Origin of the sequence: Vibrio sp. E14, assembly GCF_020515785.1 — a bacterium.
In the GTDB taxonomy this organism is placed as follows: Bacteria; Pseudomonadota; Gammaproteobacteria; order Enterobacterales; family Vibrionaceae; genus Vibrio; species Vibrio diabolicus.
The window spans coordinates 1-46,315 of record NZ_JAHPJI010000017.1; the positions used below are offsets into that span (position 1 = coordinate 1).

A 46,315-nucleotide genomic window follows, 5' to 3' on the forward strand; every position below is an offset into this window, starting at 1 on the left:
TTTATCTCCGTTGTCTTCTTCAGGTTTTATCCAAAACTTTTCAGTTTTTTCAAAAAATTAAAAATAATTTAGTGTTTGGCCTTACTTAACGGAATCCATTAAGACTTAGGACGCTTCACACCGTACTTAGAACGACCTTGTTTACGGTCGTTAACGCCAGCACAGTCAAGTGCACCGCGAACAGTGTGGTAACGTACACCCGGAAGGTCTTTTACACGACCGCCACGGATTAGTACAACACTGTGCTCTTGAAGGTTGTGACCTTCACCGCCGATGTACGATGTAACTTCGAAGCCGTTTGTCAGACGTACACGACAAACTTTACGAAGTGCTGAGTTAGGTTTTTTAGGTGTAGTAGTGTAAACACGAGTACATACACCACGTTTTTGTGGGCACGCTTCTAGTGCAGGCACGTTGCTTTTAACAACTTGCTTTGCACGAGGCTTACGTACCAACTGGTTAATAGTTGCCATTAACTAGCTCCTGATTTACTTGAAAGTAAGCTTTGTGAAAAATCTATCCCCAACTACCATTGCAGTTAGGGACGCAAAATTCTATGCAGCAGTGAGAGGTGTGTCAAGAAATATACGGATCTTTTTTGTTCAATTAGGACAATTCATCCGTAAAGCTTTAGCGACAGTAAATCACGTTCAATCCCAAGTAAGCGATTTATCCTGTTTAACTGTGAGCTCAACGAAGCCTGAGTAATTCACGATCGTCAGTGATGGACTGATACGATTCGCAATACCGCGAGCGTGAATATCGCTCTCTAGCACAAATACACTGCGGTTTTTTAGGTGGGAGAACGCTTTATGCTGCGAGTTAGCAGCGTACACGGCATCTTCTATAAGTAAGATGTCATCCTGTGCACTGCATAAGGGCATGGCGTCTTCTAGAGCGGAGACCGTTTTTATAATATGTAGCATAACTTCCTCAGAACGACAGTAGCTTGCCAGCGTGTTGCAACTTATCTTTGAGCTGCTCTGAGCTTAACGCTTGAGCTTCAATGACTAAATCCGCTTGAGCCAAACCTCGCTGAGCTAATGATTCTGAGCACACAAAGACTTGTTCAATATCGTATAAATCGAAAAGCTTCAGCATCGGCGCATAATCTTTGCTCAAGATCTTACTCGGTTCTTGCCCTAGTAGAAGCTGGTAAACCCCATCTCCCATGAAAATGACGCTGATATCTTCACAGTAAGCCGACGCGGCTAATAGTACATCCACACCTTCACGACCAGCCGCACTGCCATGAGGTGCGCTACGAAATAGATAAGTTAGCTGACTCAAAACTGTACCACTCTGTCTTGGGTTAACATCGCTTCGGCTAAGCTACCTAAGCCAGCTTGCTCAAAACCTTCCGCTAGATTGCTCTGGACCAAACCATGTTGATTCGCTTCTTCTTCACTTACGATCCCGCGACGCAAAGCCGCAGCAACACAAGTTTCTAGACGAACACCATGCTCTTTTGCCAAAGATTGCCATGCCTTATTGAGATCAAATTCGTCGTTGGCAGGCACACTCAAAGCAGTACCATTGGTCACGCCCTCTTGATAAAAGAAAACGCTCACTAACTGATGGCCTTGCTCAATCACCGCCTTGGCGAACTGATAAGCACTGCGCGCTGACTGGCTACCGTAAACAGGACCATTCACCACCAACGTGTAAGTCAGTTTACTCACTTTTCATCGTCCTCGGTTTTACGTTGACGAATGTATAAGTAGACGGTGTGTTTTGAAATGTTAAGACGATCTGCAACGCGGTTGATGGCATCTTTAATATCGAAGATGCCTTTGTCGTACAACTCCATCACGATTTGGCGGTTCTTGGTGTTGTTCGATACGGATTTATCCGCATTGATCTCTTCGATGGTGCGTTCAACAGTTTGGTCCACCAGCTCTTCTACGTCACTAGCAAAGTTAACCGAGGAAGCCGCTTCTTTTGCTTCTTGCGTTGGCATGAAAGATTGAAGGACTTGCGAGAAGGGCGCGTCCAAGTTGACGTTGATACACAACAAACCAATCACGCGATTTTCACCATTACGAATGGCAACAGTGATCGACTTCATCAACACGCCACCTTTTGCACGGGTAAAGTACGAACGTGAGAAGTTGCGCTCCGAGCCTTCGATGTCTTTTAGCATTTTAAGCGCTAAATCAGTGATCGGTGAGCCGACTTGGCGACCCGTGTTTTCACCGTTAGCGATTTTAATTGCAGAGGTATTTAAGTCTTCTAGCGAGTGAAGAACGATTTCACAAAAGGGACCTATCAGGCTGGCGATACCATCAACGACCGCCTCATAAGATCTTAAAATGATTTTGTCGTGCTCGGTAAACGGCATCACGTTAACGGATTCCATTTCGAGCAACATCTCCGCGTTTATTGTTTCTGTAGTTGTCATAAGCCTTCGAGCGAAAAATCAACAAATTGGTGTAAGTTTATCAGAAAATTTGAAAATCAACCTAGCAAACTCACCAACTAGTGACCTAGAACAAAAAAGGCCCGTTAAACGGACCTTTTTCAATAACTTATCGCGGCTTATTGTTATTGCTCTGCGTTGTCGTTCTCGACTTTTAGCAGCTCAACTTCAAATACTAGCGTTGAGTTAGCAGGAATGCTTGGTGTGTCTTGATCACCGTATGCTAGCTCTGGCGGGATAACGAATTTGAATTTAGAACCCACAGGCATTAGCTGAACACCTTCTGTCCAACCTGGGATTACACGGTTAAGTGGGAATGTTGCAGGTTCACCACGATCGTAAGAGCTATCAAATTGCGTACCATCGATTAGCGTACCTTTGTAGTGTACTTGAACCGTATCAGTGTCTTTTGGCTTCTCACCTTCAGCAGGAGTAATAACTTGGTATAGAAGACCTGTATCTGTCTTCACTACGCCTTCTTGCTTCTCGAACTCAGCACGGAAATCATCGCCAGCTTTTTTTGCTTCAGCTGCTTTCTCAGCCGCTTGTGCTTGCATCTTTTCAGCAACACGCTTATCTAGAGATTCTAGTGCTGCACGTGTTTCTTCTTCATTCAATTCAGCATTGCCTTTGAAGACGTCTTCGATACCTTTTAGTACCAAGTCTTTGTTAAGATTAATGCCGATTTCGCTTGGCTTGTCGATGCTTGTGCTTAGGTAGTTAGCAAATGAAACACCGATTGCGTATGCCGCTTTATCGTCGTCGGTTTTAAAGTGAACCGCTTTACCGGTTTCTGCTTGAACTTGTTCTGCTTGAGGTGCGGCTTCTGTTTTAGTTTCTTCTTTCTGACAACCTACCGCTAGCATAACTGTTGCAGCAAGTAGCGACACTTTTAAAACTGATTTCATTAAATTCTCCCAATAATGGCTTTGCCATTGGTTGTTGTGCACAAATCTTCTATGAGACTAGTGAAGACAATCGTTATACCAATATACTAGCTATATGTCTTAAGACACAAACCGGATTATTAGATGTGATGCAAAGAATTTCTCATTTATTCCTATATTTAATTGTCATCACCACGTTAAATGGTTGCTTTTTCGCCGAGCGTGAAGTGCACCGTTGGCCGATAGAGCCTCAGGGTGCGACGAGCTTCGCACTTAGCAGAGATGGACGATTTGCTCTGCTCTATTCTCAGCAACACCATTTGATGTTGTGGGACCTAGAGCAAAATGAACAACTAGCCAACCTGGGTGAGCTCGATGCCGATGCCAACGTGGTATCCCATATTCGTATCTCAGACAATGGTCGCTATGCAGTCACAGCGAGCCAAATGAACTTCGCAGTTTGGGACTTAGGCTGGACGCAATCCAAAGGCCTTTGGTCTATTTCTGATGCGCTCATTCGCGACGTTGATATCACCAGTAACGGTGAGCAAGTTCTGCTCGGGTTATCCAACGGTAAAGCAATTTACGTCAACTTAGTCACCGGACGTCGCTTGGAGTTCCTTGCGCATCGTGAAAAAGTCAATTCCGTCGCCATTTCTCCTAATGGCCGCTTCGCACTGACTGGTGGTAATGACTACAAAGCGTATTTGTGGGACACCGAAACCGGACAAGTGCTGCGGACCTTCGAACATGAACAACGGGTTGTTCGTGTTGCCCTGCAACGAGATGGCAAGTTAGCAATGACATCCGATGGCGGAAACCAAGCGGTAATTTGGGATTTAAAAACTGGACAAGAAGTCACACAGTTGAGCAGTTGGTCGCGCCAATTGATCTTTTCTACTGCGCGATTTTCTGACGACGGAACTCAGTTAGTGACAGGAACGCCTTCTGGCCGCGTTTCAATATGGGATACTCAAACCGGAAAACGGATTGGCGGATTTGAAGTTGAGCCAAAAAAAGACACTCGCCCTCCCCGTGCGGTCGTGTATGATGCAGCCTTTGATTCAAAACAACGCGTAATTACTGCTACTTCAGCAGGTATTGCCCAAGCTTGGCAGTTAGAGAACGGATCATGACAGAAAAAATCATTCAGCAATTGGAAGCACGCATTAATGACTTAGAATGTCAGCTTGCGTTCCAAGAACAGACTATTGAAGATCTGAACGGCGCCTTATCGCAGCAGCAACTGCAAATTACCAAGATGCTCGATCAGATGAAATATGTGGTAGGTAAAGTAAAAAATATGGACTCGTCGAATTTAGCCGATCCGTCAAAAGAAACCCCACCACCGCATTATTAAAATGCAGGCTCAAATAGCACAAAGCCCAGAACATATTCTGGGCTTTGTTGTATTGATTACTTAAGAGGAAGCTATTCGTCGGCGTAAATTTTAACGCTCAGCTCGCCTTGCGTATTAATGCCAGCTCGGTACATGCCAGAGCTGTTCATCGCAAAGTGCAGCTCACCTTGCGCGTCAATTGCGATTAAACCGCCTTCGCCGCCCATCTCTTTCAGTTCCCCCTGAATAATATGCTCACAAGCAGTATGAATATCTTCTTGTAAGTAACGCATCCGCGCGGCGACGTCTTCTGCGACACGTTTACGGATAAAAAACTCACCGACACCCGTAGTTGAAACTGCTACAACGCCATTTTCGGCCACCGTGCCACAGCCTATCAAAGCCGAATCCCCAACTCGATTGTATTGCTTATTCGTTACGCCACCCGTACTGGTGGCAGCGGCTAAGTTACCTTGTTGGTCCAACGCTACGGCTCCGACGGTGCCATGTTTACGATCATCTGGGTAGCGAGATTCCGACAAAGCAAACAGCCCTTTCTCACGCATAGACAGCAACTGCTCATAACGGCGATCAGTAAAGAAGTAATCCTGTTCGGTATACTCATGGCCTTGTTCAAAAGCAAACTGCTCTGCGCCCTCACCCACCAACAACACGTGATTGCTGTTTCGCATTACGTCACGAGCGAGCTCAATTGGATTCTTGATATGACGAACACCAGCGACCGCGCCTGCGGCTTGGTTTCGACCATCCATGACAGAGGCATCCATTTCTACCATTTCGTTGTTGGTCAGCACCGAGCCTTTACCCGCATTAAAGTTAGGCGAGTCTTCCAATACTTTTACTGCAGCAACAACCGCATCCAAAGCGTCGCCGCCTTTCTCTAGAATTTGATAGCCAGCTTTTACCGACGCTTCCAAATCAGCCAAGATCGATTGCTGAAGTTCATTGCTCATCTGTTCACGTAAAATGGTGCCTGCGCCACCATGAATCGCAATCGAGAAAGGTTTTGTCATCGCTTTTTCCATGAGTTGTTCTTTTCTTCTATGCACTACACCTTAGATAAACAAAAAGCGCAAGTTGAAACCTCAACTTGCGCTTTTCAAAGCTTTACTAGATAAGATTATCTAGTGAAGGAGCTTGTGATTAGTGAGAACCACAGCTGCCGCCGCCACAGCAGCCTTCATCATCGTGATCATGGTCATGACCACAACCACCAGCTTGATGGATATGACCGTGTTCGATCTCTTCTGCTGTTGCTTCACGTGTAGACATAACTTCTACTTCGAAAGTTAGTGTTTGACCAGCTAGCATATGGTTACCGTCAACAACCACTTCGTTGCCATCAACTTCTGTTACTTCTACAGGGATTGGACCTTGGTCAGTGTCAGCCAGGAAGCGCATGCCCACTTCGATTTGGTCAACGCCTTGGAATACGTCCGCAGGAACGCGTTGTACTAGCGCATCGTTGTGCTCGCCGTAAGCTTCTTCAGGAGCTACCGTTACTGAGAACTTGTCGCCAGCCACTTTACCTTCAAGCTCTTTTTCAAGACCAGTGATTAGGTTGTTGTGACCGTGAAGGTAATCTAGAGGCGCTTCTGCTGTTGATTGATCAACAACGACACCGTCTTCCATCATTACTTTGTATGCAAGGCTTGCAACAACGTTCTTTTCAATTTTCATACTAACTCCAGGGAGATTAATTGACTTAACCTGAATGGGGTTAAGTACTGAGATATCTGGGTGTATTATGGGGATCAATTATCGAAGTTCAATTATTCCGGCTTAAAAATTCCGATCATTTCCTGATCTGAGTGTTTATTTTTCTCTACAGATTGCGGTTTACGCTGCTCAGTAAACTCACACTCGACACACTCAACTAACTCGATATTATTTTCAATCCACCAGCGCAGGGTATCTTGCTGGCTGCAATTTGGGCAGCTAGCGCCGGCAATAAAACGTTTCTTGATTTTCACGCTATTTCCTTAGCTTGAGTCTTGGCTCAAGTACTACTTCCAATGATTAGGTGACTGATGGTCGCTCTCCATCTCACGACCAAAAATTTCTTCTAGCTCTTTGCGTGCCTCTTTCGCTCTCTGAGCCAATTTCTTATCTTCATTGTGCTGAGGCAATAAGTCCTTAAGCATAGCATTATCTAACTTACGAAAATGTGCTTCTGCCCGCTTTGCTTGATAAGGGTGCATACCAAGTTCTACGAGCGCTTGACGACCGAGATCCAATGCCCCTAAAAATGTTTCACGAGAGTAATTCTCAACACCGTGGCTCATTAACTGATACGCCTCGACACGGCTTCTTGCTCGGGCTAGCAACTTAAGTTTCGGGAAGTGCACGCGGCAGATATCAACGATGGCCATCACCTCATCAGGTGAATCGGTACAAATGACCAATGCTTCTGCTTTATCTGCGCCAGCAGCCCGCAAAAGATCAATTTGGGTAGCATCGCCATAAAACACTTTGTAACCATACTTGCGCAGTAGGTGGATTTGGCTGGCATCACTTTCTAATACCGTCACTTTGATTTTATTGGCATACATTAAACGTCCGACGATCTGACCGAAACGTCCAAAGCCTGCAATGATCACACGCGGCCGACGATCCACTACTTTCGTGGTCATGCCCTCTTCTTCTTGATTCAGGGTATGAGCAAACCATTTTTTTTGTCCCATCAGCAAAAGTGGTGTCGTCACCATGGATAAACTGACCACCACCAACAAAAACGCCACTTGCTCTTTGGATAAAATGCCCTCTTGGCTCGCTGCGGTAAATATGACAAAGGCAAACTCACCACCTTGGCTTAAAATCGCGGCCATACGGCTTCTCGCTTTGGCTCCGACACGGGCAGCTCTCGCCAATGCATACAAAACCAAGCCCTTAACCACCACCAAAGCCACCACCGCGCCCAGAATCTCTAAAGGGTGTAATGCCAATAACCCCAAATTTACCGCCATGCCAACCGCGATGAAGAACAACCCCAACAACAAACCTTTAAACGGCTCGATAGCGATTTCCAATTCATGTCGATATTCACTCTCAGCCAGCAGAACGCCGGCTAAGAAAGTTCCTAGAGCCATAGAAAGCCCAAGCTTTTGCATCACGACAGAAATCCCAAGCACGACCAATAGTGCGGCGACGGTAAAGAGCTCACGAACGCCGCTCATCACAACAAAACGAAATAGTGGACGCAATAAGAAATGGCCACCAATCAACAGGGCCACCACACTGCCTAATACCGTGAAGACATCCAACCAACTACCGCCACTCTGCCCGCCAGCAAGCAAGGGCAACATTGCCAACATTGGGATCACTGCAATATCTTGAAAGAGCAATACTGCAAAACCAGACTGACCCGTTTCGGTGCCATTGAGCCCTTGCTCTTCAATCACTTTTAGAGCAATTGCCGTTGAGGACAGCGCCAACCCCATCCCAATCACCAAACTCACTTGCATGCTTACGCCGAACATACTGACGACACTGCCTAGCACGGCGGTCGTAACCACCACCTGCGCGCCGCCTAAACCTAGAATCGGTCCTCGCATTTGCCACAGTTTTTTAGGATTTAGCTCAAGGCCGATCAAGAACAGTAACAACACGACCCCAAGTTCAGCAAAGTGCAAAATAGCATCAACATCACTGATTAAGCCAAGACCCCAAGGGCCAATCAACACACCGGCAAGTAAATAACCTAAAACCGAGCCAAGTCCGAGACGCTGAGCAATCGGCACCGCGATAACCGCAGCCGAGAGAAAGACCACGCTACTTTGAAGAAACTCACTGGTTATCGCCATACTGACCTCCTTGGTCTGTTGCTTCCCAGTTTTCAAGTGGGTTGTTCAACCACCGACGATACAATTCTGCGTGCTCATACCGCTCAATATCCGAGACATTACGCGACCAATACAACACCAAAGGTTCAATCCAGTGCATTTGACACAAGGCAGCCGTCAGTTCAAACGGTTGTAAGATTTGCTCTAATGGATATTTGTTGTACCCCTTCGCGCTAAAGGCCTCTTCTTTCCCCCCCGTTGTAATCACACTACGCCAGTATTTTCCCTCTAGCGCCGAACCTCCGCCAAAAGCAAAACCTTTGCCCAGCACTCGGTCCAACCACTCTTTTAACAGGGCTGGGCATGAATACATATAAAGCGGGTGATGAAACACGATCACATCATGCGTGAGCAACAACTCATGTTCGTAATTCACATCAATAAAGAAGTCAGGGTAAACACCGTAAAGATCGTGCACAGTGACGTGATCAAGCGACTGAGCTTTTTTAATCATCACTTGATTAGCAATCGAGTTATGTGGCTCTGGATGAGCATAAATGACCAGAACTCTTGGGAGAATAGACGGTGCAACAGCCAAATGGTCGTCCTTGTGGTTATTTTTATCCGTTATCAAATTGTTATACTTTTTTGTACAGCATAATGCAATTAAAGCGAATCAATCGACTTTTCCGGCCAATACCCCTACTATTCACCGCTAGATATATACCCAAGTGGCTTTAAAAACGATTGAAACCACTTCGCTATGTAACCAAGCAACGCGCACTGCGCAAAGTGAATGAAAACTTTATGATTACCTTCTCTGATATTCAGTTACTGCGTGGCGGTAAACCTCTTTTAGAACAAGCTTCAGCGACTATCCATCCTGGCGATAAAGTCGGTCTTGTGGGCAAAAACGGCTGCGGTAAATCAACGCTATTTGCATTGCTGAAAGATGAACTGTCGATTGATGCAGGCTCATTTAGCCAACCTCAACATTGGGAGTTGGCCTGGGTCGCACAGGAAACGCCTGCGCTAGAGCGCACTGCACTGGAATACGTCATTGATGGTGATCGCGAGTACCGAGCGCTCGAAAAGCAGTTGGCTGAAGCGGAAGCACAAGACAACGGCACCTTGGTTGCCGAGATCCACGGTAAAATTGAAACCATCGGCGGTTATAGCATTCGCGCTCGCGCTGCAGAGTTGCTCGACGGTTTAGGTTTCAGCCAAGAGCAAATGAGTTGGAGTTTGACTCAATTCTCTGGTGGTTGGCGTATGCGCCTTAACTTAGCCCAGGCGCTATTGTGCCGTTCTGACTTATTGCTACTCGATGAGCCAACCAACCACTTGGACTTAGACGCGGTGATGTGGCTTGAACGTTGGCTACAAAACTACCCAGGCACACTGATCCTGATCTCGCACGACCGTGACTTCCTTGACCCCATTGTTGGCCGTATTATTCACATCGAAAACCAACAATTGAACGAATACACGGGTAACTATTCGTCGTTCGAAAACCAACGAGCGCAAAAAATGGTGCTGCAGCAAGCGATGTTCGAGAAGCAACAGAAACAGATGTCGCACATGCAAAGCTACATCGACCGTTTCCGTTATAAAGCCTCTAAAGCACGCCAGGCTCAAAGCCGTATTAAAGCTTTGGAGCGCATGGAGAAAGTGTTACCAGCTCAATTCGATAACCCATTTAGCTTCCAATTCCGTGAGCCCGCGGCGCTGCCAAACCCAATCATGATGATGGATGAAGTATCGGCAGGCTACGGTGACAACCTGATCTTAGAGAAGATCCGCTTGAACTTGGTTCCTGGCAGTCGCATTGGTCTGCTCGGCCGTAATGGCGCGGGTAAATCGACCTTAATCAAATTACTCTCTGGTGAGCTTAACGCGCAAGGTGGCGATCTGACTTACTCACAAGGCGTAAAAATAGGTTACTTTGCTCAGCATCAATTAGAAACGCTGCACCCAGAGGAAACGCCGCTGCAACACATGATGCAGATCGCGCCGGATCAAACCGAACAACAGCTACGTGATTACCTGGGCAGCTTTGGCTTCCAAGGCGACAAAGCACTGGAGAACGTCGCGCCGTTTTCGGGTGGTGAAAAAGCCCGTTTAGTGCTGGCCTTAATTGTGTGGCAAAAGCCAAACCTGTTGCTACTTGATGAACCAACCAACCACTTGGATTTGGACATGCGTCAGGCATTGACGATGGCACTGCAAACGTTCGAAGGTGCAATGGTGATTGTTTCGCACGACCGTTACCTATTGCGTGCTACAACCGATGACTTGTACTTGGTGCACGATCGTCAAGTTGCGCCGTTCGATGGTGACTTAAACGACTACTACAAGTGGTTAACCGAGCAACAAAGAGCGGAACGCAAAGAAGCACAAGCCGCACAGCCAGCCAAAGATAGCGCCAACAGCGCGGCAGCGAAAAAAGAGCAGAAACGTCGTGATGCAGAATTTCGTAAGCAGACGGCGCCAATTCGCAAAACGCTGACACAATTAGAAAATAAAATGGATAAGTTAGGTGCTGCACTGGCCGAAGCTGAAGAACAATTGGCAGATAACTCACTGTATGAAGCCGAAAATAAAGCTAAACTTAACCAAGTGCTGGCTCTTCAAGCTTCTAGTAAGGCAGAGCTCGAAGAAATTGAAATGGAATGGATGTCTGCTCAGGAAGAACTGGAGCAGATGGAGCTAGAGTTTAATCAATGAGTAATCAACACGCTGAATACACACTCACCCTAGAACACCTTTGGCAGTTCAGTCTGCAGTTTTATGGTGTGCGAGAAGTGAAAGAAGCGTGTTTATCATTGCAGAACAATTATCACGGCAACGTGAACCTACTCCTGCTGCTCAGATGGCTCGATGAGCAGCAACTCATTTTCCAAGAAAAAGACTGGCCTCTGGTACAAAGCTGTCTGGGCCGAAGCGAAACCTTACTGCACTCTTTTCGCGACTTACGTCGCCATCTTAAGTCTCAAGTCAATGACGCTTTATATCGTGAAACCTTGCAGTTTGAGCTGCAACTAGAAAAGCAGCAACAAGCGGATTTGGTGAACTGCATTAACTCGCTCACGCTGGTCAAAAATGATGGCGCCCCACTCACGCTGAGATACTGTCGTCAACTTGGTGGTGAGCATTTGCAACAGGCCTTTGCTATTCCGGTGCCAAACATTCACCCACCAAAACGCCCATAAATCTGTAGAATACCTATAATCTTTATAAAGGATTATATTAATAAGTTCTTCAACTGACACCGAAGAACCGCATAAGAGCAGTTAGGTATGACACAATTTTTCGCAGCCGCCGGGATCAAAAACCCGCATCTTCAAACGCTTTTACCGCGTTTTATTCGCAAAAAAGCGTTGTTTACGCCGATTTGGCAAACCCTCGATACATCCGATGGCGACTTTCTCGATCTCGCATGGAGCGAGGACCCAACCCAAGAACCTGCGCAAAAAAAGCCGATTTTTGTTTTATTTCATGGACTAGAAGGCTGCTTCTATAGCCCTTACGCCAATGGCCTAATGAATGCATTTGCTCAATCCGGATGGCTGTCGGTGATGATGCATTTCCGCGGTTGTAGCGGTAAGCCAAACAAGAAAGCTCGCGCCTATCATTCTGGTGAAGTGACTGACGCCCGCCACTTCTTAGAGCACCTTGAGCAACGCTTTCCTGATAACCCCAAAGTTGCGGTTGGCATTTCTCTTGGCGGTAACATGTTGGCGAATTATTTAGCCCAATACAAAGACCACCCCATTTTGAATGCGGCGACCATTATCTCAGCACCTTTAGACTTAGCAGCGTGTGCGAACCGTATTGAACAAGGCTTTTCGAAAGTGTATCGCCGTTACCTACTCTCTTCGCTCAAACGCAACGCATTGCAAAAACATCACTTGTTGCATGGCGAGCTCGCTTTGTCCTACAACTCAATAAAACGTGTCACACGATTGTATGAATTCGATGATTTGATCACGGCACCACTGCACGGTTTTAAAGACGCACAAGATTATTACGATCAATGTTCTGGCTTAAGTAAATTACAACAGATCACGCTACCGACACTGATCATTCACGCCAAAGACGATCCATTCATGACCGACGATGTGATCCCGAAATTTGTTCTGCCAGATAATATTGATTACCGTCTCTTTGAGCACGGTGGGCATGTTGGTTTCCTTACAGGTTCAGCGCTCAAGCCGAAATTTTGGTTAGAAGAAGCGCTGCCAGCGTATTACGAAAGTATTGCCGCAGATTACCTTTCTGCTGTATCCAAGCAGCGAAAGCAGTAAACTAGCCGCTCATCATAAAAGTTCGAGGTATTTATGATCATTCCATGGCAAGACATTGCGCCAGAAACATTGGAAAACTTAATTCGTGAATTCGTCTTACGTGAAGGCACGGATTACGGAACCGTCGAGATTTCTTTGCAAGACAAAGTGGATCAAGTAAAAACTCAATTAGAAAAAGGCGAAGCGGTTATCGTGTTCTCTGAACTGCACGAAACCGTCGATATTCAGGTAAAAACAAAATTTTAGACCCTTCACATTTTACCGTACCCCACTCAATGACAAGGCATTGTTACGTGCTATAGTGGGTTATCGACCGTGCAGTAGCAGCCTACTGCACATTACAGGTAAGTAATTTTCGACAAGGTTTGTCATGTCAGCTAAACACCCAATTATTGCGGTTACTGGTTCATCCGGTGCCGGCACGACCACTACATCTGAAGCCTTCCGTAAGATGTTCAATATGATGAACGTTAAACCCGCATGGGTTGAAGGCGACAGCTTCCATCGCTTTACTCGCCCTGAAATGGATATAGAAATCCGTAAAGCGCGCGAGCAAGGTCGACACATTAGCTACTTTGGCCCTCAAGCTAATGACTTTCCAGGATTGGAAGAGTTTTTCCGTAAATATGGTCACGATGGCGCAGGCAGCGTACGTCGCTACCTACACACCTTTGACGAGGCCGTACCTTATAATCAAATGCCTGGAACCTTCACACCGTGGCAGGACTTACCGGAGAACAGTGACGTTCTCTTCTATGAAGGCTTGCACGGCGGTGTTGTGGATGGCGATGTTAATGTTGCGCAGCATGTGGATTTCTTGATTGGTATGGTACCAATCGTAAACTTAGAGTGGATCCAAAAGTTTGTGCGTGATACTCGTGACCGCGGTCATTCACGAGAAGCAGTAATGGATTCTATCGTGCGCTCGATGGACGATTATCTTAACTACATCACTCCGCAATTTTCTCGCACTCATATTAACTTTCAGCGCGTCCCAACGGTCGATACCTCCAACCCCCTTAATGCGAAGGGTATCCCAAGCCTGGATGAGAGCTTTGTCGTAATTCGCTTGCGTGGGATAAAGAAAGTCGACTTCCCATATCTCCTGGCTATGATTGATGGCTCATTCATGTCACGCCACAACACGATTGTCGTGCCAGGCGGTAAGATGAGCTTTGCAATGGAGCTCATAGTTCGGCCTATCCTACAACAGCTCATCGAAACAGGGAAAATTGGCTAAAAACCTGCCTGCGAAGATGTTTACTTTTCATACCGTGATCATGTGCACAGTTTTGCTTACAAAATCTCAATCATGGCACGATTAAAATCAAGAAATCGTTTTCGAAAAAGGATACTATTTCTTACCGAAACACAAGAGAGCTTGCAGCATATAAAAAGTGCTCTTATTCTAGTAGGCCTAATTCAGGCTTAGCTAAAATATGGATAGCGCAAGCGTACCCTGCAGAGGAAGTGAGATATTATGGTTCTAGGTAAACCTCAAACCGACCCAACATTAGAGTGGTTTCTTTCACACTGTCATATTCATAAGTACCCTTCAAAGAGCACGCTAATTCACGCGGGCGAAAAGGCAGAAACTTTGTACTACATCGTTAAAGGTTCTGTTGCGGTTCTTATCAAAGACGAAGAAGGTAAGGAGATGATCCTTTCTTACCTAAACCAAGGAGACTTTATTGGTGAACTTGGTCTATTCGAGGAAGACCAAGAGCGCACAGCTTGGGTTCGTGCTAAATCTCCTTGTGAAGTTGCTGAAATTTCTTTCAAGAAATTCCGTCAGCTTATCCAAGTAAACCCAGACATCCTAATGCGCCTTTCTGCGCAGATGGCTCGTCGTCTTCAAGTAACTAGCCAAAAAGTGGGTGACCTGGCGTTCCTAGACGTAACTGGTCGTATCGCTCAGACGCTTCTGAACCTTGCAAAACAACCAGACGCAATGACTCACCCAGACGGCATGCAAATCAAGATCACTCGTCAAGAAATCGGTCAAATAGTTGGCTGTTCTCGTGAGACAGTAGGTCGTATCTTGAAAATGTTAGAAGAGCAGAACTTAATCTCTGCGCACGGTAAAACTATCGTGGTTTACGGTACTCGTTAATCTCAAACCAGAGTGACGCGAACAAAATTATAAAAGCCACCAATGGCGACATTGGTGGCTTTTTATTTGTCTTGTAACCACATTGAGCTCAGAGCAACAAAAGACTAATGAGCAAGTTGGTTAGTCGAAAGGTTCACCCTAAAAGTTAGCCATTCGTACTTTCAAAGATTTTGTCCGCTGAAGCCGCCACAAAACCTGGGTACAGCTCACCATTTTCCATCGGGTAGCGCTTAGCAAACTCGTAAAAGCCACCAGGGATAATTTCAGTGCCTTCGCTAAAGCGAACCGCCACTTTATCCGCCATGGTCGATGATTGTTCTAGTAGCACCTCAGGAGTGCCCTTCACTTCCCCGCCGTTTTCATTAATGGTAAATCCGGCCGTACGTAAGTGATCGTTTACTTGCTTCACTTCTTCGTATTCATTGAGCTGGTTAACGCTCACCGTGAAGTGGTTTGCGCCGTAACCATGCGCCGCAAGCCAAGATGCGTACTCACTTTCTTTAGCCAATGTTTGGTAGTCAGCAAAGCTTAAATCCCACAAGCGTCCACCATGTAAGAATGCGCTATCGTTCAGCTTGCCTGCATCGACTTGTGCCACCAGCTTTTTCACAATCTCTTGCAGCTCAGGTGAACACTCCTCAACTTTTAGCTCACTAATAAAGACTTTAGGTTGCTTCGGATCAGGGTGCTCATAGTGTTTAGCAACCAGCTTTTTACTTTCGAAAACGTAGTCACCACATGCCTGATAGCCAATGGCTACAAATGGTTTAGCTAAGGTTTCGATACCAAGAGGCGCAATATTGAAGGTACGTAAAGCTATATGATCATTAATCAGAGGCTCATCTTCTTGAAGCAGCTGATGTACTTTCGCAGCAGAAGGGCAAAGACGTTGAATGTAATCTTGCCATAGCGATTCAAATAACACATCGGGCGTCATAACGACTCCTTGTTACGAGATGTAGAGTTAAAAGGTAAGCGGAAGTTGACTGCTCGTTCACAACGAAAAGTTGTCCAGAATAATGAACGAGCAGCCATCAACCTGTGACGGTAAATGCCAGTCAGTCAACACGCTTTTCCGAGTCTTTGCTCACTTTCCGTGTTCTGCCAACGATCACTACAACCCATACCTAAATGATTCGCCGGCAAGGTGAGCCGCAATACATGGTTGCGACTCTGTTATTAAAACTTATAGCGCCACACCTGGGCTTAATGTTGCAGGCAAGATAGTCTCTTGACCTTCCATTGATGCCATCGGGTACGCACAGTAGTCTGCTGCGTAATAAGCGCTTGGACGTAGGTTACCTGACGCACCAGGACCACCAAATGGCGCATCACCACTTGCACCAGTGAGCTGGCGGTTACGGTTCACGATCCCTGCACGAATATGGTCAACGAAGTATTCCCATTCTTGGTCGTCAGTTGAAACTAAACCAGCAGAGAGACCAAAGCGCGTGTCGTTCGCCAGTTCTACAGCTTTTTCTAGCCCTTCGTAACGCACCACTTGCAGAAGTGGACCGAAGTACTCTTCATCTGGTAGCTCAGCAATGTTCGTTACATCAATAATGCCCGGAGAAACAAACGCTGCCTCTCCTGCTTTAGCTTCAATCAAGCTTTCACCACCAAGTGATTGAAGGTTCGCTTGTGCATCGAGAATGAACTTGGCTGCGGCAACGGAGATTTGCGGCCCCATAAATGGCGCAGGCTCTGCAAATGGTTGGTCTACGCGAATATTCTTCGTCGCTTCAACCAGTTTCGTGATGAGCGCATCACCTTTCTCACCCAATGGCACGTACAAACGACGAGCACACGTACAACGTTGACCAGCACTGATAAACGCTGACTGGATGATGGTGTACACCGTGGCATCCAAATCACCGTATTTATCAGAGATCACCATCGGGTTATTACCACCCATTTCTAGTGCTAACATCTTGTCTGGTTGACCCGCAAATTGACGGTGCAATACATGCCCCGTGTTCGCGCTGCCCGTGAACAGTACGCCATCAATGCCTTTCGCATCAGCAAGCGCAATACCGGTTTCTTTCGCACCTTGGACAAGGTTGATCACGCCTTTCGGCAGACCTGCTTCTTCCCAAAGTTTCATAGCTAGCTCGCCAGTCCAAGGCGTTTGCTCGGATGGCTTGAACACAACGGTGTTACCCGCTAGTAACGCAGGCACAATGTGACCATTTGGTAGGTGACCAGGGAAGTTATATGGCCCAAATACCGCCATCACGCCCAGTGGGCGATGACGCAACACAATTTGGTTGCCCGCCGCTTCACGGCTCGCTTCACCGGTGCGGTCATGGTAAGCACGAATAGAGATTGCAATTTTACCTGCCATTGCCGCTGCTTCAGTGCGCGTTTCCCAAATTGGCTTACCAGTTTCTTTGGCAATGACTTCGGCGATTTTCTCGCTGTTCTCTTTTACTTTCTCAGCAAAAGCCAACACGATCGCTTCACGCTCTGCAAATGGGCGTTTTTTCCAGTCAATAAACGCTTCACGCGCTACAGATACCGCTTGATTCACCTGCTCTGCCGTTGCACCGTTGCCTTGCCAGATCACTTCTTGGTTGTAAGGTGACAGAGACGTAAATGCTTCACCCTGACCTTGTACCCATTCACCTGCAATCCAATGTGTCATTGTTTCTATCCTTAAATTCTGTCGTCTGTTACTGCGGAAGAAGGCGAACAAAATCCCCTTCCTCAACCAAAAGTGCATCCGCAACGTCTGGTGCGATCATGACGCTTTGTGTTTCAGCGTCATACGCCGCTTTGGTGACTGCTGCGCGGAAGTTTTCGAACGATGAGTTGCACATCAAGAAGTCTTGCGTACTGCTATGTTGTGCGATTTTCACTTGCGCACGGAACGAGTGACGTACCGATTCAATATTGCGTAAGTCACATTCAACGGTTGGACCCGCATCGAAAATATCCACGTAGCCACGGTTAGTGAAGCCTTCACGCTCAAGCAGCTTTAATGCTGGGCGAGTATTGTCATGTACTTGACCAATCACGGCTTGCGCTTCTGGACTCAACAGGTTGATGTAAATAGGCAGCTTCGGCATTAAGTCAGCAATAAAGCCTTTCTTGCCGATACCTGTGAGGTAATCCGCAAGCGTGAAATCGATGGAGAAGAAATGCTCTTGTAACCATTGCCAGAACGGCGAGTTGCCTGCGTCGTCTGAAACACCACGCATCTCCGCAAAGATCGTTTCAGAGAAACGCTCTGGGTGCTCAGCCATCATGAGGAAACGACACTTCGACATTAGACGACCATTCAGACCTTGGCGGAATTTCTCACGCAAGAACAAGGTACAAATTTCGCTGTTACCCGTGTAGTTATTACCAAAAGTAAGCAGTTTGACGACATTATTGACGCCAAGCTTTGGTGACGAGTGCACCACTTTACTAATGTGATACGAGTAAAATGGGACATCCCAGCCGATAGATGCTTCGATTCCGGTGGTACCCGCAACCTCACCCGTTTCAGAGTCAAAGCCGACCATCAGGTAGCCTTCATCACCTGGTTCTGCCACATCTGGCTTACCAAAGCTGTACTCTGAGTGTTTGATTCGATTGGTTAACAGTTCTTCGTTAACCGGTAGAGATGTAAATCCGTGACCAGACTCCACCGCACAAGTGTGCAGCGCGTCATAATCCGACATCGCGATAGGGCGAACTACTAGCATCAATACTCCCTCCAGATGCAAGAAGATCCTAACTATATTGTAGGAACAATTCCCCCATCAGAGATCCTTGACGGGGGTGTCTGCGTTGACGTTGAAACTGATATCGCGCTTAAACTAAAGCCGCGATCGCTTTATCCAGTTTCGCCAAGCCTTCTTCAATTTCTTGTTGTGTAATAACGAGTGATGGTGTGAAACGTACGACATTGGCACCCGCAACCAATACCATGAGACCTTGTTTGCCTGCAGCGACGAGAACATCACGTGCGCGGCCTTGCCATTCTTCATTTAGTGCAGCGCCAAGCAATAGGCCTTGACCACGCACTTCTGAGAAGATGTTGTACTTAGCATTGATCTTCTCTAGACCTTCGCGGAACATCGCTTCGCGTTCTAGCACACCAGCCAACACTTCAGGCTTAGTAACTTCTTTCACAACTGCTTCTGCTACAGCACACGCGAGTGGGTTACCGCCGTATGTTGAACCGTGCGTACCGACTTTCATGTGCTCTGCTAATTTTGCAGTAGTAAGCATTGCACCGATTGGGAAGCCGCCACCGAGTGATTTCGCGGTGCTTAGAATATCAGGTGTAATACCTAAACCTTGGTAAGCGTAGAAGTTACCTGTACGACCATTACCGGTTTGCACTTCATCGAAGATCAGTAGCGCGTTGTGTTTGTCACACAGCTCACGTACTGCTTGAGCAAACTCAGGCGTTGGTGGCACGATACCGCCTTCACCTTGTAGCGGCTCCATCATCACCGCACATGTGCGATCAGACATGTGTGCCTGTAGTGCTTCGATATCATTGTAAGGTAAGTGGGTAACGTCACCAGGCTTAGGACCAAAACCGTCAGAGTAAGCCGCTTGACCACCAACCGTTACGGTGAAGAACGTACGACCGTGGAAACCTTGTTTGAATGCGATGATTTCTGATTTCTCAGCACCATGTACGTCAGCAGCGTAACGACGTGCCAGCTTAAGTGCCGCTTCGTTCGCTTCTGCGCCAGAGTTAGCAAAGAATACGCGCTCAGCAAAGCTCACTTCTGTTAGCTTTTTCGCCAGACGAAGTGCTGGTTCGTTCGTCATCACGTTACTTAAGTGCCAAAGCTTGTTAGCTTGCTCTGTTAATGCGTTTACCATTACTGGATGACAATGGCCAAGACAGCTCACTGCAATACCACCAGCAAAGTCGATATATTCATTACCTTCCTGATCCCAAACACGTGAACCTTCACCTTTAACAGGGATCATTTCCATCGGGTTATAGCAAGGTACCATTACCTCATCGAATAAACCGCGCTCTACTTTAATTTCCGTTGTCATTGCACATTCCTTCTTGATACCGCATGCATAGCAGATAAGCGAATTTAACCGGCTCTCTTTGCCAGCAAATAATGTTTTGCATTTAAGCTATTGCGGCATTGTATTTACATTTAATTAACCATTTCAATAGTGATTTATTCTTTTCGTTCTCGAAAGCAACTTCCATTAATCACTGCTTGTGACTATTTATGCATCAAGAAAGTAAAATAGAGAAGCGATTTTTTATAAATGTTATGTAATACAGGGGATAGAAGGTTTAAAAAGACATGAATAGACAAAGAGGCAAGAATGAACCGCATAGTTTTGCAATCCACTCACCTCGGCAAAAAGATGAATGATTTGTTAAGAAAAGTGATCGCGATCAGATCGCTTTACGTGCTAAAAAGTTCGCGAGCAACTCGTGACCTTGCTCTGTTTTGATCGATTCTGGGTGAAACTGCACTGCGTCAATTGGCAGAGCTTTATGTTGGTAACCCATGATTTCGTCCATACTTCCATCCGGCAGCTCAGTCCATGCGGTCAGTTCAAACACATCGGGTAACGTACCGTTTTTCACCACGAGAGAGTGATAACGGGTTACGGTGAGTGGGTTATTCAGGTTTTTAAACACACTGCGACCATTGTGACGAATAGGTGACGTTTTCCCATGCATCACTTGTCGGGCGCGCACGACTTCCCCACCAAACACTTGCGCTATCGCTTGATGACCAAGGCAAACACCCAATATTGGAAGCTTACCAGCGAAGTATTCTATAGCTTGTAGAGAGATACCTGCCTCGTTTGGCGTACACGGTCCAGGTGAGATCACCAAGTGAGTTGGGTTCAACGCTTCAATCCCTTGAATGTCGATTTCATCGTTACGCACGACTTTTACACTAGCGCCAAGCTCGCAAAAGTATTGGTAGAGGTTGTAAGTGAAAGAATCGTAGTTATCGATGATCAACAACATAGAGTGTCAGCTGCTCCAATCCGTTTAGGCAAGACTTAAGAGATGATTGTCTGGTTTGCGACAATTAAGGGCGGTATTTTGCAACACCAAACTAGAAAGGCAAGTCTTTGTGCAATAAAAAGGCCAGCATCGGCTGGCCTTTGGTCTTTACAGCTGTATTTTAGGAGACAAAGGCTTAGTTGCGGCGACGTAGTAAGCCAAGTCCAAGCATCGCGAGTAGCGCGCCAAAACCAAACGAACCACCATCTGAATCCTTCGAACCTTCTGCACCCGTTTCGGTTTGCGTCATTGAAACATCACGAACAGAGCTAAACTTGACGACGTTGCCTGTCGAGTCTGTCACTTTCTCTTCTAACTGGTAATTACCTTGTTCTGGCGCTTGTTCAAACTCAATATTCACGCTGCGTGCGTCAATGTCAGTTTGAGTCAAGGTTTGGCTAGCCGAGTAAACTTTTGCATCACTGCTTGTCGCGGCCGCTTGTGTGGATGCTGTTAAGTTCACTGTCACAATATCGCCCGCAACCGCAGTTGGTGGTAGACGTACATCAATAGCTAAGTTTTCACCCGCTTTCGGTAAATCGATATCATCATCTGGCAAATCAATAGCAATAATCACTGGATCATGATCAGACGCTGAGAACGCATCTTTGTACTTCGGCATGTCACCCGTGTATTTGCTGCTGTATTCAAACAAGTTACTTTCTAGGGAGTTGATGTGCCAATCTTCAATCGCCACCACCTTTTGCGCTAAACTGCTGCTTGCCAATGCATGGTCCAAGTTCCCCAACTCACCTGAATAGGTGTACGAGAACGTATCAGCGCCATGCAGCAAGGTGTTTAAATTGTGCAGACCGTAGCCTTTTTCAATCTTGGTTTTCTCTACTTGAAGCTCACCGCCACCAATGGTTGTGTAAGCGGCAGTGTAGATATCACGGCCGTATTTCTCTTGTGAGTAATCAGTGAGGGTAAGTAACGGATCTTCTTTGCCGTAAGCGTTCAAATCGCCCATGACGAGCACATCGCCATCAATATCTTTCAGCGCTTCACCAACGACTTTCGCTGCAGAGACACGGAAGTTGTTGCAGTTACCTTGCAGATCCGCGGGTTCTGAGTCTTCTACACCAGCAATCCACTCTTCAATACATTCAGAGCCTTTCGATTTAAAGTGGTTCACGACCACTGAAAGATCTTCGCCAGTCTCTTTCACTGTAAAGGTCTGTAATAAGCTATGGCGTTGGTACTTGTCGTAAGCAGGGTTACTTTCTGTGCCCTCTTTACGAGTAATGGTGTTCTCAGCAATGTGTTGCTCTGGCGTCACAATGACTTTTGCTGCTTCTTTTGGTGTTACTGCGTTAGCACGATATAAGATCGCAACCATGATCGCATCACTGCCAAAGTATTCCTCTTGGTATTTGTCTTGCTCTTCGATTTCGACATACGTGTAATGATCTTCCACGTCATCAATCTCAGCGTTTAAAGCATCAACCAAGTTTTGGATAGCACTACCATCACCAAAGCCGTTGTTTTCTACTTCCATCAAGCCAATGATGTCCGCGTCCATCTTATTCATTGCTGAAACGATTTTCGCTTGCTGGATCAAGAACTCATCAAGGTTTGTCGCGCCACGATTTTGCCCGGTTGGGTTGTCGTGACCGCTGTCAGCAACCGAAGTGAAGTAGTTAAGAACGTTAAAGCTCGCCACTCGTAAATCAGAATCTGCAATGGCTGGCGCCGCTTTACGCGCAACGTCAAAGTCATCACCTGACGTGACAAAGTTGCTGCTATCAACTTCATTGGTCGCAATTAGGCGGTACTCGTTGTAGCTGTAATTCACTACACCTTGCAGGCCTTCGACACGAGAGCCTAGGCGAATGTGCTGCTCAGAAGAGCCATTTTGGTCAAGATCTTGTGCAAACGTTGGGAAATATGGGATTTGACCATTTGGCGCTTTGCTATCCGATTCCAAGTAAATACGGTTGGCCGCATTCTCTTTGGCAAGGGCAACCGCAGCGTCACTCTCCGCTGCATGCAATTGAGTCGGCTTAAACAACGGTGCTTCATGAGACAACATCATGTTGTTGCGTCGAGAGTCATAATCGTAAGAAAAGTTACGAGTAACGAAAAGTTCGCTAGCCGAGCTGAGCTCAACTTGCATACCTTCATGACGCTCTAGTGCATCACGTAGTGTTTCCCCTTCCTTAATCGTTAACGGAGTAACCAAAGAGGCGTTTGATGTGCCTGTTTTTACATAACTGTTTGCATCAGAAGAAAGCTGAGTGTTGCTGTAGTACTCTTGTACTTTCCCTTTCACACAAACAACATCACCAGCTTTCAGTTCTGTATCGGCAACATCGGTGTGAATAAACAAACCTTCAGATGTCTTGTCGTTGCCATCATTCTCAAGTGCTTGCAGGTAGAAGCCTTTAGTTAAGCCTGTTGTTACCGCACTGACCACACCAGTTACGAAGTGATCTTCGGTCGTGATGTAAGGGTAGCCATCAATAAATGGAGAAGAAGCACCTTCACCTTGAATCTCTTGGATGGTGGTAAAGGCTGGTTCTTGTCCATCTACTTCACAAGCAAATGGCGCAGGTGGCTCAGTTGTATTTAATTCCCCTAAACCATCAATATTATCTTTAGGTAAGGCTGTCCACTGAGTGGATTGGTAGGTAGTGGAAGGTGTAAGCGCATCACTGTTACGAACTAACGTGGTGTCTTTAGCGAAATCCACGTCCCCCATCACACCTAATATATCGTGCACTTCCCCATCTTTAAGAAGTGCCAACGGATCGTCGCCGTTAAAGTTCGCTACATTTTTATCAGTGTAATCCGCAACCGCCTTTATTGCTTCGCTCGCATCGCCATGAGCAAGCACATACACTTGCTTCGCTTGTAACGTTACGTCACTAAGATCAAGAGTGCTGCCCCACGAGCCGCCACCATTCGAAGATTTTGCTAATTCATAGCCTGTGAGTGTCACCGCAGTATCACCTGTATTGGCGATCTCGACCGCTTTATTATAAGCGCCGCCTTCCACATACTGGGAAATAATAATCTCTGCGTTCGCGTTTGCGCTAAGTGCACTGGCGATGGTTAGTGCGAGTATTGAGGGTTTGATTAACGTGTCCATTGTCATACCTGATATTTATGTAAATGCAAACTTAGCTCTGATCAGAGCCTACCATTTGCGTCTACTATCAGGTTTATTTATGAAATAAATAAGAATGAGCAATTAAAGCCGTGAAATGAATCACATGTGAATGTAAGAAAATATGCCAGAACATCCCATTCAAACATTTTTTGTAATAAATACAGAACGCTATTGATAAACAAATCAAAATTTAGATTAATTACTCAGTTTATTTTTTCACTTCATGTTAGGGAGTAGAAAATACATCGCTCGTGAAGTGGCTTATTAACCAAGCTCACTTTGTTATAAATGAAAATATAATTAATCACTAATTTAGAAAGCTTTGATTTTCATTTTTATAGCCATGTCTAAACTTAAGTCACCTATTATTCGCTCGGCTTTTTCTTACGAATGACCCTCATACTTCAAAATTTTCCTCATTTGCTCAATAACTTCTCCTTATTCACTAGCCAAATTCATACACAAAAGATATAAAACCTGCGCGAGACATTAAGATCTCATTAGCTGTAAACCCAGGAACGATAAATGAAAAAAATTCAACGCAGTGCGCTAGCTCTCTCCTTACTTGGCTTGATAACGGGATGTCAATTGACCGCCAGTGAGCCACTTCAACCTACTGCGAATCAAAACATCATCGAATCAGCCAAAAATGAGCTGGATGGAATTGAAGAGTTAGAGGTCAGTGACGAGGGGGTTATTACTTTTACCCAGCGTCTAAGAACACCAGGAACCTACTGGATCCCAGCAAGAATTAAAGAACTTAGCTACGATATATCATGCGTGCAGCTCAGTTACTTCATTGATAGAGGCATGGTGGTGAAGTCCGCCTTTTTAGGTGCTCGAGGACGTGTTGAATATTACGATATGGACGTTGCATGAAAGACACGCCATTCCAGTAAAAAGCATAAAAAAAGCTCCACTAACGTGGAGCTTTTTGTAATTTATTCTTAGCAACTATGGGCGAGCGACAAAGCCTACCGCTTTGTATGCTTTCTTCAGCGTTTCAGCGGCGCGAGCCGAGGCTTTTTCAGCACCTTGCTGCATTACCTCATCCATGTAAGCACGATCAGCGCGAATACGATGGTATTCTGCTTGAATTGGCTCCAGCATTGCTACAACCGCCTCACCAACATCTTTCTTAAATGGACCATACATTTCTACGCCTTTGTACTTGGCTTCGATCTCTTCAAAGCTCATGCCTGTCGCCGCAGAGTAAAGTCCCATTAGGTTCGCGATACCCGCTTTGTTCTCGATATCATGTCGAATGCTTGGTGGGGTTTCGGTGTCTGTTTGCGCCTTGTTGATCTTCTTGATGATCGACTTTGGCTCTTCAAGCAGAGTAATCACGTTCTTACGGTTGTCATCTGACTTCGACATTTTCTTCGTCGCGTCTTGAAGACTCATCACACGTGCATTGACTGTTGGAATGTACGGCTCAGGAACGGTAAAAATCGGACTCTCTGGTGAGTAGATGTTGTTAAAACGCGTTGCGATATCACGCGCTAACTCAAGGTGCTGTTTCTGGTCGCTACCAACTGGTACTTGGTGTGCGCCGTAAAGCAAAATATCTGCTGCCATCAACACAGGGTAATCAAACAGACCCACGTTTACGTCATTCGCGTAACGTGCCGATTTGTCTTTAAACTGAGTCATACGGCTCAGCTCACCCATTTGCGTGTAACAGTTAAGAAGCCAACCAAGTTGAGCATGCTCTGGTACGTGTGACTGAACAAATAGCGTGCTCTTCTTCGGATCAACACCAACTGCCAGACAAATTGCCAGTGCGTCTAATGTCGCTTCATGCAGTGCTTTAGGATCCTGACGAACCGTAATCGCATGAAGGTCTACTACACAGTATTGGCAATCATAATCGTCTTGCATCTGCTGCCATTGACGTAGAGCACCCAAGTAGTTACCGATACTTAGTTCACCTGACGGTTGAACACCACTCAATACAATGGGTTTGCTCATTAGAATGATTCCTTTGACTTCTTAATCTAATTAAAATGAAAAACCGTGCGGCTTTTAGCGCACGGTTTACTCAGTGTACTCATTAACAAGTATTTTGGAAGATCTTTTGTTGCCGTTATGCAGAAACAGCGACGACTTCCAGTAATTCCGCGAGGCGGTTCGCCACTACGTCAGGGTTCGAAGCTGAAATGGGCTCGCCGTGGTTATAACCGTAAGTTAAACCAAATGAAGCGCAACCCGCATTTTTCGCCGCCAAGATATCGTTTTTCGAATCCCCAACCATCAGCATCTCTGCTGGTTTTACCTGGTGCTTTTCCATTAGCCAGTTCAGCGCCACCGGGTTTGGTTTTTTCTCTGGAAACGCGTCACCACCTAATACGTCTGCGAAGTACTTGGCGATGTCATGCTGCTCTAGAATTTCTGGTACGAATTTCGAGGGCTTGTTCGTCACAATCGCCATCGTAAAACCAGCTTGGTGTAGCTCTTCAAGCGTCTCTTTTACTGTTGGGTAAAGGTGACTTAGCTTATGGCCGCTTTGCTTGTAGTATTCATCAAACAGCTCACGCGCTTTAGCACGCAGCTCATCACTCAAATCACTGCTGATGGTCATGCTTTGGCTTAATGCACGTCCAATCAATATATCTGCACCATTACCGACGTAATCACGCACCTGCTCTTCTGATACAAAAGGATAGCCTAACGCCTGAACTGCTTGATCGGCCGCTACGGCAAGATCTGGCACGCTATCAAGCAGTGTTCCATCCAGATCAAAAGCAATCAATTTAATGTCTTGTTGGGTCATAAATTCCCTAGCTAAAATAACACAGGATGGTTCCCCATCCTGTGTGCTTAATCTTGATGTCACTCAGTGTCACACTCAGCGACGCTTAGTGTGCTCGCCTTATTTTTGGGCAGCCAAACGCTGACGAACCGCTTCAAACAAACAGATACCAGAAGCCACTGATACGTTCAAGCTTGATACACTGCCCGCCATAGGGATCTTAATTAAATCATCGCAGGTTTCGCGAGTAAGACGACGCATACCATCACCTTCAGCACCCATCACGATAGCAAGAGGACCAGTAAGCTTAGCTTGATAAATGTCGTGCGTAGCTTCACCAGCCGTACCCACAAACCAAATCCCTTTTTCCTGTAGCGTACGCATTGTACGTGCAAGGTTGGTTACACGAATCAAAGGTACAACCTCTGCAGCGCCACATGCTACTTTACTTACCGTTGCATTCATTGGTGCAGAACGATCTTTCGGTACGATGATCGCCGCAGCGCCTGCCGCATCTGCGTTACGCAAACACGCACCAAGGTTGTGCGGGTCCGTCACACCATCCAGCACTAACAGTAGCGGTGATTCATGCTGCGCTAAGATGTCATCAATGTCGTTCTCGTTCAGTTGTTTTGCTGGTTTTACGCGAGCAATGATGCCTTGGTGATTTGCACCACGCGCTTTATCATCTAGAGTTTTACGCGTCATTTGTTGAATAGAGACACCACAAACCTGAAGATCATTTAGGATTGGCATCAGGCGATCATCTTGACGACCTTTTAAAACGTATGCCTCGATAAAACGCTCTGGTTCGCGCTCCAATACCGCTTTCACTGCGTGAATGCCGTAGATAAATTCGTTACTCATTGTTTAACCTGTTGTTCGGGTCGTATTGCCTGCGCCAGCCGAGTTTGAACTGAGCTGGCGCTTCAGCCTACTACGCTTCTTTTTTAGTACGCTTGGTTTTCTTCGGCTTACTGTGTGGCTTTTTTTTACGTGCTTTTTTCACTTTAGGCTTCTTTTTGCCTTCGGCGTCATCACGTTTGGGGCCATTGCGCTTACTCACTGCGCCCGTTTCTTCTGGACGCTTAGTTGGCTCTATCGCAGGAACTGCGCGAGGCGCGCCACCTTCTTTCGATGAAGAGCGAGTCGCAGCGCGTTTTTTATCTTTCGCTTTGCGTTTTGCTTCCGCTGCGCGTTTCTTCGCAGTCTTACCTTCACCGCGTAGCTTACGACTTGTTTCGACCAATTCAAAGTCAATTTGCTTATCATCGAGGTTAACAGCCAGTACTTTTACTTTTACTGCATCACCTAAGCGATAGATGTTACCGAAACTTTCACCAATAAGTCGTTGACCAATCGGGTCAAATTGATAGTAGTCGTTCGCAAGGGTAGAAATATGCACCAAACCATCGATGTGCAAATCCGTTAAACGTACAAAGAAGCCAAAGCTAGTGACATTAGCAATCACGCCGTCTAGTTCGTCACCGACGTGGTCTTGCATGTATTCACACTTCAACCAATCCGCAACATCACGTGTTGCATCGTCCGCACGGCGCTCTGTCATCGAACATTGTTCACCGTAAAAGTCCATATCATCGAACGAGTAATGGTAGCCACCCGTTGGTGTCCAGCGATCTTGATTACGACCTTCTTCTTTCGCAATCAGATACTTGATTGCACGGTGAAGTAACAGGTCAGGGTAACGACGAATTGGCGACGTAAAGTGCGCATAGCGTTTCAGTGCCAATCCAAAGTGCCCCGCGTTATCTGCGTTGTATACCGCTTGCTTCATTGAGCGCAGCAGCATGGTTTGAATCAACTCTTGATCTTGACGCCCAGAGATTTGACGTGCGAGATCAGCATAGTCCGTTGGTGAAGGCTCTAGACCACCTTTTAGCTCAAGACCAAGTTCACTTAAGAAGTCACGGAAACCTTGCAGGCGTAATTCACCTGGAGATTCGTGGATACGATAGAGCGCAGGCTCTTTCGCTTTTTCTACCAGCGATGCCGAAGCAATGTTGGCTAAAATCATACATTCTTCGATGATCTTGTGCGCGTCATTACGAATTACTGGCTCAATGCTTTCGATTTTACGTTCCGCATTGAAGATAAATTTGGTTTCAACGGTTTCAAATTCGATTGCACCGCGTTGATCTCGTGCTTCTTTCAGCACTTTGTACATCTTATGCAGCTCTTCTAGATGAGAAACAAGCGGCTGGTAACGCTCACGTAGTTCCTCATCCCCTTCTAGAATCGCGCTCACTTTGCTATATGTGAGACGAGCGTGCGAGTTCATCACCGCCTCGTAGTGCTTGTAGCCCGATAGTTTACCCGTCTCAGAGATGGTCATTTCGCACACCATACACAAGCGATCAACTTGTGGGTTAAGTGAACACAAACCATTTGATAGCACTTCCGGTAGCATTGGCACTACTTGCGATGGGAAGTACACCGAGTTACCACGGTTGATGGCTTCTTTATCCAGCGCAGAGTCAGGGCGAACGTAGTAACTGACGTCAGCAATCGCTACCCATAAACGCCAACCACCTTCTTTGTTCTTCTCACAGTAAACAGCATCATCAAAGTCTCGTGCGTCTTCGCCGTCAATGGTCACAAGTGGTAACTCACGTAGATCCACACGACCAACTTTGGCTTCTTCTGGTACTTCTTCGCCTAAGTTTTCGATTTGTTTATCGACGGCCTCTGGCCACTCGTGAGGAATTTGGTGTGTACGAATCGCAATTTGCGTTTCCATACCTGGTGCCATATTTTCACCAAGTACTTCAACCACTTTACCCATCATGCCACGTGAGCGTGAGCCACGATCAGTAATTTCAATCACGACCACGTTACCCATGCGTGCACCCGCTTTGTGCTCATTTGGGATCAGAATATCTTGGCTGATACGCGAGTCATCAGGGACAACATAGGAATAACCATATTCGAGGAAGAAACGACCGACGATTTGATCATTACGCTCCTCTAACACTCGAACCAAGCGCCCTTCACGGCGACCGCGCTTGCTGTTGTCTGTAGGTTGCACTAAAACAAAGTCACCGTGGATGATGTTCTTCATTTGATGGTGCGGTAACAGAATATCATCATCCTTGCCGACGCTGCCTTCTGGACGCACCCAACCGTGGCCATCACGATGACCAATCACGTAACCTTTCACCATTTCAAGTTTTTCAGGCAATGCGTAGCACTGACGGCGGGTAAACACCAGTTGACCATCTCGCTCCATCGCACGTAGCCTACGACGCAACCCTTCGTATTGCTCTTCGCCCTCAAGCTTTAGTGCCTCAAACAAGTCGTTGCGATTCATTGGAACGCCCGCTTGCTCTAGAAACTCGATGATAAACTCTCGGCTTGGAATTGGATTTTCGTAATTTTTGGATTCACGATCTGCAAAAGGATCGTTTGGAATATTGTCTGACATAGGCACGCCTATCTAGCAAGGAAGGTATATGGCTAGTATATCTGAGTCTCTCGATAAGCTACAGAATTGCTTTGAAAAAAGAATGATCGAGATCGACTCTAGACGTGCAAATGAGTTAAGGACGAGCCAGTAAGATCAACAACTCAGAATTGTCGCTCAGCAAGGATTCGATCGTGCAATCATCCAGCTCCGCCAAAAAGGCACTTTTTGCTTTTGCCAATTTATCTTTGAGGCGACAGGCAGGGGTAATATGGCAAAAATCTACGCCGCAATTGACCAAATCTAACGGCTCTAAATCTCGCACGACACCACCTACTGTGATTTCAGAAGCAGGTTTCATCAGTCGAATACCACCGTTTTTTCCACGCACGGTGTGGACATAACCTAGTTGCCCTAAACGGTTGATAACTTTGACCATATGGTTACGTGACACACCAAATAAATCCGTCACTTCAGTGATATTAGTTAACTCATCTTCCGGCAACGAAGCCAAGAAAATTAAGGTTCTCAACGCATAATCAGTAAAGCTCGTTAACTGCATATTCTCTCCCAAAGTGCGACTCAATAACTCGCTGGTGACACTAAAACGCCAAACTTGAGCTATCGATAAAAGTGTAAATCTTTTCTTGATCGAAAGATACATTTGAGATACAACTTTAAACATGCATTATAAATACAACTTCAAGTAGGAAGCCCATATGCTCAGCAATCAAACCATCGAGATCGTCAAAGCGACCGCACCACTTATCGCCGAAACGGGACCAAAACTGACCGCGCACTTTTATGAACGTATGTTTACTCATAACCCTGAGTTGAAAGATATTTTTAACATGAGTAACCAGCGTAACGGCGATCAGCGTGAAGCGCTATTCAACGCCATCTGCGCCTATGCTGCCAATATTGAAAATTTGCCAGCCCTACTTGGCGCAGTAGAAAAAATTGCGCATAAACACACGAGCTTTTTGATCACAAAAGATCAGTACCAAATCGTTGGTAAACATCTACTTGCGACGATTGATGAGTTATTTAATCCAGGTCAAGAAGTGTTGGATGCTTGGGCTGAGGCTTACGGCGTACTTGCGAATGTATTTATTCAGCGCGAAGAACAAATTTACCAACAAAATGAAGCTTTGGAAGGCGGCTGGCGCGGTCTACGCGAATTTGAATTAGTCGATAAACAAATCGAGAGCGAACACATTTGCAGCTTTGTGTTTAAACCAACCGATGGCCAAAAAGTGGCACCGTATAAACCGGGACAATATCTTGGCATCTATATCAACAGTGACCAGTTAGAAAACCAAGAAATTCGCCAATATAGCCTATCTTCTGCGGTCCAAGAGAACACCTACCGTATCTCAGTAAAACGTGAAGAAGGCGGAAAAGTATCGAACTTCCTGCACGATAACCTGAACATTGGCGAAAAAGTGCAGCTTGCCGCCCCTGCCGGTGATTTCTTTATGGATGCCGAACCACAAACACCCGTTGTTCTAATTTCTGCAGGTGTAGGACTTACGCCAACGCTGTCCATGCTAGAAAGTCTCTCAGTACATCAAGCACCTGTAACTTGGGTTCATGCAACAGAAAATGGTCAACAGCATGCTTTCAAGCAACACGTGAACCAACTAGTCGCGGCGAAAGAAAACATGAACGCGCTCGTTTGGTATAACCACCCAACGGCAGAAGACAAGCTAGGTGAAGACTTCCACTTCACGGGTTTTGTCAATCTGTATGAAATTGAAGCCGCATTAAAGCAAGATAACGTGCAGGTGTACTTCTGTGGCCCTGTCGGGTTCATGCAGCACGTAGCGAAACAACTATTAGAACTTGGCGTACCACAAGAGCAATTCCATTACGAATGCTTCGGTCCACACAAAGTCGTTTAATCGCTCAAGATTACTCTTCGGGAAAACAACAAAGCCCACATTATGTGGGCTTTGTTGTATGAAGTTGTTTGCCTTGATAAGACGTTACCAAAAGGTATCTCGCCGTTTAGCTCGAGCAATAACGTTTTGTGGCATGCGCTGCTCAAGGCCATTTCTCAATACAGTGATACGCTTATGCTGCCGCTTATCTGCTGTGACAGAGTTATATAACCAACGATACGCATCTTCGTAATCAAGTGGGCTGCCGTAATCACGCAGGAGCAATTCGGCTAAATGAATACGCGCATTTAGGTTTCCCATTGAGGCGGCTTCTCGCAAGTAAGGAATTGCTCGTTCTTTATCTTGCTGCACTAAAGTGCCACGCGAATAGTATCGGCCAATCTGCTCTAGCGCGGCAGGTAATCCCTGATGTGCTGCATTTTCGATGTAGTAAAGGCCCAGTTCGACATCTTGCTCGACACACACACCCCACGCCAACATGTCGCCGTAAAGAAATTCATAAGCGGGCAAGTTAATTCGAGTCGCACGAGCAACGATATCCTCCACCAGCTGGCAGTTATCAGCGCGCACACGTTGTAAGTGCTTATTTTGCTCAATAAGCTTTATCAGCTCTGCTTCGGTGTAGATAGGAACTGGCGCCCCCACATCAGCAACATTGGCTTTCGCTGTGGTAGCTACCAAGGTCAATAACAGTGAAGCAGCCACTGTTCGTAACTTCATAAACGTACTCTTTAAGGTATCTAAGAAACCAAAGATCGATGAAGGATCTCCTCTGCTTGATAACCTTATCGGCAAAAACCAGCTAAGCTTTAGACAATTTTTGCCTCTGACTTAGACTCAGCGGCAAAAATTTGCCATATGAGAATCACTGCCGTTTTTTGTTCAGATACAAAAAAGCCGACCAGAAGGTCGGCTTTTGCAATCTTTAACGACTATCAATTAAGCTTCGAATGGATGAACCTTGATGATAGTTTCGTTACGGTCAGGACCTGTTGAAATGATATCTACAGGCACACCTGTTAGCTCTTCAATACGCTTGATGTAGTTAAGAGCCGCTTGTGGTAGATCTTCTAGCGCTTTAGCACCGAATGTGTTCTCAGACCAACCAGGCATAGTTTCGTAGATTGGCGTCGCTTTTTCGAATGCTTCAGCAGCCATCGGAGAAACTTCTAGCACAGAGCCATCTTCCATCTTGTAACCAGTACAGATTTTTAGCTCTTCTAGACCATCTAGTACGTCTAGTTTAGTTAGACAAAAACCAGATACAGAGTTGATTTGGATTGCACGACGCATAGCAACAGCATCGAACCAACCAGTACGACGTAGACGACCAGTTGTCGCACCGAACTCGTGGCCAACTTCACCTAAATGCTTACCAATTGGATCTTGCTTATCTAGACCGTCGTATAGTTCAGTCGGGAATGGACCTGCACCAACGCGAGTACAGTACGCTTTCGCGATACCCAAGATGTAACCGATGTGACGAGGACCAAAACCTGAACCTGCAGCAACACCACCAGCAGTCGTGTTAGAAGACGTTACGTATGGGTAAGTACCGTGGTCGATATCAAGTAGCGTACCTTGTGCACCTTCGAACATGATCTTATCGCCGCGCTTACGTGCTGCGTCTAGTTCGTCAGTTACGTCGATAACCATTGAAGTAAGTAGCTCTGCGTAGCCTTTTGCTTCTTCAAGCACAGCTTCGTAGCTTACTGGTTCAGCTTTGTAGAAGTTAACGAGTTGGAAGTTATGGAACTCCATGACTTCTTTTAGCTTCTCAGCGAACGATTCCATATCGAATAGGTCGCCAACGCGTAGACCGCGACGAGCAACTTTATCTTCGTATGCTGGACCGATACCACGACCTGTTGTACCGATAGCTTTTTTACCGCGAGCGATTTCGCGAGCTTGGTCCATTGCAACGTGGTAAGGAAGAATTAGCGGACATGCTTCAGAAATGAAAAGACGCTCGCGTACTGGAATACCGCGCTCTTCAAGAGGTTTCATTTCTTTAAGTAGAGCTTCAGGTGATAGTACAACACCGTTACCGATAACACATTTTACGTTATCGCGAAGGATACCTGATGGAATTAAGTGAAGAACGGTTTTTTCACCGTCAATTACGAGAGTATGACCTGCGTTGTGACCGCCTTGGTAGCGTACCACGTATTTTGCATCTTCAGTTAAAAGGTCTACGATTTTACCTTTACCTTCGTCACCCCATTGGGTGCCTAGAACGACTACGTTATTTCCCATCTTTCCAAGTCTGATTGCTAGTTAAAAATGGATTCTAGCACCGAATCACGCTTCTTGCAGTCATTTTTTGTTCACAGAGTTGCTACCAGAATGTCATCTTGCTGCTTTGCTCATTTTGAAATCAGCATATCACTGATAGTATTTAGTTTTCTTTATTCGACTGGAAAGCGGTATGTCTGAATCCATATGGTTGGCGATTGGGCTCGTCTTGATCGTGGAAGGCATTGGACCACTCATTGCTCCAAACGGTTGGCGGAATATGGTGGCTCAATTAAGTGAACAGCCCAACAATCAGCTACGACGCATCGGTGGCTGCCTAGTAGTTGCTGGAGCCGTAATCGCCATAATGATGAGCTAGCACTTAGCATCAGATACAAAAAAGGCTCCCTAAGGAGCCTTTTGTTTCATTTGACGCTGAGATTATTTCTCCATGCCGCCCTTCGACTGGTTCATGTATTGGAAGAACTCACTCTTCGGATCAAGTACCAGGATATCGCTCTTAGAGCTGAAGGACTTCTCATACGCACGTAGCGAACGTAGGAAGCTAAAGAATTCAGGGTCTTTGTTGTATGCTTCAGCATAAATCTTCGCTGCTTCTGCATCCGCTTCACCTCGTGTTACACGAGCAGTCTTATCAGCTTCAGCTAGAATGGTTGCCACTTCTAGCTCAGCTTGAGCACGAATAACTTCCGCTTTCTCACGACCTTGAGAACGGTGCTTACGAGCTACAGACTCACGCTCTGCACGCATACGGCGGTAGATAGACTCACTGATTTCATCAGGCAGGTTGATTTTCTTCATGCGGAAATCAACAACACGAACACCCAAGTCTTTCATCGCGCTTTCACGCGTGTCTTTCAATACTTCAGACATGATTAGGTCACGTTCACCATCAATCTCAAGCGCTTCACGTGCCGCTTCAGTTGCGACAACATCTGCACTTGCATCTTCTGGTAGTACATCATCGTTACGTGGACCAGATACAATCTGTTTGATTTCACGAGCACCGATTTCAGAACGAAGCACATCCGTTACTTTACGCTCAAGTAGTGCCTCCGCCGTTAGCGAATTACCACCGCCTGTCGCTAGGTAGTAACGACCAAAGTCTTCAATACGCCACTTCACGTAGGTATCAATAATAACGTCTTTTTTCTCAGACGTTACGAAACGGTCTGCACGGCCATCCATCGTTTGGATACGTGCATCAAGTTGTTTAACACGGTCAAACAGAGGCATCTTGAAATGCAAACCAGGCTCGTAAATTCGAGTGATGTCGTTGTTGTCTTTAAGAACACGACCAAATCGAACCACGATACCGCGCTCACCTTCAGGAATCACAAACAAAGACATCAACATTAATGCCAGTGCGATTACCAATACAGGGATCATTAACTTACGCATTCTTAGTATCTCCCTTGACGTGAACCTGTTGAACGAGACTGCGTGTTCGAAGTGTCTTCTTGTGTACGCTCAGACTCCAGTTGAATTTGATCGTAGGTTGAAGATGACTTCGATTTACGTTTTGTGTCTGCCTGACCTTCTTGGCCCGCCAACTTATCGATTGGAAGGTACAGAAGATTGCCGCTTGATTCCGAGTCAATCAACACTTTCGAAGTGCTTGAGTACACTTCTTCCATTGCGTCAATGTACAGACGGTCACGCGTTACACCTGGTGCCGCTTGGTATTCTGGTAGTAGTTTTTCGAACTGTGCTACCTGACCAAGAGCCTCGTTAGTGACACGCTCATTGTAACCTTGTGCTTCTTTCTTCAAACGTTCAGCACGACCCGTTGCCTTCGGCAGAATCTCGTTTTTATAAGCTTCCGCCTCCCGGATGAAACGCTCTTCATCCTCACGAGCTGCGATTGCATCGTCAAACGCATCTTTCACTTGCTCTGGTGGACGCGCAGACTGGAAGTTTACGTCAACAAGTACCAGACCCATATCATAGCTATCAATGATTTGGTTCAGTGTTTCTTGCGTAGTTTGACGAATTTGCTGACGACCACTGGTTAGAATGCTATCCATCAATGAATCACCAATTACTGCACGTAGTGCAGAATCCGTTGCTTGACGCAAGCTATCGTCCGCATTGGTTACACGGTACAAGTATTTGTACGGGTCAGTCACTCGGTACTGAACATCCATCGCGACTGTTACGACGTTTTCATCTTTAGTCAGCATTAGACCAGATGCACGTAGTGAACGAATCGCTTGTACGTTTACCGCTTCGTATTCATCAATAAAACGAGGGCGCCAGTTAAGGCCTGGGTCTACGATACGATCGTATTTACCTAAACGCAGCACAACACCACGCTCTGCTTCACCGATGGTGTAAAAACCAGCGAAGAACCAAACTGCAACAGCAATAAGAGCAATCACGCCAAAGCCAATTGCACTACCACCACCGCCGCCGATTGGAGAACCACCGCCGCCTTTTTTACCAAACTTGCCACCCAGTTTTTGACTCAGTTTATTGAACACTTCATCTAAATCTGGCGGACCTTGATCTCGGCCACCAGGACGCTGGCCACCACGATTATTATTACCCCAAGGGTCATTATCGCGGCCATTGTTGCCGTTGTTATTTCCAGGCTCATTCCACGCCATTAGAAAGCTCCATCATTTGATATGACGTTATACTGTAGCAGTCCTTTAAGTGACTATAAAGCCAGTCAAAACTGCCCCTTCTCTTTTTTCAAGTCTAGACCAATCTACTTGCTGCATTCGAATATCGATCAACAAGTTACCATCCTGGTCATATTCCTCACGTTGAATACACTTCATTTGGAAGAAGGTACTACGGAATCGTCCTTGATACTGTGGAGGAATTCGCAACTGATGCTCGACCATTTGTGACGCCAGACGTTCCGTCAGTGCCTCAAACAGGACATCAATGCCCAACCCATCCATTGCTGAAACCCAAACTGCGCGAGGTACGCCTTCCTCGTCTCGTTCTATACGTGGTTTCTGCGAATCTAGATTGTCGATTTTGTTCATGACAACCAGAGTCGGCACTTCATGTGCGTCGATCTCTTCTAGTACTTCATGAACAGCTTGAATATTCTCACGAAAACGCTCATCACTGGCATCAACAACATGTAACAAAATGTCAGCTTCTTGCGTTTCCTGCAAGGTTGCCTTGAAGGCCGCAACCAAGTCGTGAGGCAAATGTCGAATAAAACCAACCGTGTCAGCCAAAATGGCAGGCCCAACATCTGCTAACTCTATCTTACGTAAAGTCGGGTCCAAAGTAGCAAATAGTTGATCAGCGGCATACACGCCAGCTTCTGTAATACGGTTGAAGAGTGTCGACTTACCCGCGTTGGTGTAACCCACGAGTGAAACCGTTGGGATTTCAGCTCGATTTCGGGCGCGGCGCCCTTGTTCACGCTGCTTCGCTACTTTGTCTAAGCGTCGCAGGATGGCTTTGATTCTGTCACGCAATAAGCGACGGTCGGTTTCCAGCTGGGTTTCACCCGGGCCACGTAAACCAATCCCCCCTTTCTGCCTTTCAAGGTGCGTCCAACCACGAATCAAACGAGTAGAGATATGACGAAGTTGAGCCAGCTCTACCTGTAGCTTACCTTCGTGTGTTCGAGCTCGTTGAGCAAAGATATCGAGAATAAGACCAGTGCGGTCGAGAACTCGACATTGGCACAGTGCTTCGAGGTTACGTTCTTGGGCAGGAGAGAGGGCGTGATTAAAAATCACAATTTCGGCACCTGTCGACTGTACCGCAGTAGCAATCTCTTGGGCCTTACCCTCTCCGACATAGTATTTCGGGTGTGGGGATTGACGACTACCAGTTACCACTTGTAGCGCCTCTACCCCAGCAGAAGAAACCAGCATTTCGAACTCAGCCAGATCTTCCCATTCACCTTCTTGCGTGAAGTTGATATGAACAAGTACGGCTCGCTCACCGGATTCATAACGGTCAAACAAGCAATCAACTCCTTATTTTAAAAATACTCGATGAAGAATTAATCTTCTGATTTCTCTTGTGGACGCTCACCTTGTGGACGTTCACCGCTGTGATGGCTCACTGGACGAGCCGGCACAACTGTTGAGATCGCGTGCTTGTACACCATTTGGTTAACAGTATTCTTCAGCAGGATCACAAATTGATCGAACGATTCGATCTGACCTTGTAGTTTAATACCATTCACAAGGTAGATAGATACCGGGATACGCTCACGACGTAGCGCGTTTAGAAATGGGTCTTGTAGAGATTGCCCCTTAGCCATTTTATTTTCCTTATTTAATTTGTAGTTGTAATTATTTAGCTAGTGGTGCAATGCAAAAGATACTGCTTTTGCATCTGAGCTAAACGAATCAAAAATGCACTCTAAGTAATTAGCAGCATAGTATAAAAACCGCCAACAACAGATCCTTTGAGAGTGCGTTCACGCAAAAACGATCACATTATACACAGCTATGTCAATCAGATGCTATTGCTTCCGACATCGTTTCTAATGCCTGTTCAATGTTCTCGCTATCCAACCAAGTTAAGTCATCCCAGCTGCGTAACCAGGTGATTTGACGCTTGGCCAATTGACGAGTCGCGCATACGCCACGAAATACTGCTTCGTCACGTGTACACTCCCCATCTAAATACTCCCACATCTGTCGGTAACCGACGCATCGTATGGAAGGAAGATCGGGGTGAAGATCTTTTCGCGAATGTAGCGCTTTCATTTCTTCTTCAAAGCCCGCTTCCATCATCTTTTCGAAACGAAGTTCAATTCGACGGTGAAGTTCTGCCCTATCCTTGGGAGCTATTGCAAACTGCTTGACTCGGTATGGCAGGCTTTCACCTTTCGTTTGAGTCAATTCAGTCAAAGTTTTACCTGAAATACGAAAAACTTCCAATGCCCGAGATAAACGTTGGGGATCATTGGGATGGATTCTCGCTGCTGACACAGGATCAACCTCTTTGAGTTCATCGTGCAACACTGACCAACCTTTAGTCAATGCTTCTTGTTCAATTTGCTGACGAATTTCAGGATTTGCAGCAGGAAGTGGGGATAAACCTTCAAGTAACGCCTTATAATACAGCATTGTCCCACCCACTAAGAGTGGAATTTTTCCTTCTGCAACAATATCATCCATCGCTTTCAATGCATCACGACGAAAGTCGGCTACAGAGTAAGATTCGCTCGGATCCAAAATATCAATCAAGCGATGAGGCGCTAAACTTAACTCTTTTTCATCCGGTTTCGCCGTACCGATATCCATCCCTTTATAGATCAAAGCAGAATCGACACTGATGATCTCAACTGGGAACTTTTGACGAAGACGAATCGCCAACTCAGTTTTGCCTGATGCAGTTGGCCCCATTAAAAATAGCGCCAAAGGTAGTTTATCTGTCATGGTTTTAATTTGGCTATCGTGGCAGAGAAATCAACAGCGGATACAAATTTTGTATCTTCTAATGGCAATTGACCATCTCTTAGCTGTTCAAGTTCCGCAATAATTTGAATTGCTTCAGAAAAAGTATAATGACTCTTCACTGTCGTGACCTGCAATGCGAGCCAATCTATCAACTCAGACAGCATCTGAGCCGTTGCTATACCTTCCTTCACACAAGATTGCGCGTAAGATAACAGATCTGGTACTAGATTTTGTAAGTTTTGTTGACGTAGCGGCGCGGGAACGCCCATCACCATTAAGGCTTGCTCATTTCTCGCTTTCAATTGAATGCCAAGTAACGCCAAATCTTGTTGATAATCTTGAGCCAGCTTCACTAACTCGGCCTCTAACTTAATAGATAGAGGAACGAGTAGAGGCTGTGCTTTAAGCGCGCCATCGCTTGGAGTGAGCTGCCCTTTTACACGATAAAATTCCGCTCTAGGTAACGAGACTAACGCCGCCCCACTGTCACTGCTCATCAAAACAAATTGTTCATCGACCATCACTAGCGCTTTGCCTAATGCATTAATCGATGGAAGTGATGCATTCGAAGTTGCCTTTTGGGGCTCTATCGGCGTTACGGGTTGAGACTCAAACTCTGGCGTTTTTAACAACTCGTGATAAGCGCGCACTTCTTGCTTGCTTGGTGCTGGCTCAACATGGCGCTCTTTATTGTGATTCGGCTTTGGTGCGGGTTTGGATTCCACCCAATCAGTACGCTTGAACGAGTCCGCAACGCGAGCTTCTCGCACGGAAGTATCCCTAGGACTGCGATCGCGAGGTTTAACTTCATAATCACTGCGTCCAGGATAAGCCGGTGTACTCTCTATCGCTTGATAAACCCGCTCTGGAACTGCTGAAGATGTCGGCCTTTGCACTTTTTCAGGCTCAGGTGAATGCTCAACCTCTTCGGACTCAGTCGGTTCCACACGATGAAATGCGGATTCATTAACCTGTGGTTTATCAATCACGGCGCTTTGCGCAAGTGCATCCGCCAAAGCTTGATAGATGAAATCATGCACTAAGCGAGCTTGGTGGAAACGCACTTCATGCTTAGCAGGGTGGACATTCACATCTACCTGGTGCGGGTCTAACTCAATAAAGAGCACATAGGCAGCGAACTGATCTGGCTTTAAGCTCATTTCATAGCTTTGACGAATCGCGTGATTGATTAATTTGTCACGCATCATTCGGCCATTCACATAGCAATACTGTAAATCGCTTTGCTGCCTTGCTCCTTCTGGTGTGGTGATCCAACCATGTAGCTTTAACCCTTGATGCTCAAGCTCGATTCTGAGCATGTGTCGAACAAACGCGTTACCGCAGACAGCTGCAATACGTTTTTCGGTTTGAAGCTGATTTTTCGCCGCACGATATTGACGGATGATCTTGCCGTTATGGCGCACATTGATGGTGACATCAAAGCGACTTAACGCAATGCGTTTCAATAACTCATCAATATGAGCAAATTCGGTTTTCTCCGTACGCAGAAATTTGCGACGCGCGGGAGTATTAAAAAATAAATCCAACACCTCAACAGTCGTACCAATCGGGTGCGCTGCAGGCTTAAGCTTCACCTGCATATCACGCCCTTCGGAGTAGGCACTCCAGGCTTCTTCTTGTGCCGCAGGACGCGATGTGAGCGTCAAACGCGAGACTGAACTAATACTGGCTAACGCTTCTCCGCGAAAACCTAGACTCATGATGGCTTCAAGATCATCCAAGGTATGTATCTTAGATGTAGCATGACGACTGAGCGCTAAGCCGAGTTCATCTTTCGCGATACCTTTGCCGTTATCACGAACACGAATCAGCTTTGCGCCTCCTTTCTCGATATCGATATCGATTCGAGTTGCGCCAGAATCAAGACTATTTTCAACCAGTTCTTTAATCACAGAGGCGGGTCTTTCGACCACTTCCCCTGCTGCGATTTGGTTTGCAAGTCTAGCTGGCAAAATTTTAATCGTCATAATGAGTTAAAAGCTCACCTACTTGTTTGGAATGATAAGAACTTGCCCAACCGCCAGCTGATCAGAGCGTAAGTTGTTCGCTTTACGAATGCTCGAAACGCTGACGCCGTATTTGGACGCTATTTTACCAAGGTATTCACCTCGAGAAACTTTGTGCTTACGGATCGGCTTATCTTTGACAGCGACGGTTATCTTCAACTTTTGTCCTACCCACAAGGTATCTGACTTCAGGTTGTTCTCACGGCGGATATCTGAAACCTTCACTTTATAGTGACTCGCGATCTTACCTAAGAACTCACCTGACTTAACCTTATGAATGATGGTTTCTGTCTCAACAGTAATCGGTTTACTTGGTACTTTAATCGTGCCAGCAGAAGGGATTTTGAGCTTCTGACCAATTGCTAATCCAGTCGACTTCAAGTTGTTTGCCGACATCAGCGCTTTAGAGCTAAGCCCATATTTATTCGCAATCACCGATAACGACTCGCCACGTTTTACGGTATGCACTATTGGCTTCGCTGAAGGCGAGAATACCGTACCCTCTGGTGGATTATCTTTTAAGTACTTAACGACCGCCTTAGTGATCGCCTGAGCTAACTTATCTTGGTGCGCTCGTTGAAACAGCAACCGCTCTTCTGTTGGGTTAGAAATAAAGCCCGTTTCCACTAATACAGACGGAATCTGCGGAGAGCGTAAAACAGCAAGGCTAGTATTAATCGGTTTGGTGTTATGCAGGTGCGCAACACGTCCCATCTCACCAAGGATTTCTGTTGCCAGCTTATACCCTTCTTTTTGTGAATGACTAAACTGCAAGTCCAACAAAGTTTGGTTCACGTTACGATCTTTGGTCTTAGTGAAGAACGCATTACCCGAACCACCTAATATTTCAGATTGTTTCTCATGATTCTCAACCCAGCGAGCAATTTCAGTATTTGCACGACGGGTATTCAGCACGAAAACCGAACCTCCGCGAGGCTTCGGTGAGGTAAACGCATCAGCGTGAATGGAAATCAGTAAGTGCGCATCATTTTCACGGGCAATGGCTACACGACGGTTTAGATTCACAAAGTAATCTCCGGTACGTGTCATACGCGTTTTAATCCCAGGCGTAGCATCGAGCTGAGCAGCAATTTTTCTTGAGATACTCAATACCGCGTCTTTCTCGTACTTACGGCGTGAAGGGCCAATAGAGCCAGGATCTTCACCACCGTGACCAGGGTCGATAACGATCAAGACTTCTTGAGCTCGTTGAACTGAACTCATGTCTTTGCTGGTCGCCGCTGGCTTGCTCGGTTTAGAAGCTGAAGTCGATGCTTTCTTACCGTGCGGCAGGTCAATCACCAAACGGTGACCATATTGCCCGCCAGGTGTTGGGCTTAATTTAAACAATTCCGCTTGAACGCTCTTTTTCAGTTCAAACACCAAACGGTAGGTGCCCTTCTCTGGCGGAGAGCTTTTTCGAACTAGCTTTAAAACCGGGCTATCCGTAACAGTAACAGGCAGTTTGGCCTGCATGGTCGTGCTTTTTAAATCCACGACAAGACGATCCGGTCCGGATAAAGAGAAATAGGAATAGTCAGCTTCCGAGCCTAAATCGATGACAACACGCGTTTCATCAGGAGAAGGCCAAACTCGAAAACTCTTAACGACGTTAGCAAATGCTAAATTGGGGATGAGAAGGAGAAAAGTGGCGACAAACGTCGCCACTACTCTAAAATTTGAAAAACTCAACATAGCTCCAATCGACTGAGTAACTGCACACCATAATCATTATTAGCTGTTAGTTCGGCTACACGCTGCTCACCTTGGTAGCGAATGTTCACATCAAGATCCGGTTGTGGCAACAAACCATGCCCTTTTTCAGGCCATTCAACCAAGCAAATTGCATCATCTGTGAAGTAATCTCGAATCCCCATGAACTCAAGCTCTTCAGGATCCGCAAGACGATAAAGATCGAAATGGTACACTTGCCACTGATCCAACTGATACGGTTCGACTAGAGTATAAGTTGGGCTTTTCACGTTACCTTGATGGCCAAGAGCACGGACAAAACCACGACTAAAGGTTGTTTTACCTGCACCCAAATCACCATGCAGATAAATTGTGGTTTGTTGCGAACAAAGGTGAGCCAGAGCGGTACCTAGTGCAACCGTTTCGTGCTCATCTTTTAAATTGAATTGTTTCGTGCTCATTGATGCTTCTCTAACTAATGATCGTTGACTATATAAAAATCAAAAGAACAGGAATAGTAAACCGTGTTGGTTTTGAGAGACAAGCTTTCAAATGTCATATGTGCGAAAAAAGTATCCAATAAACGGTATCTTAATCACCTTAGTATCGACCTAGATTTAGAATATATGCAAATGACTTCAATAAGCAGTATTCACAGCATCAAAAACGTCCCTAACTGGGTAGCACCAAAGCCAGAGATCCGTTAAGATCCGCCCCCCTTTTATTCCGGTGGTTAGCATGAACTACGAACAACTCGCACAACAAATCAAAATTTGGGGAAAAGAGCTCGGCTTCCAAAAAGTTGGGATCTGCGACGTTGATCTGAGTGAGCATGAAGCAGCACTGCAAAAATGGCTCGATGCAGGTTATCACGGCTCAATGGACTGGATGGCTCGTCACGGTATGATGCGAGCTAGACCCAATGAGCTACTCCCGGGAACCGTTCGTGTGATCAGCGTTCGGATGGACTACCTACCACCAGAAGCACAATTCGCTTCGAACCTAGCGAATAAAAATCATGCCTATATTAGTCGCTATGCATTAGGGCGTGATTATCACAAGCTCGTCAGAAAACAACTGAATAAACTTGGCAAACTTATTGAACAAGAAGTTGGTCAGTATGGTTACCGACCTTTCGTCGACTCCGCACCAATATTGGAGCGACCACTCGCCCAAAAAGCAGGTTTAGGCTGGACAGGGAAACATTCCCTGATTTTAGATCAAGACTGTGGCTCGTGGTTCTTTTTAGGCGAGTTACTTATCGACTTGCCACTTCCCGTTGACGAGCCAAGCGTTGATCAGTGCGGTAAATGCAAAGCATGCATTACCTCATGCCCAACACAAGCCATCGTTGAAGACAAAGTTGTTGATGCTAGACGCTGCATCTCTTACCTCACCATCGAGTTCGATGGCGTGATCCCTGAAGAGTTTCGCAAGCCAATGGGTAACCGCATTTATGGCTGTGATGACTGCCAATTGGTTTGCCCATGGAATCGCTACGCCGACATAACGGAGCAGAGTGATTTCCATCGTCGCGATAGTTTCAAAAACCCGGATCTCGTAGACATGTTTAACTGGGATGAAGCGACTTTTCTAAAAAATATGGAAGGCTCCGCTATTCGTCGCATTGGTCATATACAGTGGCTGCGTAATATTGCTGTCGCACTTGGTAATGCAGAATACAGTCAACGAGTCATTGATGCGTTAGAAAGTCGACAAGGTGAAAATAAATTACTTGATGAACACATAAAATGGGCTTTGGCCGAGCAACTGAATCAACACCCCATTGAGAATAAAACATCTACAGAGACGAAAAAGCAGCGCTTAATAAGAATAGTCGAGAAGGGGCTGCCAAGAGACGCATAGTGCGTAGTCTATATGCAAGAGATTGAAAGCACTTTTACATGTTCAATTCATGACCTTGTTCTCAATTTTGTAATGTGGAAAAAAATTTGAGATTCAAGAAAAACAAGCTAGCAGAAAAAAGTTAAACACAGCTTGGAGAAATGACTAGGATCAAAAAAATACCAGTTAATGATCGTATTTTAACGTATCCGATCCGACAAAAAACTTATTTTTCTCTTTATTAACAAAGACTTAATCGATATTTCTTTATTATTTCGACTTTCCTTCAGCGAAAAGATCTTTCTTCTCCATCGCAAAAAGTCAAGCTAAAAACACTTTATCAACTAACTTATCCACAGAACGACGTATGTGGATAACTCTGTTAATTAAAGTAGATAAAACATGCAGAACCTCATCATGCTTGTACGCCAGCCGATTCATATCGTGTTTTAAACACAAACGAAATCGTCCGACATCATATGATGCGGATAAAATTTAGTTTTTGGGGATTCATGCTTCGCAGCATTATGAAAAGAGCGATGTGATTGGTTGCGAGAAGCAGGAATTGAATCAAGCGGCGCATCCGTCGACGACTTAGGATTGTGCTAATAAATAAGCATTCAATCTATCGTCTTGTATTTGGTTGCGGGGGCCGGATTTGAACCGACGACCTTCGGGTTATGAGCCCGACGAGCTACCAAGCTGCTCCACCCCGCGTCCGAGTGCTTCATCTTTGTTGATGATGAAGGCTTTGCTTTCATTTATAAAAAAGAAACTGGAGCGACACACGAGGTTCGAACTCGTGACCTCAACCTTGGCAAGGTTGCGCTCTACCAACTGAGCTAGTGTCGCATTTCGTCACCGTTAAGCACGATGAGGGCTATATATTGGAGCGACACACGAGGTTCGAACTCGTGACCTCAACCTTGGCAAGGTTGCGCTCTACCAACTGAGCTAGTGTCGCATATTAACAGCAGTCGCTATTAATGGAATTTGGTTGCGGGGGCCGGATTTGAACCGACGACCTTCGGGTTATGAGCCCGA

Annotated in this window: 44 protein-coding genes and 3 tRNA genes; 12 read left to right on the forward strand and 35 right to left on the reverse strand. The window is 46.0% G+C overall.

Translation table 11 applies throughout. The annotated features are described in order from the left end of the window. Positions 1–98 precede the first annotated feature (98 nt). The 6 genes from rpsL to fkpA form a co-directional block, all read right to left on the reverse strand. Positions 99–473, reverse strand: coding sequence for a 30S ribosomal protein S12 (rpsL, locus tag LIX84_RS22240; protein ID WP_004399892.1), 375 nt, complete (start codon positions 471–473; stop codon positions 99–101). Between the two features lie 177 nt (positions 474–650). Continuing rightward, positions 651–926, reverse strand: coding sequence for a sulfurtransferase complex subunit TusB (tusB, locus tag LIX84_RS22245; RefSeq protein ID WP_041852883.1), 276 nt, complete (start codon positions 924–926; stop codon positions 651–653). Positions 927–933: 7 nt separating this feature from the next. Next, complete coding sequence (gene tusC / locus LIX84_RS22250; protein WP_226422185.1) at positions 934–1,290, reverse strand: sulfurtransferase complex subunit TusC; 357 nt, start codon at positions 1,288–1,290, stop codon at positions 934–936. Further along, positions 1,287–1,682, reverse strand: a complete 396-nt coding sequence (gene tusD / locus LIX84_RS22255) for a sulfurtransferase complex subunit TusD (protein WP_046874531.1) — start codon at positions 1,680–1,682, stop codon at positions 1,287–1,289. Before tusD ends, tusC begins: the two co-directional genes overlap by 4 nt. Then, entirely contained in the window at positions 1,679–2,401 is a 723-nt protein-coding gene (locus tag LIX84_RS22260) for a helix-turn-helix transcriptional regulator (RefSeq protein ID WP_031780643.1), read from the reverse strand. The genes tusD and LIX84_RS22260 overlap by 4 nt, the downstream gene beginning before the upstream one ends. 143 nt (positions 2,402–2,544) lie before the next feature. Beyond that, on the reverse strand, positions 2,545–3,327 hold the full coding sequence (fkpA, locus tag LIX84_RS22265; protein WP_005397659.1) for an FKBP-type peptidyl-prolyl cis-trans isomerase: 783 nt from the start codon (positions 3,325–3,327) through the stop codon (positions 2,545–2,547). Between the two features lie 128 nt (positions 3,328–3,455). Between fkpA and LIX84_RS22270 the strand changes: the two genes are divergently transcribed. Continuing rightward, positions 3,456–4,442, forward strand: coding sequence for a WD40 repeat domain-containing protein (locus LIX84_RS22270; RefSeq protein WP_226422186.1), 987 nt, complete (start codon positions 3,456–3,458; stop codon positions 4,440–4,442). Continuing rightward, the gene (locus LIX84_RS22275; protein ID WP_226422187.1) at positions 4,439–4,666 is read left to right on the forward strand and encodes a SlyX family protein; all 228 of its coding nucleotides are present in this window, start codon (positions 4,439–4,441) and stop codon (positions 4,664–4,666) included. The genes LIX84_RS22270 and LIX84_RS22275 overlap by 4 nt, the downstream gene beginning before the upstream one ends. 71 nt (positions 4,667–4,737) lie before the next feature. Here LIX84_RS22275 and LIX84_RS22280 read toward each other — a convergent pair whose 3' ends face one another. The 5 genes from LIX84_RS22280 to kefG all read right to left on the reverse strand — a co-directional run bounded on the left by LIX84_RS22280 (position 4,738) and on the right by kefG (position 9,046). Continuing rightward, a complete protein-coding gene (locus tag LIX84_RS22280; protein WP_226422196.1) occupies positions 4,738–5,679 on the reverse strand; it encodes an isoaspartyl peptidase/L-asparaginase family protein in 942 nt (313 codons plus the stop codon). Positions 5,680–5,809: 130 nt separating this feature from the next. Beyond that, a complete protein-coding gene (gene slyD / locus LIX84_RS22285) occupies positions 5,810–6,346 on the reverse strand; it encodes a peptidylprolyl isomerase (RefSeq protein WP_005397664.1) in 537 nt (178 codons plus the stop codon). Positions 6,347–6,438: 92 nt separating this feature from the next. Continuing rightward, positions 6,439–6,639 (reverse strand): YheV family putative zinc ribbon protein, encoded by a 201-nt coding sequence (locus LIX84_RS22290; protein WP_005381449.1) that lies wholly within the window; start codon positions 6,637–6,639, stop codon positions 6,439–6,441. A gap of 33 nt (positions 6,640–6,672) precedes the next feature. Further along, positions 6,673–8,469: a glutathione-regulated potassium-efflux system protein KefB gene (gene kefB / locus LIX84_RS22295; RefSeq protein ID WP_046874533.1), complete on the reverse strand. Its 1,797-nt coding sequence runs from the start codon at positions 8,467–8,469 to the stop codon at positions 6,673–6,675. Continuing rightward, entirely contained in the window at positions 8,453–9,046 is a 594-nt protein-coding gene (gene kefG / locus LIX84_RS22300) for a glutathione-regulated potassium-efflux system ancillary protein KefG (RefSeq protein WP_046874534.1), read from the reverse strand. The genes kefB and kefG overlap by 17 nt, the downstream gene beginning before the upstream one ends. Positions 9,047–9,255: 209 nt before the next feature. Here kefG and LIX84_RS22305 point away from each other — a divergent pair, with 209 nt between their 5' ends. From LIX84_RS22305 to crp, 6 genes are all read left to right on the forward strand, one after another. Continuing rightward, positions 9,256–11,175: an ABC transporter ATP-binding protein gene (locus LIX84_RS22305; protein WP_226422197.1), complete on the forward strand. Its 1,920-nt coding sequence runs from the start codon at positions 9,256–9,258 to the stop codon at positions 11,173–11,175. Beyond that, on the forward strand, positions 11,172–11,660 hold the full coding sequence (locus LIX84_RS22310) for a TIGR02444 family protein (RefSeq protein WP_005397673.1): 489 nt from the start codon (positions 11,172–11,174) through the stop codon (positions 11,658–11,660). Before LIX84_RS22305 ends, LIX84_RS22310 begins: the two co-directional genes overlap by 4 nt. An 87-nt stretch (positions 11,661–11,747) precedes the next feature. Next, positions 11,748–12,755, forward strand: a complete 1,008-nt coding sequence (locus LIX84_RS22315) for a hydrolase (protein WP_046874535.1) — start codon at positions 11,748–11,750, stop codon at positions 12,753–12,755. A gap of 33 nt (positions 12,756–12,788) precedes the next feature. Beyond that, positions 12,789–13,001 carry a YheU family protein gene (locus LIX84_RS22320; RefSeq protein WP_048626696.1) on the forward strand — a complete coding sequence of 71 codons (213 nt, stop codon included), beginning with the start codon at positions 12,789–12,791 and terminating at the stop codon, positions 12,999–13,001. 124 nt (positions 13,002–13,125) lie between these two features. Then, entirely contained in the window at positions 13,126–13,995 is an 870-nt protein-coding gene (locus tag LIX84_RS22325; RefSeq protein WP_005397679.1) for a phosphoribulokinase, read from the forward strand. Between the two features lie 240 nt (positions 13,996–14,235). Continuing rightward, complete coding sequence (gene crp / locus LIX84_RS22330; RefSeq protein WP_005381432.1) at positions 14,236–14,868, forward strand: cAMP-activated global transcriptional regulator CRP; 633 nt, start codon at positions 14,236–14,238, stop codon at positions 14,866–14,868. Positions 14,869–15,013: 145 nt separating this feature from the next. Here crp and LIX84_RS22335 read toward each other — a convergent pair whose 3' ends face one another. The 6 genes from LIX84_RS22335 to LIX84_RS22360 all read right to left on the reverse strand — a co-directional run bounded on the left by LIX84_RS22335 (position 15,014) and on the right by LIX84_RS22360 (position 23,960). Further along, positions 15,014–15,805, reverse strand: a complete 792-nt coding sequence (locus LIX84_RS22335; protein WP_005397681.1) for a DUF1338 domain-containing protein — start codon at positions 15,803–15,805, stop codon at positions 15,014–15,016. Positions 15,806–16,054: 249 nt separating this feature from the next. After that, the gene (gene astD, locus LIX84_RS22340) at positions 16,055–17,512 is read right to left on the reverse strand and encodes a succinylglutamate-semialdehyde dehydrogenase (protein ID WP_226422188.1); all 1,458 of its coding nucleotides are present in this window, start codon (positions 17,510–17,512) and stop codon (positions 16,055–16,057) included. Positions 17,513–17,540: 28 nt separating this feature from the next. Further along, on the reverse strand, positions 17,541–18,560 hold the full coding sequence (gene astA, locus LIX84_RS22345; protein ID WP_005397686.1) for an arginine N-succinyltransferase: 1,020 nt from the start codon (positions 18,558–18,560) through the stop codon (positions 17,541–17,543). Between the two features lie 109 nt (positions 18,561–18,669). Further along, on the reverse strand, positions 18,670–19,881 hold the full coding sequence (locus tag LIX84_RS22350; protein WP_226422189.1) for an aspartate aminotransferase family protein: 1,212 nt from the start codon (positions 19,879–19,881) through the stop codon (positions 18,670–18,672). 361 nt (positions 19,882–20,242) lie between these two features. Further along, positions 20,243–20,830, reverse strand: a complete 588-nt coding sequence (locus tag LIX84_RS22355) for an aminodeoxychorismate/anthranilate synthase component II (protein WP_164667100.1) — start codon at positions 20,828–20,830, stop codon at positions 20,243–20,245. A gap of 175 nt (positions 20,831–21,005) precedes the next feature. Beyond that, positions 21,006–23,960: an ExeM/NucH family extracellular endonuclease gene (locus LIX84_RS22360; RefSeq protein WP_226422190.1), complete on the reverse strand. Its 2,955-nt coding sequence runs from the start codon at positions 23,958–23,960 to the stop codon at positions 21,006–21,008. Between the two features lie 546 nt (positions 23,961–24,506). Here LIX84_RS22360 and LIX84_RS22365 point away from each other — a divergent pair. After that, a complete protein-coding gene (locus LIX84_RS22365; RefSeq protein WP_226422191.1) occupies positions 24,507–24,860 on the forward strand; it encodes a hypothetical protein in 354 nt (117 codons plus the stop codon). Between the two features lie 75 nt (positions 24,861–24,935). On the opposite strand, the gene trpS is transcribed toward LIX84_RS22365, so the two are convergent. From trpS to nsrR, 5 genes are all read right to left on the reverse strand, one after another. Beyond that, positions 24,936–25,952 (reverse strand): tryptophan--tRNA ligase, encoded by a 1,017-nt coding sequence (gene trpS, locus LIX84_RS22370; protein WP_053807770.1) that lies wholly within the window; start codon positions 25,950–25,952, stop codon positions 24,936–24,938. 115 nt (positions 25,953–26,067) lie between these two features. After that, on the reverse strand, positions 26,068–26,754 hold the full coding sequence (locus LIX84_RS22375; protein ID WP_226422192.1) for a phosphoglycolate phosphatase: 687 nt from the start codon (positions 26,752–26,754) through the stop codon (positions 26,068–26,070). 99 nt (positions 26,755–26,853) lie between these two features. Continuing rightward, positions 26,854–27,600, reverse strand: coding sequence for a 23S rRNA (guanosine(2251)-2'-O)-methyltransferase RlmB (gene rlmB / locus LIX84_RS22380; RefSeq protein ID WP_005395369.1), 747 nt, complete (start codon positions 27,598–27,600; stop codon positions 26,854–26,856). A gap of 70 nt (positions 27,601–27,670) precedes the next feature. Continuing rightward, entirely contained in the window at positions 27,671–30,175 is a 2,505-nt protein-coding gene (rnr, locus tag LIX84_RS22385; RefSeq protein ID WP_046874538.1) for a ribonuclease R, read from the reverse strand. Positions 30,176–30,290: 115 nt separating this feature from the next. Then, positions 30,291–30,716, reverse strand: a complete 426-nt coding sequence (gene nsrR, locus LIX84_RS22390; RefSeq protein ID WP_005387939.1) for a nitric oxide-sensing transcriptional repressor NsrR — start codon at positions 30,714–30,716, stop codon at positions 30,291–30,293. A 157-nt stretch (positions 30,717–30,873) separates the two neighbouring features. On the opposite strand from nsrR, the gene hmpA reads away from it, so the two are divergent. Continuing rightward, positions 30,874–32,058, forward strand: a complete 1,185-nt coding sequence (gene hmpA, locus LIX84_RS22395) for an NO-inducible flavohemoprotein (RefSeq protein WP_226422193.1) — start codon at positions 30,874–30,876, stop codon at positions 32,056–32,058. A gap of 84 nt (positions 32,059–32,142) precedes the next feature. On the opposite strand, the gene motX is transcribed toward hmpA, so the two are convergent. Both motX and LIX84_RS22405 read right to left on the reverse strand, forming a co-directional pair. Then, positions 32,143–32,778 (reverse strand): flagellar protein MotX, encoded by a 636-nt coding sequence (gene motX / locus LIX84_RS22400; RefSeq protein WP_005387944.1) that lies wholly within the window; start codon positions 32,776–32,778, stop codon positions 32,143–32,145. A 219-nt stretch (positions 32,779–32,997) separates the two neighbouring features. Further along, positions 32,998–34,314 (reverse strand): adenylosuccinate synthase, encoded by a 1,317-nt coding sequence (locus LIX84_RS22405; protein ID WP_005395372.1) that lies wholly within the window; start codon positions 34,312–34,314, stop codon positions 32,998–33,000. A 172-nt stretch (positions 34,315–34,486) separates the two neighbouring features. Here LIX84_RS22405 and LIX84_RS22410 point away from each other — a divergent pair, with 172 nt between their 5' ends. After that, a complete protein-coding gene (locus LIX84_RS22410) occupies positions 34,487–34,672 on the forward strand; it encodes a DUF2065 domain-containing protein (RefSeq protein ID WP_005381383.1) in 186 nt (61 codons plus the stop codon). Positions 34,673–34,734: 62 nt separating this feature from the next. Here the strand turns inward: LIX84_RS22410 and hflC are convergent, their stop codons facing one another. The 8 genes from hflC to tsaE all read right to left on the reverse strand — a co-directional run bounded on the left by hflC (position 34,735) and on the right by tsaE (position 43,887). Beyond that, positions 34,735–35,715, reverse strand: a complete 981-nt coding sequence (hflC, locus tag LIX84_RS22415) for a protease modulator HflC (protein WP_005395373.1) — start codon at positions 35,713–35,715, stop codon at positions 34,735–34,737. Between the two features lie 2 nt (positions 35,716–35,717). Next, positions 35,718–36,923 carry an FtsH protease activity modulator HflK gene (gene hflK, locus LIX84_RS22420; protein WP_005395374.1) on the reverse strand — a complete coding sequence of 402 codons (1,206 nt, stop codon included), beginning with the start codon at positions 36,921–36,923 and terminating at the stop codon, positions 35,718–35,720. Between the two features lie 45 nt (positions 36,924–36,968). Then, a complete protein-coding gene (gene hflX, locus LIX84_RS22425) occupies positions 36,969–38,258 on the reverse strand; it encodes a ribosome rescue GTPase HflX (protein ID WP_005381380.1) in 1,290 nt (429 codons plus the stop codon). Positions 38,259–38,296: 38 nt separating this feature from the next. Beyond that, positions 38,297–38,560, reverse strand: coding sequence for an RNA chaperone Hfq (hfq, locus tag LIX84_RS22430; RefSeq protein WP_005381379.1), 264 nt, complete (start codon positions 38,558–38,560; stop codon positions 38,297–38,299). 193 nt (positions 38,561–38,753) lie between these two features. Next, positions 38,754–39,686: a tRNA (adenosine(37)-N6)-dimethylallyltransferase MiaA gene (miaA, locus tag LIX84_RS22435; protein WP_005395375.1), complete on the reverse strand. Its 933-nt coding sequence runs from the start codon at positions 39,684–39,686 to the stop codon at positions 38,754–38,756. Beyond that, positions 39,683–41,695, reverse strand: a complete 2,013-nt coding sequence (gene mutL, locus LIX84_RS22440; protein WP_226422194.1) for a DNA mismatch repair endonuclease MutL — start codon at positions 41,693–41,695, stop codon at positions 39,683–39,685. The genes miaA and mutL overlap by 4 nt, the downstream gene beginning before the upstream one ends. Before the next feature lie 18 nt (positions 41,696–41,713). Beyond that, on the reverse strand, positions 41,714–43,429 hold the full coding sequence (locus tag LIX84_RS22445) for a LysM peptidoglycan-binding domain-containing protein (RefSeq protein WP_005395379.1): 1,716 nt from the start codon (positions 43,427–43,429) through the stop codon (positions 41,714–41,716). Beyond that, complete coding sequence (gene tsaE / locus LIX84_RS22450) at positions 43,423–43,887, reverse strand: tRNA (adenosine(37)-N6)-threonylcarbamoyltransferase complex ATPase subunit type 1 TsaE (RefSeq protein ID WP_005395381.1); 465 nt, start codon at positions 43,885–43,887, stop codon at positions 43,423–43,425. The genes LIX84_RS22445 and tsaE overlap by 7 nt, the downstream gene beginning before the upstream one ends. Before the next feature lie 277 nt (positions 43,888–44,164). Between tsaE and queG the strand changes: the two genes are divergently transcribed. After that, positions 44,165–45,292: a tRNA epoxyqueuosine(34) reductase QueG gene (queG, locus tag LIX84_RS22455; RefSeq protein ID WP_226422195.1), complete on the forward strand. Its 1,128-nt coding sequence runs from the start codon at positions 44,165–44,167 to the stop codon at positions 45,290–45,292. A 619-nt stretch (positions 45,293–45,911) separates the two neighbouring features. Here the strand turns inward: queG and LIX84_RS22460 are convergent. The 3 genes from LIX84_RS22460 to LIX84_RS22470 form a co-directional block, all read right to left on the reverse strand. Continuing rightward, positions 45,912–45,988, reverse strand: a tRNA-Met gene (locus LIX84_RS22460). Positions 45,989–46,047: 59 nt separating this feature from the next. Beyond that, a tRNA-Gly gene (locus LIX84_RS22465) sits at positions 46,048–46,123 on the reverse strand. A gap of 36 nt (positions 46,124–46,159) precedes the next feature. Further along, a tRNA-Gly gene (locus LIX84_RS22470) sits at positions 46,160–46,235 on the reverse strand. Between the last annotated feature and the right edge of the window lie 80 nt (positions 46,236–46,315).

Bases quoted from the DNA above. Each gene is read 5' to 3' on its own strand.
- rpsL (WP_004399892.1), bottom strand. From the start codon at position 473: ATGGCAACTATTAACCAGTTGGTACGTAAGCCTCGTGCAAAGCAAGTT.
- tusB (WP_041852883.1), bottom strand. From the start codon at position 926: ATGCTACATATTATAAAAACGGTCTCCGCTCTAGAAGACGCCATGCCC.
- LIX84_RS22260 (WP_031780643.1), bottom strand. From the start codon at position 2,401: ATGACAACTACAGAAACAATAAACGCGGAGATGTTGCTCGAAATGGAA.
- fkpA (WP_005397659.1), bottom strand. From the start codon at position 3,327: ATGAAATCAGTTTTAAAAGTGTCGCTACTTGCTGCAACAGTTATGCTA.
- LIX84_RS22270 (WP_226422186.1), top strand. From the start codon at position 3,456: ATGCAAAGAATTTCTCATTTATTCCTATATTTAATTGTCATCACCACG.
- LIX84_RS22275 (WP_226422187.1), top strand. From the start codon at position 4,439: ATGACAGAAAAAATCATTCAGCAATTGGAAGCACGCATTAATGACTTA.
- LIX84_RS22280 (WP_226422196.1), bottom strand. From the start codon at position 5,679: ATGACAAAACCTTTCTCGATTGCGATTCATGGTGGCGCAGGCACCATT.
- slyD (WP_005397664.1), bottom strand. From the start codon at position 6,346: ATGAAAATTGAAAAGAACGTTGTTGCAAGCCTTGCATACAAAGTAATG.
- kefB (WP_046874533.1), bottom strand. From the start codon at position 8,469: ATGGCGATAACCAGTGAGTTTCTTCAAAGTAGCGTGGTCTTTCTCTCG.
- LIX84_RS22305 (WP_226422197.1), top strand. From the start codon at position 9,256: ATGATTACCTTCTCTGATATTCAGTTACTGCGTGGCGGTAAACCTCTT.
- LIX84_RS22310 (WP_005397673.1), top strand. From the start codon at position 11,172: ATGAGTAATCAACACGCTGAATACACACTCACCCTAGAACACCTTTGG.
- LIX84_RS22315 (WP_046874535.1), top strand. From the start codon at position 11,748: ATGACACAATTTTTCGCAGCCGCCGGGATCAAAAACCCGCATCTTCAA.
- LIX84_RS22320 (WP_048626696.1), top strand. From the start codon at position 12,789: ATGATCATTCCATGGCAAGACATTGCGCCAGAAACATTGGAAAACTTA.
- LIX84_RS22325 (WP_005397679.1), top strand. From the start codon at position 13,126: ATGTCAGCTAAACACCCAATTATTGCGGTTACTGGTTCATCCGGTGCC.
- crp (WP_005381432.1), top strand. From the start codon at position 14,236: ATGGTTCTAGGTAAACCTCAAACCGACCCAACATTAGAGTGGTTTCTT.
- LIX84_RS22335 (WP_005397681.1), bottom strand. From the start codon at position 15,805: ATGACGCCCGATGTGTTATTTGAATCGCTATGGCAAGATTACATTCAA.
- astD (WP_226422188.1), bottom strand. From the start codon at position 17,512: ATGACACATTGGATTGCAGGTGAATGGGTACAAGGTCAGGGTGAAGCA.
- astA (WP_005397686.1), bottom strand. From the start codon at position 18,560: ATGCTAGTAGTTCGCCCTATCGCGATGTCGGATTATGACGCGCTGCAC.
- LIX84_RS22350 (WP_226422189.1), bottom strand. From the start codon at position 19,881: ATGACAACGGAAATTAAAGTAGAGCGCGGTTTATTCGATGAGGTAATG.
- LIX84_RS22355 (WP_164667100.1), bottom strand. From the start codon at position 20,830: ATGTTGTTGATCATCGATAACTACGATTCTTTCACTTACAACCTCTAC.
- LIX84_RS22360 (WP_226422190.1), bottom strand. From the start codon at position 23,960: ATGGACACGTTAATCAAACCCTCAATACTCGCACTAACCATCGCCAGT.
- LIX84_RS22365 (WP_226422191.1), top strand. From the start codon at position 24,507: ATGAAAAAAATTCAACGCAGTGCGCTAGCTCTCTCCTTACTTGGCTTG.
- trpS (WP_053807770.1), bottom strand. From the start codon at position 25,952: ATGAGCAAACCCATTGTATTGAGTGGTGTTCAACCGTCAGGTGAACTA.
- LIX84_RS22375 (WP_226422192.1), bottom strand. From the start codon at position 26,754: ATGACCCAACAAGACATTAAATTGATTGCTTTTGATCTGGATGGAACA.
- rlmB (WP_005395369.1), bottom strand. From the start codon at position 27,600: ATGAGTAACGAATTTATCTACGGCATTCACGCAGTGAAAGCGGTATTG.
- rnr (WP_046874538.1), bottom strand. From the start codon at position 30,175: ATGTCAGACAATATTCCAAACGATCCTTTTGCAGATCGTGAATCCAAA.
- nsrR (WP_005387939.1), bottom strand. From the start codon at position 30,716: ATGCAGTTAACGAGCTTTACTGATTATGCGTTGAGAACCTTAATTTTC.
- hmpA (WP_226422193.1), top strand. From the start codon at position 30,874: ATGCTCAGCAATCAAACCATCGAGATCGTCAAAGCGACCGCACCACTT.
- motX (WP_005387944.1), bottom strand. From the start codon at position 32,778: ATGAAGTTACGAACAGTGGCTGCTTCACTGTTATTGACCTTGGTAGCT.
- LIX84_RS22405 (WP_005395372.1), bottom strand. From the start codon at position 34,314: ATGGGAAATAACGTAGTCGTTCTAGGCACCCAATGGGGTGACGAAGGT.
- LIX84_RS22410 (WP_005381383.1), top strand. From the start codon at position 34,487: ATGTCTGAATCCATATGGTTGGCGATTGGGCTCGTCTTGATCGTGGAA.
- hflC (WP_005395373.1), bottom strand. From the start codon at position 35,715: ATGCGTAAGTTAATGATCCCTGTATTGGTAATCGCACTGGCATTAATG.
- hflK (WP_005395374.1), bottom strand. From the start codon at position 36,923: ATGGCGTGGAATGAGCCTGGAAATAACAACGGCAACAATGGCCGCGAT.
- hfq (WP_005381379.1), bottom strand. From the start codon at position 38,560: ATGGCTAAGGGGCAATCTCTACAAGACCCATTTCTAAACGCGCTACGT.
- miaA (WP_005395375.1), bottom strand. From the start codon at position 39,686: ATGACAGATAAACTACCTTTGGCGCTATTTTTAATGGGGCCAACTGCA.
- mutL (WP_226422194.1), bottom strand. From the start codon at position 41,695: ATGACGATTAAAATTTTGCCAGCTAGACTTGCAAACCAAATCGCAGCA.
- LIX84_RS22445 (WP_005395379.1), bottom strand. From the start codon at position 43,429: ATGTTGAGTTTTTCAAATTTTAGAGTAGTGGCGACGTTTGTCGCCACT.
- tsaE (WP_005395381.1), bottom strand. From the start codon at position 43,887: ATGAGCACGAAACAATTCAATTTAAAAGATGAGCACGAAACGGTTGCA.
- queG (WP_226422195.1), top strand. From the start codon at position 44,165: ATGAACTACGAACAACTCGCACAACAAATCAAAATTTGGGGAAAAGAG.